At 71.9% G+C, this 54,891-nt stretch carries 57 protein-coding genes and 1 pseudogene (1 of these 58 cut by a window edge); 20 read left to right on the top strand and 38 right to left on the bottom strand.

Going from position 1 to position 54,891, the window contains the following annotated elements; translation table 11 throughout:
• Positions 1–476: the 5' portion of a dimethylargininase gene (ddaH, locus tag J1M46_RS12245; protein WP_206448053.1), read on the bottom strand. The gene continues 352 nt to the left of window position 1, outside the view; 476 of the gene's 828 nt are visible here — the first part of the coding sequence; the start codon lies at positions 474–476; its stop codon lies beyond the left edge, outside the window.
• A gap of 216 nt (positions 477–692) precedes the next feature.
• Between ddaH and J1M46_RS12240 the strand changes: the two genes are divergently transcribed.
• Positions 693–1,130, top strand: coding sequence for an Lrp/AsnC family transcriptional regulator (locus J1M46_RS12240; RefSeq protein WP_092917344.1), 438 nt, complete (start codon positions 693–695; stop codon positions 1,128–1,130).
• 180 nt (positions 1,131–1,310) lie between these two features.
• Positions 1,311–1,724 (top strand): NUDIX hydrolase, encoded by a 414-nt coding sequence (locus tag J1M46_RS12235; protein ID WP_206448052.1) that lies wholly within the window; start codon positions 1,311–1,313, stop codon positions 1,722–1,724.
• A 292-nt stretch (positions 1,725–2,016) separates the two neighbouring features.
• Here J1M46_RS12235 and J1M46_RS12230 read toward each other — a convergent pair whose 3' ends face one another.
• On the bottom strand, positions 2,017–3,351 hold the full coding sequence (locus tag J1M46_RS12230) for an FAD-dependent monooxygenase (RefSeq protein ID WP_206448051.1): 1,335 nt from the start codon (positions 3,349–3,351) through the stop codon (positions 2,017–2,019).
• A 100-nt stretch (positions 3,352–3,451) separates the two neighbouring features.
• Positions 3,452–3,841 carry a pyrophosphatase gene (locus J1M46_RS12225; protein ID WP_206448050.1) on the bottom strand — a complete coding sequence of 130 codons (390 nt, stop codon included), beginning with the start codon at positions 3,839–3,841 and terminating at the stop codon, positions 3,452–3,454.
• Here J1M46_RS12225 and J1M46_RS12220 point away from each other — a divergent pair.
• Positions 3,840–4,337, top strand: a complete 498-nt coding sequence (locus tag J1M46_RS12220) for a beta-class carbonic anhydrase (protein WP_206448049.1) — start codon at positions 3,840–3,842, stop codon at positions 4,335–4,337. The two genes, J1M46_RS12225 and J1M46_RS12220, sit on opposite strands and share 2 nt — an antisense overlap.
• Before the next feature lie 109 nt (positions 4,338–4,446).
• Positions 4,447–5,616 carry a MalY/PatB family protein gene (locus tag J1M46_RS12215; protein WP_206448048.1) on the top strand — a complete coding sequence of 390 codons (1,170 nt, stop codon included), beginning with the start codon at positions 4,447–4,449 and terminating at the stop codon, positions 5,614–5,616.
• Here J1M46_RS12215 and J1M46_RS15490 read toward each other — a convergent pair.
• Positions 5,613–5,939: a Gfo/Idh/MocA family oxidoreductase gene (locus J1M46_RS15490; RefSeq protein WP_241249113.1), complete on the bottom strand. Its 327-nt coding sequence runs from the start codon at positions 5,937–5,939 to the stop codon at positions 5,613–5,615. The genes J1M46_RS12215 and J1M46_RS15490 overlap by 4 nt on opposite strands.
• Before the next feature lie 240 nt (positions 5,940–6,179).
• Here J1M46_RS15490 and J1M46_RS15485 point away from each other — a divergent pair, with 240 nt between their 5' ends.
• A complete protein-coding gene (locus J1M46_RS15485; protein WP_241249112.1) occupies positions 6,180–6,353 on the top strand; it encodes a hypothetical protein in 174 nt (57 codons plus the stop codon).
• 152 nt (positions 6,354–6,505) lie between these two features.
• Here the strand turns inward: J1M46_RS15485 and J1M46_RS15940 are convergent.
• A pseudogene (locus J1M46_RS15940) lies at positions 6,506–6,793 on the bottom strand (Gfo/Idh/MocA family protein); the annotation flags it as partial.
• A gap of 88 nt (positions 6,794–6,881) precedes the next feature.
• Positions 6,882–7,844, bottom strand: a complete 963-nt coding sequence (locus J1M46_RS12205; protein ID WP_206448046.1) for a nucleoside hydrolase — start codon at positions 7,842–7,844, stop codon at positions 6,882–6,884.
• A gap of 62 nt (positions 7,845–7,906) precedes the next feature.
• Here J1M46_RS12205 and J1M46_RS12200 point away from each other — a divergent pair, with 62 nt between their 5' ends.
• Complete coding sequence (locus J1M46_RS12200) at positions 7,907–8,605, top strand: GNAT family N-acetyltransferase (RefSeq protein ID WP_206448045.1); 699 nt, start codon at positions 7,907–7,909, stop codon at positions 8,603–8,605.
• 68 nt (positions 8,606–8,673) lie between these two features.
• On the opposite strand, the gene J1M46_RS12195 is transcribed toward J1M46_RS12200, so the two are convergent.
• Together J1M46_RS12195 and J1M46_RS12190 are read right to left on the bottom strand one after the other, a co-directional pair.
• The gene (locus tag J1M46_RS12195) at positions 8,674–9,042 is read right to left on the bottom strand and encodes a VOC family protein (RefSeq protein ID WP_206448044.1); all 369 of its coding nucleotides are present in this window, start codon (positions 9,040–9,042) and stop codon (positions 8,674–8,676) included.
• 199 nt (positions 9,043–9,241) lie between these two features.
• Positions 9,242–10,069, bottom strand: coding sequence for a CPBP family glutamic-type intramembrane protease (locus J1M46_RS12190; RefSeq protein WP_446698592.1), 828 nt, complete (start codon positions 10,067–10,069; stop codon positions 9,242–9,244).
• 122 nt (positions 10,070–10,191) lie between these two features.
• Between J1M46_RS12190 and J1M46_RS15855 the strand changes: the two genes are divergently transcribed.
• Together J1M46_RS15855 and J1M46_RS12180 are read left to right on the top strand one after the other, a co-directional pair.
• Entirely contained in the window at positions 10,192–11,340 is a 1,149-nt protein-coding gene (locus tag J1M46_RS15855) for an ATP-binding cassette domain-containing protein (protein ID WP_206448042.1), read from the top strand.
• On the top strand, positions 11,337–12,644 hold the full coding sequence (locus J1M46_RS12180) for an FtsX-like permease family protein (protein WP_206448041.1): 1,308 nt from the start codon (positions 11,337–11,339) through the stop codon (positions 12,642–12,644). The genes J1M46_RS15855 and J1M46_RS12180 overlap by 4 nt, the downstream gene beginning before the upstream one ends.
• Positions 12,645–12,850: 206 nt before the next feature.
• Here the strand turns inward: J1M46_RS12180 and fgd are convergent, their stop codons facing one another.
• From fgd to J1M46_RS12165, 3 genes are read right to left on the bottom strand one after another with little or no spacing between them, the layout of a single operon-like run.
• A complete protein-coding gene (gene fgd, locus J1M46_RS12175; protein ID WP_241249111.1) occupies positions 12,851–13,843 on the bottom strand; it encodes a glucose-6-phosphate dehydrogenase (coenzyme-F420) in 993 nt (330 codons plus the stop codon).
• A 43-nt stretch (positions 13,844–13,886) separates the two neighbouring features.
• Positions 13,887–14,729 (bottom strand): GNAT family N-acetyltransferase, encoded by an 843-nt coding sequence (locus tag J1M46_RS12170; protein ID WP_206448040.1) that lies wholly within the window; start codon positions 14,727–14,729, stop codon positions 13,887–13,889.
• 37 nt (positions 14,730–14,766) lie between these two features.
• Positions 14,767–14,985, bottom strand: coding sequence for a hypothetical protein (locus J1M46_RS12165; RefSeq protein ID WP_206448039.1), 219 nt, complete (start codon positions 14,983–14,985; stop codon positions 14,767–14,769).
• A gap of 273 nt (positions 14,986–15,258) precedes the next feature.
• On the opposite strand from J1M46_RS12165, the gene J1M46_RS12160 reads away from it, so the two are divergent.
• Together J1M46_RS12160 and J1M46_RS15850 are read left to right on the top strand one after the other, a co-directional pair.
• Positions 15,259–15,561, top strand: a complete 303-nt coding sequence (locus tag J1M46_RS12160; protein ID WP_206448038.1) for a helix-turn-helix domain-containing protein — start codon at positions 15,259–15,261, stop codon at positions 15,559–15,561.
• On the top strand, positions 15,554–16,870 hold the full coding sequence (locus J1M46_RS15850; protein WP_206448037.1) for a HipA domain-containing protein: 1,317 nt from the start codon (positions 15,554–15,556) through the stop codon (positions 16,868–16,870). Before J1M46_RS12160 ends, J1M46_RS15850 begins: the two co-directional genes overlap by 8 nt.
• Before the next feature lie 50 nt (positions 16,871–16,920).
• On the opposite strand, the gene J1M46_RS12150 is transcribed toward J1M46_RS15850, so the two are convergent.
• Entirely contained in the window at positions 16,921–21,453 is a 4,533-nt protein-coding gene (locus tag J1M46_RS12150; RefSeq protein ID WP_241249110.1) for a bifunctional proline dehydrogenase/L-glutamate gamma-semialdehyde dehydrogenase, read from the bottom strand.
• Positions 21,454–21,538: 85 nt separating this feature from the next.
• Between J1M46_RS12150 and J1M46_RS12145 the strand changes: the two genes are divergently transcribed.
• Entirely contained in the window at positions 21,539–23,206 is a 1,668-nt protein-coding gene (locus J1M46_RS12145) for a phytoene desaturase family protein (RefSeq protein WP_206448036.1), read from the top strand.
• 7 nt (positions 23,207–23,213) lie between these two features.
• Here J1M46_RS12145 and J1M46_RS12140 read toward each other — a convergent pair whose 3' ends face one another.
• Positions 23,214–24,383 carry an ATP-binding protein gene (locus J1M46_RS12140; protein ID WP_206448035.1) on the bottom strand — a complete coding sequence of 390 codons (1,170 nt, stop codon included), beginning with the start codon at positions 24,381–24,383 and terminating at the stop codon, positions 23,214–23,216.
• 244 nt (positions 24,384–24,627) lie between these two features.
• Positions 24,628–25,197, bottom strand: coding sequence for an acyl-CoA thioesterase (locus J1M46_RS12135; protein ID WP_241249654.1), 570 nt, complete (start codon positions 25,195–25,197; stop codon positions 24,628–24,630).
• 65 nt (positions 25,198–25,262) lie between these two features.
• Here J1M46_RS12135 and trhO point away from each other — a divergent pair, with 65 nt between their 5' ends.
• Entirely contained in the window at positions 25,263–26,126 is an 864-nt protein-coding gene (gene trhO / locus J1M46_RS12130) for an oxygen-dependent tRNA uridine(34) hydroxylase TrhO (protein WP_206448033.1), read from the top strand.
• Between the two features lie 4 nt (positions 26,127–26,130).
• Here the strand turns inward: trhO and J1M46_RS12125 are convergent, their stop codons facing one another.
• Both J1M46_RS12125 and J1M46_RS12120 read right to left on the bottom strand, forming a co-directional pair.
• Positions 26,131–26,568 carry a type II toxin-antitoxin system VapC family toxin gene (locus tag J1M46_RS12125; protein WP_206448032.1) on the bottom strand — a complete coding sequence of 146 codons (438 nt, stop codon included), beginning with the start codon at positions 26,566–26,568 and terminating at the stop codon, positions 26,131–26,133.
• A complete protein-coding gene (locus J1M46_RS12120; protein WP_206448031.1) occupies positions 26,565–26,882 on the bottom strand; it encodes a hypothetical protein in 318 nt (105 codons plus the stop codon). The genes J1M46_RS12125 and J1M46_RS12120 overlap by 4 nt, the downstream gene beginning before the upstream one ends.
• Before the next feature lie 262 nt (positions 26,883–27,144).
• Here J1M46_RS12120 and J1M46_RS12115 point away from each other — a divergent pair, with 262 nt between their 5' ends.
• Positions 27,145–27,630, top strand: a complete 486-nt coding sequence (locus J1M46_RS12115) for a GNAT family N-acetyltransferase (protein ID WP_206448030.1) — start codon at positions 27,145–27,147, stop codon at positions 27,628–27,630.
• A gap of 80 nt (positions 27,631–27,710) precedes the next feature.
• On the opposite strand, the gene J1M46_RS12110 is transcribed toward J1M46_RS12115, so the two are convergent.
• The 5 genes from J1M46_RS12110 to yczE all read right to left on the bottom strand — a co-directional run bounded on the left by J1M46_RS12110 (position 27,711) and on the right by yczE (position 32,310).
• Positions 27,711–28,124 carry a PPOX class F420-dependent oxidoreductase gene (locus tag J1M46_RS12110; RefSeq protein WP_206448029.1) on the bottom strand — a complete coding sequence of 138 codons (414 nt, stop codon included), beginning with the start codon at positions 28,122–28,124 and terminating at the stop codon, positions 27,711–27,713.
• A gap of 12 nt (positions 28,125–28,136) precedes the next feature.
• Positions 28,137–28,928: a histidine phosphatase family protein gene (locus tag J1M46_RS12105; RefSeq protein ID WP_206448028.1), complete on the bottom strand. Its 792-nt coding sequence runs from the start codon at positions 28,926–28,928 to the stop codon at positions 28,137–28,139.
• A complete protein-coding gene (locus tag J1M46_RS12100) occupies positions 28,925–30,967 on the bottom strand; it encodes a cytochrome c oxidase assembly protein (RefSeq protein WP_206448027.1) in 2,043 nt (680 codons plus the stop codon). Before J1M46_RS12100 ends, J1M46_RS12105 begins: the two co-directional genes overlap by 4 nt.
• A gap of 137 nt (positions 30,968–31,104) precedes the next feature.
• Positions 31,105–31,389, bottom strand: a complete 285-nt coding sequence (locus tag J1M46_RS12095) for an HU family DNA-binding protein (RefSeq protein WP_092917306.1) — start codon at positions 31,387–31,389, stop codon at positions 31,105–31,107.
• Positions 31,390–31,575: 186 nt separating this feature from the next.
• A complete protein-coding gene (gene yczE, locus J1M46_RS12090; protein WP_206448026.1) occupies positions 31,576–32,310 on the bottom strand; it encodes a membrane protein YczE in 735 nt (244 codons plus the stop codon).
• A 94-nt stretch (positions 32,311–32,404) separates the two neighbouring features.
• Between yczE and yczR the strand changes: the two genes are divergently transcribed.
• The 3 genes from yczR (at position 32,405) to J1M46_RS12075 (ending at position 36,581) form a co-directional block, all read left to right on the top strand.
• Entirely contained in the window at positions 32,405–33,856 is a 1,452-nt protein-coding gene (gene yczR, locus J1M46_RS12085) for a MocR-like transcription factor YczR (protein ID WP_206448025.1), read from the top strand.
• Positions 33,857–33,942: 86 nt separating this feature from the next.
• Entirely contained in the window at positions 33,943–34,902 is a 960-nt protein-coding gene (locus J1M46_RS12080; protein WP_206448024.1) for a TIGR03885 family FMN-dependent LLM class oxidoreductase, read from the top strand.
• Positions 34,899–36,581: an alpha-amylase family glycosyl hydrolase gene (locus J1M46_RS12075; protein WP_206448023.1), complete on the top strand. Its 1,683-nt coding sequence runs from the start codon at positions 34,899–34,901 to the stop codon at positions 36,579–36,581. The genes J1M46_RS12080 and J1M46_RS12075 overlap by 4 nt, the downstream gene beginning before the upstream one ends.
• Positions 36,582–36,587: 6 nt before the next feature.
• On the opposite strand, the gene J1M46_RS12070 is transcribed toward J1M46_RS12075, so the two are convergent.
• The 10 genes from J1M46_RS12070 to J1M46_RS12025 all read right to left on the bottom strand — a co-directional run bounded on the left by J1M46_RS12070 (position 36,588) and on the right by J1M46_RS12025 (position 42,997).
• Entirely contained in the window at positions 36,588–36,782 is a 195-nt protein-coding gene (locus tag J1M46_RS12070) for a hypothetical protein (protein WP_206448022.1), read from the bottom strand.
• Positions 36,783–36,872: 90 nt separating this feature from the next.
• On the bottom strand, positions 36,873–37,178 hold the full coding sequence (rpsN, locus tag J1M46_RS12065) for a 30S ribosomal protein S14 (RefSeq protein ID WP_206448021.1): 306 nt from the start codon (positions 37,176–37,178) through the stop codon (positions 36,873–36,875).
• Complete coding sequence (gene rpmG / locus J1M46_RS12060; protein WP_072314797.1) at positions 37,178–37,348, bottom strand: 50S ribosomal protein L33; 171 nt, start codon at positions 37,346–37,348, stop codon at positions 37,178–37,180. Before rpmG ends, rpsN begins: the two co-directional genes overlap by 1 nt.
• A complete protein-coding gene (gene rpmB, locus J1M46_RS12055) occupies positions 37,348–37,584 on the bottom strand; it encodes a 50S ribosomal protein L28 (protein ID WP_206448020.1) in 237 nt (78 codons plus the stop codon). The genes rpmG and rpmB overlap by 1 nt, the downstream gene beginning before the upstream one ends.
• Positions 37,585–37,795: 211 nt before the next feature.
• On the bottom strand, positions 37,796–38,794 hold the full coding sequence (locus J1M46_RS12050) for a hypothetical protein (RefSeq protein ID WP_206448019.1): 999 nt from the start codon (positions 38,792–38,794) through the stop codon (positions 37,796–37,798).
• Between the two features lie 82 nt (positions 38,795–38,876).
• Positions 38,877–39,281: a Fur family transcriptional regulator gene (locus J1M46_RS12045; protein ID WP_206448018.1), complete on the bottom strand. Its 405-nt coding sequence runs from the start codon at positions 39,279–39,281 to the stop codon at positions 38,877–38,879.
• On the bottom strand, positions 39,278–40,204 hold the full coding sequence (locus tag J1M46_RS12040; protein WP_206448017.1) for a metal ABC transporter permease: 927 nt from the start codon (positions 40,202–40,204) through the stop codon (positions 39,278–39,280). The genes J1M46_RS12045 and J1M46_RS12040 overlap by 4 nt, the downstream gene beginning before the upstream one ends.
• Positions 40,204–41,133: a metal ABC transporter permease gene (locus J1M46_RS12035; RefSeq protein WP_206448016.1), complete on the bottom strand. Its 930-nt coding sequence runs from the start codon at positions 41,131–41,133 to the stop codon at positions 40,204–40,206. The genes J1M46_RS12040 and J1M46_RS12035 overlap by 1 nt, the downstream gene beginning before the upstream one ends.
• On the bottom strand, positions 41,130–41,960 hold the full coding sequence (locus tag J1M46_RS12030) for a metal ABC transporter ATP-binding protein (protein ID WP_206448015.1): 831 nt from the start codon (positions 41,958–41,960) through the stop codon (positions 41,130–41,132). The genes J1M46_RS12035 and J1M46_RS12030 overlap by 4 nt, the downstream gene beginning before the upstream one ends.
• Positions 41,957–42,997, bottom strand: a complete 1,041-nt coding sequence (locus J1M46_RS12025; RefSeq protein ID WP_206448014.1) for a metal ABC transporter substrate-binding protein — start codon at positions 42,995–42,997, stop codon at positions 41,957–41,959. The genes J1M46_RS12030 and J1M46_RS12025 overlap by 4 nt, the downstream gene beginning before the upstream one ends.
• A 118-nt stretch (positions 42,998–43,115) precedes the next feature.
• On the opposite strand from J1M46_RS12025, the gene nadE reads away from it, so the two are divergent.
• Positions 43,116–43,973 carry an ammonia-dependent NAD(+) synthetase gene (gene nadE / locus J1M46_RS12020; protein ID WP_206448013.1) on the top strand — a complete coding sequence of 286 codons (858 nt, stop codon included), beginning with the start codon at positions 43,116–43,118 and terminating at the stop codon, positions 43,971–43,973.
• A 17-nt stretch (positions 43,974–43,990) separates the two neighbouring features.
• Here nadE and J1M46_RS12015 read toward each other — a convergent pair whose 3' ends face one another.
• The 5 genes from J1M46_RS12015 to J1M46_RS11995 form a co-directional block, all read right to left on the bottom strand.
• Positions 43,991–45,670, bottom strand: coding sequence for an RNA-binding domain-containing protein (locus J1M46_RS12015; RefSeq protein ID WP_206448012.1), 1,680 nt, complete (start codon positions 45,668–45,670; stop codon positions 43,991–43,993).
• A 72-nt stretch (positions 45,671–45,742) separates the two neighbouring features.
• Complete coding sequence (locus tag J1M46_RS12010) at positions 45,743–46,996, bottom strand: dihydrolipoamide acetyltransferase family protein (RefSeq protein WP_206448011.1); 1,254 nt, start codon at positions 46,994–46,996, stop codon at positions 45,743–45,745.
• A 14-nt stretch (positions 46,997–47,010) separates the two neighbouring features.
• Positions 47,011–48,054 (bottom strand): alpha-ketoacid dehydrogenase subunit beta, encoded by a 1,044-nt coding sequence (locus J1M46_RS12005; RefSeq protein ID WP_241249109.1) that lies wholly within the window; start codon positions 48,052–48,054, stop codon positions 47,011–47,013.
• Positions 48,051–49,190: a thiamine pyrophosphate-dependent enzyme gene (locus J1M46_RS12000; RefSeq protein WP_342384373.1), complete on the bottom strand. Its 1,140-nt coding sequence runs from the start codon at positions 49,188–49,190 to the stop codon at positions 48,051–48,053. The genes J1M46_RS12005 and J1M46_RS12000 overlap by 4 nt, the downstream gene beginning before the upstream one ends.
• Complete coding sequence (locus J1M46_RS11995; protein WP_206448010.1) at positions 49,187–50,245, bottom strand: histidinol-phosphate transaminase; 1,059 nt, start codon at positions 50,243–50,245, stop codon at positions 49,187–49,189. The genes J1M46_RS12000 and J1M46_RS11995 overlap by 4 nt, the downstream gene beginning before the upstream one ends.
• A 59-nt stretch (positions 50,246–50,304) precedes the next feature.
• On the opposite strand from J1M46_RS11995, the gene J1M46_RS11990 reads away from it, so the two are divergent.
• Positions 50,305–50,709 (top strand): phage holin family protein, encoded by a 405-nt coding sequence (locus J1M46_RS11990; protein WP_206448009.1) that lies wholly within the window; start codon positions 50,305–50,307, stop codon positions 50,707–50,709.
• Between the two features lie 83 nt (positions 50,710–50,792).
• On the opposite strand, the gene J1M46_RS11985 is transcribed toward J1M46_RS11990, so the two are convergent.
• Positions 50,793–52,283 carry a hypothetical protein gene (locus J1M46_RS11985; protein WP_206448008.1) on the bottom strand — a complete coding sequence of 497 codons (1,491 nt, stop codon included), beginning with the start codon at positions 52,281–52,283 and terminating at the stop codon, positions 50,793–50,795.
• Positions 52,280–52,573 carry a hypothetical protein gene (locus J1M46_RS11980; protein WP_206448007.1) on the bottom strand — a complete coding sequence of 98 codons (294 nt, stop codon included), beginning with the start codon at positions 52,571–52,573 and terminating at the stop codon, positions 52,280–52,282. Before J1M46_RS11980 ends, J1M46_RS11985 begins: the two co-directional genes overlap by 4 nt.
• A 198-nt stretch (positions 52,574–52,771) precedes the next feature.
• Between J1M46_RS11980 and J1M46_RS11975 the strand changes: the two genes are divergently transcribed.
• Positions 52,772–53,284, top strand: coding sequence for a low molecular weight protein-tyrosine-phosphatase (locus tag J1M46_RS11975; RefSeq protein ID WP_342384372.1), 513 nt, complete (start codon positions 52,772–52,774; stop codon positions 53,282–53,284).
• A 9-nt stretch (positions 53,285–53,293) separates the two neighbouring features.
• On the top strand, positions 53,294–54,673 hold the full coding sequence (purB, locus tag J1M46_RS11970; protein WP_206448005.1) for an adenylosuccinate lyase: 1,380 nt from the start codon (positions 53,294–53,296) through the stop codon (positions 54,671–54,673).
• The last annotated feature ends 218 nt before the right edge of the window (positions 54,674–54,891 follow it).

The following is a 54,891-nucleotide window of genomic DNA, read 5'->3' as shown; positions in this document are numbered from 1 at the left end:
TCGAAGATGCCGCGCAGCTCGTCGTGCGAGTCGAGGCTGGTGCGGAAGCCGTGGCCGGCCAGGATGGCGCCGGCCGAGAGCAGCATGTCGCCCTCGCCCTCGTTGACGTGCTCGGGCTCGTGCACCTCGAAGCCGTTGGCGCCGAACCACTCCATGTAGGCCGGACCCTCCGGGATGCGCTCGGCGTAGGTGAACTTCGCGCCGTACGCCTTGCCGTCGAGCGTGAAGCCGCCGTTGGCCGCGTAGACCATGTCATCGAGGCCGTCGATCGGGTCGATCAGCTCGACGTCGTAACCGAGTTGCGTGTAGGCGTCATGCAGCGTCTGCCACTGCGCGACCGCGACGTCGGTGCGGGTGGGCTTGGTGGGATCCATCCAGACGTTGATCGTGGAGGTGACGGTGAAGTGCTCGGGCCGGCACATCAGCACGGTCTTGTGCACGGGGGTGCGGTTCGGATCGGTCGCGGCGCTCGTCATGGTCTCAGTGTGGGCCGTGGGGGCTGTGGGGGCCATGGTCGCTGTGTAGTCCGTGGTCGCTGGGTGGGCCGTGGTCTCTGTGTAGTCCGTGGTCGCTGGGCGCGCGGCGGTCGTCTCTTGCTGCATGCTTCGATGGTCGCAACGAATCGACGCAATCGGTGGTGTGCGCGCGCAGGTTTGTTGCAAATCGCTGAGTATCGCCGTAGATTCGTGCAGATGGACCGCATCGACCACGGCATCATCGATCAGCTGCGACTCAACGCCCGCGCGGGCTACGCCGACATCGGCGCCGAGGTGGGCCTGTCTGCCTCCGCCGTGAAGCGGCGCATCGACCGGCTGATCGCCGACGGCGTCATCCGCGGCTTCACCGTGCAGATCGACCCGAAGGTCGAGGGGCTCGCGACCGAGGCCTACGTCGAGCTCTTCTGCCGCGGCACCGTCTCCCCCGCCGACCTCAAGCGCATGCTCTCCGGCGTGCCGGAGGTGATCGAGGCGAGCACCGTCACCGGCACCGCCGACGCGATCGTGATGATGCGCGCGCGCGACGTGATCGCCTTCGAGGAGGCACTCGAGAAGGTGCGTGCCGCCGCCTCGGTCGACCACACCACCTCGGCGATCCTGCTCTCGAAGCTCATCAGCCGCCACGCGGGCTGAGCCGCAGCACTACGTCGCAGCGCGCTGCTTGCGCCGCACGTAGAGCTGCTTGCGCACGATCGCGACCGTCTCGCCGGCCGTGTCGCGCCGCGCGCTCGTGGCACGCGTGCGGTCGCGGATGCGTCGCGTCGCGCACCGCGCTCGCGGCACGCGTGCGGTCGCGCGGCCTACGCTTGCCGCATGGGCGTCATCACCGTGTCGGCGATCTGCTTCGAGCGCGAGGACGGCGCGGTGCTGACGGTGCGCAAGCGCGGCACCGATCGCTGGATGCTGCCGGGCGGGAAGCCCGAGGGCGGCGAGAGCGCGGCGGAGTGCGCCGTGCGCGAGGTGCAGGAGGAGCTGGGCGTCGAGATCGCGCTCGGCCGCATCGAGTCGATGGGCGAGTTCGAGACGCTGGCGGCCAACGAGGCCGGCTTCGCGCTGCGGGCGAGCGTGTTCCGCACCCGGGACGCGATCGAGCCGGAGCCGCGGGCGGAGATCGAGGCGGTGCGCTGGATCGACCCGGCGATCGGCATCGACGACGCGGCGGAGGCGCCGCTGAACCGCGAGCTGGTGTTCCCGCTGCTGCTGGCGGAGCGCGCGGTGGAGCACTAGCGGCAGATATGCGAAGGGGGTCCGACCATCATGGTCGGACCCACCTTGCAAAGTAGGACAGCACCGAAATGCCGTGCATCACCTCGTCCATGTAGCGAGGCTCCCTCTGCATCCGATCACCGAAGCGCTCGGACCCTGTCAAAGCCCGATTTCCCCTTGCGGGGCCCCAGCCGGGCTGCGCCCAACGCTATGCCCGGACCCTAGGAACCGTCGATGGGGAGAACTCCCCATCTGCTGAGAACGCTTGTCCCCCAGGTGCTGCCGTAGCCTGCGCCCGCGGTGACGGTCGGGCTCAGCTCGTGTGGCGGGGCGAGCGCCAGGCGAGCATCCAGTCGCCGGCGATCTCGGTCGCGAGCGCCGGCGTCAGGTTGAGCAGGCCGTTGCGGGCAGCCACGAGCAGCGGGCTGCGCATGCGTGTGTTCGTGCGCGCCATGCGCTCGGCGATGGTCATGAAGCGCTGCGTGCGCTCGACGCGCTCGCGGTCGTACGCGACGAGCGCCTGCTCGAGCGAGTGGTCCTCGAGCGGGATGCCCTCCAGAAGGTAGCCCAGCGTCGCCGCGTCCTCGAAGGCGCTGTTGCCGCCCTGGCCGAGGGTGGGCAGCATCGCGTGCGCGGCGTCGCCGACCAGCACGACGCCGGGGCGGTGGTAGCTGCGCAGCCGGGTGGCGAGCGAGAACAGGTCGCGCCGGATGATGCCCGCCTGCGGCGTCGCCGCGATGTGGTCGCGCACCTCCGGCGTCCAGTCGTCGAACTGCCGCTGGGCGGCGGCGATCTCGTCGTCGGCGTGCCCGCCCATGCGTGCCAGCGCCATCCCCCACCAGTAGACGCGGCCGCCGTCGATGGGCTCCATGCCGAACTCGGCGCCGCGGCCGAGGTACATACGCGGGCCGGCGGGCGAGTCGGCCTCAGCCTGCACCACGCCGAACCAGGTGGTGGCGCCGGAGTAGTCGGTGCGCGCCTTCGGCCAGAGCGCCTTCCGCACGGCCGAGTCGATGCCGTCGGCGCCCACGATCAGGTCTGCCTCGAGGGTCTCGAAGCGCGCGTCCTCCACGGCGCGCACCTGATCCCTGGAGGCGCGGCGCTCGGCCCTGCGGTCGATCGGGTCGTCGCCCGGCTCGAGGAAGCGGTGGATGCGGCGGCCCAGCTTGGTGCCGCGCGCGCGGTCCTTGCGGCGCTCGCGCTCGCTGCGGGCGTCGGTCGAGTCGGGATCGGCCGCGCCGTGCTCGATCGTGACGGACGCGCGGGCGCTGCCGGACGCATCCGTCGCCGAGACCACGCGCATGCCCGTCTCCACCTCGCGGTCGCCGCGCAGGATCTCGTGCAGCGTGCCGCGGTGGATGGCGTGCACGGCGCTGGAGCCGGCGTGGAAATCCTGCTGCAGGGGCGAGCCCTGGTCGGTGTAGATGCCCTCGGGCAGCGAGCGCACGGCGCGCTCGCGCACCTCGTCGCCGACGCCCAGCTCGTCGAGGGCGGCGAGGCCGTTCTCGGTGATGGAGATGCCGGCGCCGAGCGGGCGCACCTGCGGGGCCGCCTCGAGCACGCGCACCTGCCAGCCGGCGGCCTCGAGGCCGCGGGCGGCGGAGAGCCCGCCGAGTCCTGCACCGACGATGATGGCGGTCTGCGTCATGCCCTCGAGGCTAACGCGCGCTGGAGCTTTTTTGCCGAGGTCCTTGCGGACCTCGGCCGCGACGCCACCGCCGTGCGCCGTCTCGGCGCACGGGCGCCGTTCACTCCGCTTCGGGTGCGTCGGCCTCGCCGGCGCGCTGGGAGACGCGCCGATCCCACACCAGCCACTTGTCGTCGATGGCCCGCTCGATGTCGACCCCGGTGGCCTCGGCCAGCGCGAGCAGCATGCCCACCGCATCCGCGAGCTCGAGCGCGTAGCGACGGTCGATCTCCTCGGGGCTGTGGCCCTTGTCGCGCTGCCTGCCGGTCTTGGCGAGGTAGGCCTGCACGAGCTCGCCGACCTCCTCCTGCAGCTTGAGCACCAGCCAGTCGGTGCTGCGCTCGAAGCCGTAGATCTCGGCGTAGCGGCGCGAGATCGCGTCGATCTGCTGGGCGGTGGCGCGCATCTCCATGCGGCCAATGGTCGCACGCAGGCTAGATTCTTGAATCATGGAAGATGCCTTCGACGACCTGCTCACCCGCAACCGCGAATTCGCCGACACCTTCGCCCTGCAGGGCTTCGACGGCGTCGCCAAGTCGGGGGTCGCCATGGTGACCTGCATGGATTCGCGCCTCGACCCGCTCGGCATGGTCGGGCTGGTGCCCGGCGACGCCAAGATCCTGCGCAACCCCGGCGGCCGGGCGACCGAGCGCACGCTCGTCGCGCTCGTGCTGAGCGTGCACCTGCTGAACGTCGACCGTGTGCTGATCGTGCAGCACACGCGTTGCGCGATGGCCTCGAAGTCGGAGCGCGAGCTGCTCGCCGAGATCAGCGAATCGGCGGGCACCGACGCCGCGTGGCTCGACCTGGGCGCGATCGAGCACCAGGAGCTCGCCATCATCGAGGACGTCCACCGCGTGCGCTCGCACCCGCTGATCGGCGACCGCGCGCGCGTCGGCGGCTTCCTCTATGACGTCGATTCGGGCCGCTTGCGGCAGGTGGCCTGACCGGGACGCCAGCGCAGAGGGCGGACCACCGGGACATGCCCGCGGCACCGCACCCGAGCATCCGCTCTGCCTATGGCGCCGCATCGACCTCCAACGGCAGGATGGGGCCATGACGAACCCGTTCGAGCAGGTGCCCCTTGCCGACCTCCGGCAGCGCACGAGCATCAAGTGGCGCTTCTTCGAGCCCGACGTGCTGCCGATGTGGGTCGCCGAGATGGATGTGCTGCCCGCCGAGGCGATCACCAGGGCGGTGACGGATGCGATGGGTCGCGGCGACACGGGGTACCCGTTCGGCACGGGGTACGCCGAGGCGTTCGCGCGCTTCGCGCACGACCGGTGGGGTGCGACCGTCGACGTGCCGCGCACGGCGCTGGTGAGCGACGTGATGATGGGCGTGTTCGAGCTGATCCGGATGCTCACGCCGCCGAGCGGCCGGGTGATCGTGACCAGCCCCGTCTATCCGCCCTTCCACGCCTACTCGGTGCACGCGGAGCGCCAGGTTGTCGAGGCGCCGCTGGGCGCCGACCTGCGGCTCGACCTCGCGGCGATCGAGGAGGCACTCGCCGCCTCGGCGGAGGCGGGCGCGGTGCTGCTCATCTGCAATCCGCACAACCCCACCGGCACCGTGCACACGCGCGCCGAGCTCGAGGCGCTCGCGCAGCTCGCTGCCCGGCACAACGTGTGCGTGATCAGCGACGAGGTGCACGCGCCGCTGCTGTTCGACGCCGAGTTCACGCCCTACTGGAGCGTCGACCCGCGCGGCTTCTCGATCACGAGCGCCTCGAAGGCCTGGAACCTCGCCGGCCTGCGCACCGCCCTCATCGTCGGGGGCGCCGAGACCGGCGCCGATCTGGGATCGATGGCGGAGGTCGTCAGCCACGGGCCGGCGCATCTCGCCACCATCGCGCACGTCGCCGCCTTCGACGAGGGCCGCGACTGGCTCGACGACGTGCTGGGCGGGCTGCGCGAGAACCGCGCGCTGCTGCAGCGGCTGCTGGCCGAGCACGCGCCCGCGATCGCCTGGCGACCGGGCGAGGCGACCTTCCTCGCCTGGCTCGACTGCAGGGGCACGCGCGTCGCCGATCCGCACTCGCGCGCCGACGCCGGCTACGTCGGGCTGTCGGCCGGCCCGACGAAGGCCTTCCTCGAGCGGGCCCGCGTCGGGCTCAACGCCGGCGAGGCCTTCGGCACCGGCGGCGAGAACCACGTGCGCCTCAACCTCGGCACCCGCCCCGACGTCATCGAGGAGGCAGTGAAGCGGATGGGTGCGATCGCCTAGATCCGCACCCTGCGGTCGGTCGCTGCCGACTCGTACGCCGCGTAGATCGCCTGCATCGAGGTGTAGGCCAGTTCGAAGTCGGCCTGCGGCGTGCCGCCGTGCACCACGCAGTCGATGAAGTCCTGCATCTCGCCGATGTAGCCGCGCGCCAGCAGCTCGTCGAGCAGCACGTACTGCCAGCCGCCCTTGTTGTCGATCTTCTCGGTGACGTACACGTCATCGAGCGAGGATGCGTCACCGTGGTAGAGCCGCAGGCCGTCGCTCTGGCTGATCTGGCACAGGTGCACGCTGTCGTTGGTGAACACCTGCAGCGAGTTGCGCACGCCGCCGACGATGGTGTCGGTGGCGGTGACGACGCCGCGGGTGCCGTCGTCGAAGGCGAGGATGACGTTTGCGACGTCCTCGACATCGACCGGCCGGGCGTGCAGGAAGCGGCGCTGCTCGTCGGAGAGTGTCGGCGTGATCGCCGTGGTGTCGGCGTGATCGCCGTGGTGTCGGCGACCACCGACTCGATGGCGACGGTGCGGCCGGCTGCCTTGGCCTCGACCTGCTTGAGGTAGAGCATGGCCGACAGCGGGTGGCAGCCCTGGCGGATGAGCGCGCCGCCGCCGGAGTCCTTCCAGCGGCGGGAGTACTCGGCGTGCGAGCCGTTGTGCGACTCCTCGCCGATCATCATGGTGATCCGCGAACCCGACTTCTCCAGGATCTCGCGGCTCTTCTGCACCGACGGCGCGTAGATGTAGTTCTCGGCGTAGCCGAACACCAGACCGCTGTCGGCGACGACCTCGCGCAGGCGGTCCATCTCGGCGATCACCGAGTCGTACATCTGCTTGCGGTCCACGTCGTCGGCACCGCCCTCGGGCACATCGAAGAAGCCGGTGAGCGGCTTCTCGCAGATCACGTGCTTGCCGGCCGCGATCACCTTGGCGACCATGTCGACGTGCAGCGACGGCGGCGTGCAGATGTCGACGACGTCCACCTCGTCGTCCTGCAGGAGCTGCTCGAGGTCGTCGTACACCGTCGCGATGCCGTGCCGCTGCGCGAACGCGTCGCGACGCGTCGGGGGTGCGGCGACGGCGACGATCCGCACGTCGTGGCCCGCCACCCGCTTGAACGCCTCCGCATGGAGATCGGCGACGAACCCCGCTCCGACAAGTCCGATTCCGACCTTCTGCATGGCTCGTTGCCCCTTCTGGAAGTGATGAGCTGCGTGATCCTGCCGAACGCGCGGCTCAGCGAGCGGCGCGACCCCGGGGCGCTGCGGCTCAGGCGCCGGCGAGCAGGTCGATCATGCGCTCCTCGAAGCCGGGCTCGACCTCCATCACCACGCGGTGCCGGGCTCCCGGCTGCTCGGGCCACTGACCCCACGCGCCCTCGAGCGTCGTGACGGTGCGCCCGCGGGCCTCGCCGTCGGAGCAGTTCACGTGCACGTCGACCAGCGGCGAGAGCGTGGTCTTCACCAAGCCGGTCGCGACCGCGAGCGCCAGCGCATCGTGGTTGCCGGAGGCGCGCTCGCCCGAGAAGCTCTCGTAGTAGGCGAGGTAGTAGTCGAGGATGCGGTCGCTGAAGCGGCCGATCGCGCCGCCCGCGGCGAGCCTCGCGCGGTGCTCGTCGGTGATGAGCGAGGTCATCGTCACGTCGAGCCCCACCATCGTCAGCTCCCAGGGCGCGTCGAAGACCACCTGCGCGGCCTCCGGATCGTGCCAGATGTTCGCCTCGGCGGTCTCGCTGACGTTGCCAGGCGCGAGCGCGGCGCCACCCATGATCGTGACCTGGCGGATGCGCTCCGGCAGCGTCGGGTCGGCGTCCAGTGCCGCCGCGAGGTTCGTGAGCGGTCCGACCGCCACGATCTCGAGCGCACCGGCGTGCTCGTGGCTGAGCCGCAGCATCATCTCGACCGCGCTCTCGGACGCGACCGTCGGCACGTGGGCCGTGTCAGCGCATCCGCCCAGCCCGTCAGCGCCGTGCACCTGGGGCGAGAAGACCGCCGGCTGCCCGTTGCGGGGGCCCGCGGCGCCGATCGCGATGGGCACGTCGCCGTGGCCGGCCAGGTGCAGCACCTCGGAGGTGTTGCGCGCGCCCTGCTCGACGTCGACGTTGCCCCACACGATGGTGCAGCCGACGAGGTCGATCGCGTTCGAGAGGGCGGCGGTGAAGAGGGCGAGGGCGTCGTCGATGCCGGTGTCGACGTCGAGGAGCACGGTGGTGGCGGCAGGCACGGTGGTCACGCATCGAGCCTAGGGCGGGCGCGCCTCCTCCGCCGACCGCGAGCGCGGGCGACACTGAGGGCATGCTCGGCGATCCCGACGTGCCCCAGCGCGATGGCGCGCGGCTGCGGGCCGCGTGGGCGGACGCGCTCGGCACCGCGCCGTCCGCGCTCGAGGGCACCGGGATCACGCGCGTGGAACGGGCCGACCTCGACGCCGTGATCGTGCTCGAGCTGGGTGCCGCGACCGTGGTCGCCGCCCCGCCGAGCGCGAAGGCGCCGCTCGCCGCGCTGCCCGCGTGGGCGCTGCGCGACGCCGACGCGATCGCCGCAGCGCTGCCCGGCTCGCGCGCTATCGGCACGGCGCACCTGCTCTTCGCCGGCGCGCGGCCCGCCCACCCGCAGCACCGGGTGGTCGAGGCCGTCTCGCTCGACATCGCCTCGGTCGGCGCTGCGGTGCCGGAGGACGAGTGGGACGAGGCGGGCGTGCAGGCGATGGAGCGGCGCTGGGCGGTGCGCGACGAGCGCGACGACACGGCGGCGGCGGTCGCCGGCTACCAGCACTGGCACGGCACGATCGCCCACCTCGGGGTCGCGACCGCGCCCGCCCAGCGGGGGCGCGGCTACGGTCGCTCAGCCGCGACGCGGGCGGTGTGCGCGGCGATCGACGCCGGTCTGGTGGCGCAGTGGCGATGCCGCGTGGGCAACGAGGCGTCGCTGCGGCTCGCCGAGCGGCTCGGCTTCACGCGGCTGGGGACGCAGACGGCGGTGGCGCTCGGCTGACGAGGAGCGCTGCGGCTCGACCCGCGACCCCGGGCTGACGTGGAGCGCTGCCGCTCGACCCGCGACCCTCAGCTGACGCAGAGGCAGAAGGGGTGGCCCGCCGGATCGAGGAAGACCCAGAACGTCTCCCCCGGCTGCTGCTCGTGCTTCGTCGCACCCAGCTCGAGCGTGGCAGCCTCCGCCTCGTCGAGGTCGTCGACGATGACGTCGAGGTGCATCTGCTGCGGATGCTCCTGCGTCGGCCACACCGGCGGCCGGTAGTCGTCGACCTGCTGGAAGCAGATGACCTGGCCGTAGTCGGCGCGGATCTCCATCCAGGTGTCCTGCTCGTCCGAGCCGGTGGAGACCGGCCAGTCGAGCAGCGTGCCGTAGAAGCGCGCGAGCGCGGGGGCATCCGGGCAGTCGATGACGAGCGATGGGTAGCGTGCGATGGCCATGCCGGGACGCTACGCCGCCCCGCCGACATCCGCCAGGGGCGAGCGTCGGGTCTCGATGGCGCTCGGCTTCACCAGGCAGAACGGGTGGCCGGCCGGGTGCGGCACCCGCCGCATCCGGAATCTCAACGTGTCAGGTGCGGGTTCGGCGCATATATCGCGGCGTGTGCGCACCTGGCACGTTGAGATCAGGAGCCGGGTGTCAGAAGGCCCCGATGAGCGGGAAGATCGGCAGCGCCTCGGGGTGGTGCGCGTGCACGATGACGAGGAAGACGACCGCGTCGAACAGCAGGTGCACGGTGACGACGTAGAGGAGGCTCTTGGTCCAGGAGAAGATGGCGCCCTGCACGAGCGCGAACGGGATCGTCAGCAGCGGGCCCCACGACTGGTAGCCGAGCTCCCACAGGAACGACACGAAGATGCCCGCCTGCAGGATGTTGGCCAGCCAGGGGCGGAAGTGGCGCAGCAGCAGCGTGTAGACGGTGCAGATGAAGAACAGCTCGTCCCACAGCCCCACCGCGTTCACGCCCATGAACAGCCGCGCGATCATGTCCCAGTCCTCCACCGCCGGCCAGTTGCGGTAGACGCCGGAGGTGAGGAAGTAGAACGGCAGGATCAGGTAGGCGGCGAGCACCACGATGGCGATGTACGTCCACATGCGCTTCGACCAGCGGCCGCCCTTCCAGGGGAAGCGGATCGCGCGGTCCTTGGAGCCCCAGCGGGTGATCGCGTACGGAATGAGCACCGCGCCGCCGAGGGCGATCGCGAAGCGGGCGATGCCGGCGTTCGAGATGTCGGCGCGCAGCGAGATGAACGAGATCCAGGTGAGCGCGATCGCGATCAGCGCGAGGTCCTGGCCGAGCTTGCGGGAGGCGCCCGCGCGGTCGGTGAGGATGCCGCCGATGACGCCGGCGACGAGCGGCAGGTAGCCCCAGTCGGTCAGCACCCAGAACAGCAGGATGGCGCCGAGCGTGACGAGCGCGGCCGGCACGATGGCGATGGGGCGGGTGGAGGTGCCCTCGGCTGCGATCGTCACGAGACCAGCCTACGGAGGCACACCCCGTCATCCGCTGGGATGATCCGCATCCGACCCCGGATGCAAAGGCGGCCGGATCGCTCGATCGGCGGCGCCGCACCTGCTCCGATGGACCCATGCAGACCAACAGACTCGACGCCCACCAGCTCACGCACACCTACGGCCAGGGCGACTCGGCGGCGCCGGCGCTCGCCGACCTCTCGCTGACGATCGGCTCGAACGGGCCGGAGGCGGTCGCCATCATGGGCCCCTCGGGCTCGGGCAAGTCGACCCTCCTCCACGTGCTCGCCGGCATGATCGCCCCCGACGCGGGCCGCGTCGTCTGGCGCGGCAGCGACCTCGCCACCATGCGCGACAGCCGGCGCACCAAGCTGCGGCGCAGCGACTTCGGCTTCGTCTTCCAGTCGGGCCAGCTGCTGCCCGAGCTGCCCGCGATCGAGAACGTGGCGCTGCCGCTGATGCTCGGCGGCGGGCTGCGCTCGGGCGCGGAGGCGGCCGCTGGAGCGCTGCTGCACCGGCTGGGCCTGGGAGGCATGCTGCACCGGCGCCCCGGTGAGCTCTCGGGTGGCCAGGCGCAGCGCGTCGCGATCGCCCGCGCACTGGTCGGCAGCCCCGGCATCGTCTTCGCCGACGAGCCCACCGGCGCCCTCGACCGCTCGACCGGCCAGGCGGTGATGGCGCTGCTGATCGGTGCGACCCTCGGCCACGGGGCCTCGCTCGTGGTCGTCACGCACGACGCTGAGGTGGCTGCCGCCTGCTCGCGCGTGATCCGCCTCGAGGACGGCCGCGTCGTCAGCGACGGACCGGCCGACGGTGGGGCGGATGCGTTCGCTCACGCGGGCGCACAGGGTGCGGGTGCGCAGCACGCGCACGCCGCGCCGGCTGCGCAGCCCGCGCTCGTCGACCAGCCGACGCTCGTCGGCCAGACGGCGCTGATCGAGCAGGAGCCTGTGCGCTGGGGCGCGCAGGCGCCGGCGCATCCGGCGCCGTACGGGGCGCCCGAGCCGCGGGGGAACGCGGCCACGCCGTACCCCGAGCCGTCGTACGCGGCGCCGCACAGCGCATCCGTGCCGGTCGCACCGCAGAGCGCACCCGTGCCCGTGGCACCGCAGAGCGCTCCTGTGCAGCACGTCACCTCGTACGGCGCGGCGCGCGGCGAGCAGCAGGTCGAGAATCCCATGCGGCAGTGGATCGGGCAGAGCGCGGGCGTGCCCGTGGCGAACCCGGCGCACGGTGGCGTCAACGGCTTCGGGGGTGCGCGATGACCGCCGTCCGGCTCTGGGCGCGGCTGCTGCGCGCCACCGGCCCGCGCGCGACGGACGTGCTGAGCGCTGTCGCCTTCGCCTTCGCTACGGCTGCGCTGCTGGCGGTGCTCGGCGGGGTGAACGCGTTCCGCGTGCGGCTCGAGACCGGCGCCGTCGACCCCGCCGACGGCGCCCTGGTGCTGACCCTCTCATTCGTCGCCGCTGCACTGCTGCTGCCGGCCGTCTGGACCCTCGCGCAAGCGGCGGTCCGGCTGGCGCTCGCGCGCCGGGATGACCGGCTCGCCGCCCTGCGCCTCGTCGGAGCCACGCGCAGCCAAGTGAGCATGATGGCCGTGCTCGATGCGGTCGCGCAGGCGCTCGTGGGCGTCGTCGTCGGTGCCATGCTCGCGCTCGCCGTCACGCCCGGCATCGCGCGCATCGAGTTCCAGGGGCTGCCGTTCACGGTCGCCGAGCTGCTGCCGCCCGTCTGGGTGTGGCTCGCCGCCGGCGGCGCGGTCGTGGGCATCGCGCTCGTCGCGGCCCTCGCCTCGCTGCGGCGCGTGCATGTGACGCCGCTCGGCGTTGCGCAGCGGGTGGGCGGCAAGCGGCTCTCGCTCTGGCGCATCGCCGGCTTCCTGCTCGTCGTCGCCGGCTACATCGCGCTCGTCGTCGTCGATGTGGTGCCGGTGGAGCTGACGGTCGTGATCGTGATGATCTCGGTGCTCGTGCTGTCCTACGCGCTCATCGGACCGCTCGTGATCCAGGGCGTCGCGTGGCTCTTCGCCAAGGGCGCCCGGCGCCCCGAGACGCTGCTCGCCGCCCGCCGCGTGATCGACGACCCGCGCGGGGCGTTCAACATCGTCGGAGCCATGTCGATCGCGGTGATGGCCGGCGGTGCGGCCTCGCTCGCGCCCGCCACGGCAGCGCCCGGCGACCCGTTCGCCGTCGACATCGCCACCGGCGCCACGCTGACCATCGCGATCGCCGGCGTGCTCGGCGCGGTGCTCGCCGGTATCGCGCAGTCGGCCAAGGTGCTCGACCAGCGCCGCGAGCATCAGGCGATGCACAAGCTGGGCGTCGACCTGCCGGTCATGCAGGGCGCGATCATGCGCCAGGTAGCGCTGCCGCTGCTGGTCGGCGTGGGTGGCGCGGCAGGCATGGCGCTGCTGCTGATCCTGCCCACCTTCGCGCTGTGGATGGGCAACGCCAGCTCGGTGCTCATCTGGGCGCTCATGGCGGTGGGCGCCGTGGTGGTCACGCTCGCCGCGACGGCGTGCGCGCTGCCGCTCGTGCGACGGGTGGCGACGGAGGCGGTGCCCGCCTGAGGCGGTTCTCGCCTGAGGCGGTGCCGGCCTGAGAAGGTTCGCGGACCCTTTCGAGATCGTCGGTCCCGTTCTGCGGGGTCCTGCGATCTCGGAGGGGTCCGCGGCAGTCGCGGCTGCGGCCGACGGGCCAGCGCGGCGGGTCAGCGCGCGAGCGGCGGCGGGTCAGCGCGCGAGCGGCGGCGGGTCAGCGCGCGAGCGGCGGCCGGTCAGCGCGCGGGCAGCAGCGGCAGCACGTCCTCGGCGAACTGCTCCAGGAAGCGGCGCTGGTCGTTGCCGGGGCCGTGGAACACCAGATGGGTGAACCCGAGCTCTGCGTAGTGGCCGATCGCGCCCGCGACGGCCGACGCATCCGCCCCCACGATCCAGCGCTTCGCCACCTGCTCGATCGGCAGCTCGTCGGCGAGGCGCTGCATCTCGATCGGGTCGTGCACCGCGTGCTTCTGCTCCTGCGAGAGCGAGAGGGCCGCCCAGAAGCGGGTGTTCTCGAGCGCCCGGTCGGCGTCGCGGTCGTAGGAGACCTTGATCTCGATCATGCGGTCGACCTCGCCCGAGTCGCGGCCGGACTTCTCGAGCCCCTCCTCGAGGTTCGCGACGATCGTGTCGCGGTAGTACTCGTCGCCCTTGCCGGAGGTGCAGATGTGGCCGGCGGCCGAGCGCGCGGCGTAACGCGTCGTGGCGGGGCCGCCGCCGGCGACGTAGATGGGGATGGGCGTCTCGGGCCGGTCGTAGATGGTGGCGCCGAAGGTCGAGTAGAAGTCGCCCTCGAACTCGACGCGATCCTCGCGCCAGAGCCGGTCGATGAGGCGCACGGCCTCGCGCAGACGGGCGAAGCGCTCCTTCAGCTCCGGCCACTCGACGCCGATGATCTGCTCGTTGAGCGCCTCGCCGGTGCCGACGCCCAGAATGAGGCGCCCCGGGTGCACCTGCCCGAGCGTCGCGAACTGCTGCGCCACGACCGCCGGCTCGTAGCGCAGCGTGGGCGTGAGCACCGAGGTGCCGAGCGTGATGGTCTTGGTGCGCTCGAGCGCCATGCCGAGCCAGGCGACCGCGTTGGGCGCGTGCCCCTCGTCATGCCGCCAGGGCTGCAGGTGGTCGCTGATGAACGCGCTGTCGAGGCCCACCTGCTCGGCGAGCTGCACGAGCTCGAGCAGCTCGCTCGGCGAGAACTGCTCGGCGCTGGCCTTGTATCCGTACCGCATGCTGCTCAGTCAAGCAGTACCCGGGCTCGGGGATCGACCCCTGTCAGGAAGCGGGGACCTCCACCAGCCGGAACCACTCACCGGCGGGCTGCAGTCGCGCCCATATCGGCATGAAGTGGGGATCCGTGACGTGCCCGTCGAATTCAACCTCGTCGACGCCTCGCTCCGCGTAGACGTCGAGCGTGCGTCGGATGCAGGCCTCGACGAGCCGTTCGCCGCCTTCCTGATCGATCCGAACGGTCTCAGCCGTCACGACGGGCGGACTCGAATCCTGGTAACCCATCGCCATCGCCAAGATCCGGCCGTCGGCGTCGAGCGCGACCGACGTCGCCTGCGGGTCGAGCTCATCCCAGAGATCTTCGTTGAGCGCGCTCTCGAAACCCGGTCCGACGGGACTCCAAGCGGCATGCACCCACTCATACGTCTCGGCGTTCGCTGCCTCGATCGTCGCCCGCGTCAACCCGCCAGCCGACACGACGGAGTCGAGCGCGCGAAGCCTCGTTCGACTGCTCGTCGCAATCCGGGCCGGCGGTACCACCTGGATCGTGTGTGCGCCCAGACCATCAGCAAACGCCATCTCATCCGAATCGAAGAATCCGCGGGCCATGAACGGCAGCTCGGCAGGGCGCAGCGTCGAGAGATGTGCGAGCATCGCTCGACCATGCCCCTGCCGTCGCCGGTCGGGCTCAACGATGATGCGCACCCAGTACCGGTCTCCGTGCACTCGTGATGTCCAGATCATCCCCGCAGCGATCACGCGCCCTGCATCGCTGGCGACTGCAGACCGGGTGTGATCGTCGCGCCATCGGTCTGCACGGAACCCGCCGTCGACCAACCAGCTCGCTGCGCGATCGAGGTCTTCTGGTCGCAGTTCCCGAAATGCCACCCGCCGATCCTCCCAGACCGCGATCGGCGCCCCTGCCCTACAGCGGCAGCGCCAGCATCTCCCGGTCGGGCGTGCCGAAGCGGGGCGCCGTGATCGAGACCGACTGCTCGCGCACGAACGGCAGCAGCTCGAGCCGCCCCTCGGCGGTCACCGGCCCGTCGTAGACCGCCACGGTCGCGTTCCCGGCCAGCGCCGGCCGCAGCCCCGCGTCGGTGCCGATGAGGCGGATGCGTCGCAGCGGCTCGGTCGTGCGCACCAGCCGGATGACCTACCTGCCAAGTGGACCGAAGCGATCAAGCAAATCTTCCTCGTGATGACGCGAGATTCTGCCCGCCACCACTGCGAAGTGCATGGCTTCATCAAGCAAAGGGGGGCGGCGCCCCGAGCCCAGTGCGGGACGGCGACCCAACGCTGCAGCATCGGGCGGGACTTCCTCGTGGAGCCGGGTCGCCGCACTGACGATAACCACCGAACACCTATCGGTAAAACCCTATAACTGCTAGAATAACGGCACTAGGACGGGAGCTCCATGGCAATCGCATCACCCGCGCTGCGTCGAGCGCAGCGGACCATCGGGGAGCATCTGCGTGACCAGCGGAAGCTACTCGGGCTGACTGCGGCGATGGTCGCCGAGCGCGCCAGCATCAGCGTGACCACGCTCCGAAACATCGAGCACGGAGACAACGTGCGCCTCGACGCTTTCCTGAACGTGCTGCGCGTGCTCGGCATGCTCGATGCAACCGTCGAGGCGACCGACCCGCTGCATACCGATCTCGGACGTATCCGTTCACTCGACAGCCTGCCCAAGCGAGTGAGGCCCCGCCGTGCATGAGCGTGTCGTCATCCGCACCACCATCGGGCGCGAGGAAGTCACCGCTGGCGCGCTGTTCATCAATCGCGACAACGGCACCTTCCGCTATGACGAGTCGTACCTGGCTCGCCCGGGAGCGTTCGCGCTTGCGCCCGCCCTGCCGCTGGTGGCTGGCCCGCTGTCTCACGCTGGCACCGGGCCCTTCAGCGACAGCGCTCCCGACCGCTGGGGGCGCAAGATCCTGGAGCGCGCCGCGAAGCGCACGAAGCTGCGCGAGCACGAGTACCTGCTCGGCGTCGCTGACCACGGCAGGCAAGGTGCGACGAGGTTCTTCGACTCCGACGGCGACGAGCCCCTCGCACCACGCCGAGACGGAGTGCCGACCGAACTCGATCTGCCCGACCTCATCACGACCGCCGACCAAGTGAACGAGGGGCGCCGCGACATCGCAGAGCAGCAACTGCGGCGGCTCTGCGATGCCAGCGGCAGCCTGGGCGGCGCACGTCCCAAGGCGAGCGTGACGAGCCAGCAGGGCCTGTGGTTGGCGAAATTCCCGAAGAACGACGACGACTGGGACGTGCCGGGCTGGGAGGGCGCGACACTCGTCCTCCAGCGAGCGCTGGGCATCGAGGTGCCTCAGCACAAGATGGTGCGCATCGCCGACAAGACCGGGCGCGTGCGCAACGTCCTCCTGCTGAGCCGGTTCGACCGCAACGGCGAGACTCGCATCCCCTACATGTCCGCCATGACCGCGTTGGAGGCCGCAGACGGCGACGGCGGCGACTGGCTCGACCTGGCCGAGTTCGCGCAGATCAACGGTGCAGACCCGACTGAGCTGTGGCGGCGATCTGCGCTCGGATCCCTGATCGGCAACGCCGACGACCACCTCCGCAATCACGGCTTCCTGCGATCCGGCGCCCACTGGTCCCTCTCGCCCGCCTTCGACGTCAACCCGACGCCGCTCGAAGAGGAGCAGTCGTTCCAGCTCAGCATGTTCGGCGAGAGCAACCGCCGCCCAGACGGGATGCTCGAGCGGGACGTGCTCGCGCTCTTCGGCGTCGCAGAGCCCGAGGCCCGGTCATGGTTCAAGCGGGCAGAGGAAGTGCTCGCAAGCGCGATGTCCGTCGCCTCGAAGCATGTCCAGGACGAAGTCAGCCAGGACGTCATGCGAGATCGGTTCGAGGATGCGATGACGCAGGCGCGCGCGCTGGCGCCCGATCCGACGTCGCTCACGCGGCGCAGCGACACTGCGCAACCGCGGGTGCCCTCCGGCCCCAACGGCGGACAGTTCGGTCGCAGGTCAGCTCCGCCGCCCGCTGACCGGCTGTAGCGCGACCGCCTCCCTGAGCACGGTTGCTCCAGCGAAGCGGCTTTCTATGACTACAGCGGCAGCGCCAGCATCTCCTGATCGGGCGTGCCGAAGCGGTGCGCGGTGATCGACACCGACTGCTCGCGCACGAACGGCAGCAGCTCGATGCGCCCCTCGGCGGTCACCGGCCCGTCGTACACCGCCACCGTCGCGTTGCCGGCCAGCGCCGGCCGCAGCCCCGCATCGGTGCCGATGAGCCGGATGCGTCGCAGCGGCTCGGTGGTGCGCACGAGTCCCAGCGCATCCTCATTCTCGACCGGCTCCAGCACCTCGCCGGACGCGATCCGGGCGTGGAAGCCGGCGTCGGTCTCCTCCACGATCTCCTCGATGCGCACGTGCGGGATCGGCTGCCTCGACAGCGTCACGATGCCCTTCGGCACCGGGGCGGAGGTGGAGATGCGCACGATCGCGCGCGAGCGGGCAGCGGCGGCGAGCAGCCGCACGAGCTCGGCGACCGAGCCGTCGTCGGCCAGTCGCAGCAGCACGTCGGCGGGCCGGTAGCGCAGCACGTTGCGCTCGACGCCCAGATCGCTGGCGTCGCGGGCGAGGCCGAACTCCTCCTCCCACGCGGTCTGGTCGCTGTTCGCACCGGCGCGCACGCGGTCGAACTCGAGGAAGTCGAGCGAGGGCGTGGCCGCCTCGATCAGCTCGGCCACCCGCTTGTCGAGCCCGTGCAGCCGCACCGATTCGCGCGGGCCGCGCTCGACCGGCTGCCAGTCGACCAGGGTGGCGAGAGAGTTCGGGCCGCCCGGGCCGGCGCCGGGCCCGACCTGCGAGCGCTTCCAGCCGCCGGAGGGCCGCCGGCCCACGACGGCACCGGTGATGCCGCGGTTGACGAACAGGCTGCCGGCACGCACCTCGTCGAGCCACTGCGCCACCTCCAGCACGTCGAGCGAGTGGATGCCGGCGACGAGGCCGAGCTCGGTGGCGTTCTGCACATCGATCGCCTCATCGAGCGTGTCGACCTCGATGAGCGAGAGGTGCGGGCCGCGGAGCTCGGTGCGGTGCGTGAACGAGCCCGGCTCGACCGCGTCGCGGATGCCGGGCGACCAGATGCGGCCGGCGGCATCGAGCTGCCTGGGCTCGAGCAGCCACTCCTCCTCGTCCTCGAGCGTCGTGAGCGCACGCAGCAGCGGCCCCTGCGCCGGCTCGATGAGCGGGCCGACGTGCGTGCGCGCGTCGAGCGGCGAGCCGATGCGCAGCGACGACGCGGCGTCGACCAGCTGGCGCCGGAACCGCTCGGAGTCGCCCACCGTGCCGACCATGATGACGACGGATGCGGCCGAGCGCGTCTGGCCGGCGTGGCCGAAGGCGCTCTGCACGATGTCTGCCACCGCGAGCTCGAAGTCGGCCGAGGGCGTGACGATGATCGTGTTCTTGCCGCCGGTCTCGGCCAGCAGCGGCAGCTCGGGCCGCCAGGAGCCGAACAGCTCGGCCGTATCGATCGAGCCGGTGAGCAGCACCCGCCCGACGGCGGGGTGCGCGATGAGCTGCTTCGCCACCTCGCCCTCGTCCATGTCGCACAGCACCAGCACCTCGCGCGGCACGCCCCCCTCCCACAGCGCCTCGCACACGACGGCGGCGCTGCGGCGAGCATGCGGCGCAGGCTTGAGGATGACGGCGGAGCCGGTCGCGAGCGCAGCGGTCACGCCACCGACGGCAGCGGCGACCGCGTCGTGCCATGGCGGCGCCACGACGGTCAGCGCCACCGGCTTCGGGATCGCGTCGTCGAGCTGCTCGAGCAGCGGCGCCCGCTCCGCGGAGAAGCGGGCGAAGTCGATCGCCGCCGACACCTCCGGGTCGGCCTCAGCGACCGTCGTGCCGGTCTCGGCCAGCATGATCTCGATCAGCCGGCCGCGGTAGGCGCCCAGCGTCGTGGCCGCCTCGCGCAGGATCTCGCGCCTGCCCTCGGCACCCAGCGCAGCCCATCCGTTACTGGCCTGCGCAGCACGGTCGATGCGGCGCTCGAGCGTCGGCCAGTCCTCGATGCGGTTCATCTCGAGCGTGCGGCTGCCGAGCTCGGTGGCGCCGGCGCGCTGCACGATCTGCCGCGCCCAGTCGCGGTTGGAGGCCAGCGCCGGGTCGGTGTCGGGCTCGTTGGCGAAGGCGGGCGGGGCTGTCTGCGACGCCTGCAGGTCGCCCTGGCGGTCCTGGGTGCGGTTCGATTGCGGCGCGGGCTGCACGCCGTCGCGGCCGGCGGGCCGTGCGGCGTCCTCGCTGCACAGCAGCTCGAGCGAGTCGAGGAAGCGGTCGCGCTCGCGCTCGAAGACGGCGGGATCGGAGAGCTCGAGCAGGCTGGAGGCGAAGCCCTCGTCGGCCGCGTGCTCCTGGAGCCGGCGGATGAGGTAGCCGGCGGCGGCGTCGAACTGGCCGGGCAGCACCACTGGCGCGGTGAGCACGAGGTGCGGGAAGACCTCGCGCACGGCGTCGCGGTGCTCGGCGGCCATGCCCAGCAGCATCTCGGCGTCGATGCGCTGGTGCGTGCCGTGCTCGCGAGCGAACTCGGCCGCGTAGGCGAGGTCGAAGAGGTTGTGGCTCGCGACGCCGACGCGCACGGCGAAGGCATTGTCGGGCAGCAGCGCCTCGCGCAGCACGCGCGTGAAGTTGGCGTCGGTCGATGCCTTCGACGGCAGGGTCGCGAGCGGCCAGCCGTGCAGGGTCGCCTCCACGCGCTCCGTCGCGAGGTGCGCGCCCTTCACCAGCCGCACCCTGATGCCAGCGCCGCCCTGCGCGCGGCGCTCCTTCGCGAAGGCGGCGAGGCGGCGGTAGACAGCGAGGGCTTCGGGCAGGTAGGCCTGCAGCACGATGCCGGCCTCGAGCCTCGCGAGCTCCGGCCGCATGAGCAGGCGCTCGAACACCGCGATCGTGAGGTCGAGGTCGCGGTATGCGCCCATCTCGAGCGTGATGCGCTTCGCGTGCTGCGCCTGCGCGGCGGCCGTGTAGAGCGGCAGCAGTCGCTCGGCGACCTGCTCGACGGTCTCGTCGAACGCCCACGGCTGCCGCTGCGGCGCCATCGGCGACAGCGCCACCGAGATGGCGTCGACGTCGTCGCGCTCGAGCAGCTCGACGGTGGCGGCGAGGCGCTCGTCGGCCCCCTGCTCGCCGAGCACCGCCTCGCCGAGCAGCGTGATGCTCAGCCGGGTGCCGTCCTCGCGCAGCTTCGCGAGCGGCTTGGCGAGCTTGGCGGGGGTCGCATCGATGACGAGGTGCGAGACGATCTCGCGCATCGCCTTCTTCACCATCGGCATCACGAGCTTGGGGCTCACGATGCCGAAGCCGCCGCCGAGCGTGACGCCGAGCTTGAGGTACCAGTCGAGGAAGCCGGGGATGTCGCGGCTGAGCTCCTCGAAGTTGCGAGCGCCCACCTTCGGATCCTCGGGCCGCACGACCTTGTCGACGAACGCGACCGCGAACTCGAGCCCGTGGGGATCCTTCAGCAGGCCGGCGAGACGCTCCTCCGCCTTGTCACGGCTGCGCTTGTCGCGCCCCGAGTCTGATGCGGGGCTGAGCCAGGCGCGCACCCGCTCGATGGCGGTGAGCGCGTAGGGGTCGTCGCTCGCTGGGCCGGCGAGCGGTGCGGGCGCCGGTGCGGGCACGGGTGCCTTGGGGGAGTCGGCGGCGGGCGCGGGCTCGGCAGCGGCGATGGGAGCGGAGACGGGCGCAGCCTCCGGCAGCGGCGTCGGCTCCGGTGCGGGGCCAGGCTCGGGTCGGGGTCGCACTCGCGGGCGCGACGCGGGCTCCCGCTCCACGACCGGCTGTGGCTGCGGTTCCGGCTCGGGCCTCGGCTCCGGAGTGGCCGAGACGTTCGGCACGGGTGCCGGGGCCGCCGCGGACTCCGCCGCCTCCCGCAGCTCGGCCTCGGCGGCCGCCCTGGCCGCTGCGCGGGCGGAGACCGCTGCCGCCAGCCCGCCGATCCTGGGGGTGTCCTGCGGCGGCAGCAGCGGCGACGCATCCGGTGTGGCGACGGGCGCGGCGTCCTCGGCAGGCGCGGCATCCTCGGTGGCCGTGGCGGCCTCGGCAGGCGCAGCGGCCTCGGGGGCCGTGGCGGCAGACGCCGCCCCCTCCTCCGGCACCGACTGCTCTGGCACCTGCGCGGCCTCGGGCACGGGGGTCAGCGACGCGGCCCGCAGCTCCTCCTGCAGCTCCAGCGCATCCATCTGCACCGTCGGCACGTCGACGATGTCGGCGGAGAGCGACCAGCCCGACGCGGGCGGTTCGGCGGCCGAGCGGGCGACGCCCGGCACCTCGACCGGCTGGTAGGGGCTGACCGCGGCCGCCCAGGTCGCGTCATCGACCTCGAAGGCGGGACCGGAGTCGAGCGTCACCGTCAGCCGCACCGGCTCGTCGGGGTCAGCGTCGGTCTCGTCGGCATCCTGCTCGTCGACGACCTCCAGCGGGTCGTCGAGGCCCAACTGCCGGATGTCCTCGTCGCTCTCCACAGGAGGCTCGGCGTCCGGCGCGCCCGACGACCGCTCGCGCTCGGCCTGCTGGATCCCCTCGGCGATCAGGGCGTCGAAGTCTTCGTCCCTGGGCTGCTCGGTCATGCGGCATATCGTATGCGTGCAGGCCATGAACCCGGCGTCGCACGGGTGCAGGCCAAGGATCGGCCGCTCAACGAGGAGGACCCGCATGCTCGCAGGCAAGCCCCGCATCGCCATCATCGGCGGAGGCCACAACGGCCTCACCGCCGCCGCCTACCTCGCCCGCGCGGGCGTGGCCGTGACGGTGCTCGAGCGCCTGCCGCACGTCGGCGGGGCTGCCGTCTCCACCAGCGGCTTCGTCGGCCTCGACGCCCGCCTGTCGCGCTACAGCTACCTCGTGAGCCTGCTGCCCGAGCAGATCATCCGCGACCTGGGGCTCGACGTGCGCCTCGCTCGGCGCCGCTACTCCTCCTACACGCCGGTGCCAGCCGGCTATGGGCACGACGGCGCTGGAAGCGGCCGATCCGGGCTCGGCGGCGACCGCGGGCTGCTCATCGACGCCGGCGACGAGGCCGCCACGCGCGCCTCCTTCGCCGCCATCGGCGCCGCCGGCGATGCGGATGGGTTCGGTCACTTCTATGACCGCACCACCCGGTTGGCGGCGGCCCTGTTCCCGACGCTCACCGAGCCCCTGCCCACCCGCGACGCCGCGCGCGCGGCTGCGGGAGCCGCATCCGCCTGGTCCGAGATCGTCGACGCGCCCATCGCCGACGCCATCGAGGGCGCGGTCGCGGACGACCTGGTGCGCGGCGTGATCGCGACGGACGCGCTGATCGGCACGTTCGCCGCGCTCGACGACCCCGGGCTCGAGCAGAACCGCTGCCTGCTCTACCACGTGATCGGCGGCGGCACCGGCGACTGGGACGTGCCGATCGGCGGCATGGGGCGCGTCTCCGGCGAGCTCGAAGCGGCGGCGCGGGCCGCGGGCGCGACCATCCTGACGGGCGTCACGGTCACGGGCGTGACGCCCGACGGCGAGGTGACCTGGGAGGAGCGGGTCGGCGGCAGCCTGGCCGGCTCGGCGGGTGTGCCCAGCGGCACCGAGCTGACGGCGCAGTTCGACCTGGTGCTCTCCGCTGTGGCGCCGCACGTGCTGGCGGGGCTGCTGGGCGAGGAGGGCGCCGGTGGCCGGCAGCGGCCCGAGGGTGCGCAGGTGAAGGTGAACATGCTGCTCTCGCGGCTGCCGCGGCTGCGGGGCGATGTCTCGCCCGAGGCGGCCTTCGGCGGCACCTTCCACATCAACGAGACCTACACGCAGCTCGGCGCCGCGCACGCCGCGGCGAGCGCCGGCCGCATCCCCGAACCGCTGCCGTGCGAGATCTACTGCCACTCCCTCACCGACCCGACGATCCTCGGTGACGAGCTGCGCGCATCCGGCGCCCACACCCTCACCGTCTTCGGGCTGCACGTGCCCGACCGGCTGCTGAACGACGACACCAACGAGCGGATGCGCGGCGAGCTCGAGCGGGCCGTGCTGGCCTCGCTCGACTCGGTGCTCGCCGAGCCGATCGAGCCGCTGCTGCTGCAGGGCACGGGGCCGGACGGCATCGCCACCCCGGCCATCGAGACGAAGACCACCCTCGACCTCGAGGCGGCGCTGGCGATGCCGGGCGGCAACATCTTCCACGGCCCGCTGTCCTGGCCGTGGCTGGAGGAGGAGGCGACATCGGTCGCCGAGGCATGGGGCGTGGAGACGGCGCACCCGCGAATCCTCCTGGCCGGCGCAGGCGCCCGCCGTGGCGGGGCCGTCTCAGGCATCGGCGGGCACAACGCGGCACAGGCGGCGCTGGAGCTGCTGGCAGGCCGGGTCGGGTGACGTTCCCTCAGTGCTCCAGATCGCCGATCCAGAGACCCATACCCGGCGTGATGAAGTGCAGTCGGCCTGCGCCGTCGTGGTAGATCGTCCCCTTCTTGAGGAGGCGATCGCGCAAGTACGAAACCGACTTGGCCGTCGTTCCGAGTTCAGCAGCCACCTCGCCGCCCGTTGGCGGCCGAGCGTGCTTCTGAGCGGCAGATGCGGCGGCGCGAAGATATTCCCGCTCCCGGCCACTGGCGTCCTCCCAGCGGCTCGTGAACAACTGCTCGAGGTCCGCCTCGATCCTGGGCCGAGCGGCATGAGCGTGGACGAGAGTGATCTCGGCGCTGTCATGGGAGGCCCTCCAGGCGAAGTGGCCGACGACCTGGATGGCGTACGGGTAGCCCCCGGCGATGCCCAAGAGCGCATCCGCTGCCTCTGGAGTCATTGGTCGGCCAGCCTGTCGCGCCGGTTCGACGAGAGCCTGTCGAGCGTCCTTGGCCGGTAGCGCCTCCAGCTCGTGCCATTCCGCTCGTTCGAGGTAGGTCGGCAGCCTGCGTGGCCCGCGATTGCTCCGCAGGGAGGGCAGTGCGGCCACTGCCACGACCAAGGGCCAGTCCAGAGGGACGCTCTCCTGGAGTAGAGCACCGAGGGTGTTGAGCTCGTCCGGGGAAGCGTTCTGCAGCTCGTCAAGGGTAAGGAGGAGGCCGGCACCGCGTTCGGCGGCGACCTGCATGACCTGACGGAGCGCAGTGGCCACGTCGAGGTCAGCGGCCCTGTCGGCCGCATCCACCTGGAACTCGATCGCTCCGCCCACTCCGAGAGCCTTCGCCTCGACCTTGCCACCCGAGACCCGGGTCCGTCCCAGGGGCCGTTCGGCCACGACAGTGCCCGCCAGCAGTTGGCGAGCCTTCTGGAGGCGCAGGCTGAGCTCCGCGAGGAATCCGCCTGCCTTGGCCTCGACGTGCACAGAGGGCCACGACAATTCCTCGGCCGCGAGGGTGGCGATCTCTCCCAAGGTCACGGTCTTGCCGACGCCGCGCGGCCCGACCAGGATCAGCGGCCGCGGGGTGCGGGCATCGTATGCCGCGACCTCCAGGGCTTCGACAGCACCGTCGAGGACCTCAACGCGACCAGCGAAGACGACCGGGGCCTGGTTGAAGCCGGGCCGGAACGGATTGGACTGACGGCGAGTCATCGGTCTCCTCTCGCGCGGTATAGCGAGTCTAGCGCTTCAAGCGGTTGCTAGCAACGTATAGCACGATTGCCGCCGCGAGGCAGTGCCGCAGCCGGCGGGGCGTCATCTCGCTTGCAGAACTTCCCTCGCTTCGCCACAGCGCTCTTCTTGTACGGCCGGGGTTTCGCCTCACTACCAGGGCGAGGCTTGAGGCGCGGCCGGGGCCGAGGCCGAGTCGGGTTGGGGATAGCCCTCAAACGCGAGGTCAGCGGGGCGTGCGGCCGCCCCAGGTGGAGGGTGCCGGGAGGCGGTTCGACGGCAGCCGGTTCATCTCTGCCCAGTCGTGCACCCGCTGGTCGAGCTCCGGCATCACGACCGAGAGCCCGGCGGCCTCGAGCACCTCGGTCACCCGCGCGATCGTCGCCGTGCCGACGCCGCGCTCGATGAAGCGGCCCTGCACGACGCCGCGCGCGTGCACCTCGCCGTCGACCACGAACCGCTGCTGCAGGTAGATCGCCCGCTCATCGGCGCCCTGCACGGCCGTCTCGATCTCGAACCGCTGCCACAGATCGAGCGAGCGCCGGTAGACCATCGTCGACTGGCCGACCACCGCGTAGATGCCGGCCTTGTCGAGCACCGCCGACATGCCCGTGCGGTTGGTCATGTCGACGCGCGCGAGGTCCATGTACGAGAGGTAGCGTCCGTTGTTCATGTGCCCGAGCAGGTCGATGTCGGTCGGCAGCACCACGAAGGGTGTGCGCGCCACCTCGTCGATCCCGAGCGCCGGGCGTCCCTTGCTCTTCACGGTCATCGCCATCAGCCACTGCAACCACATGTTCACGGTCAGCCATCCTGCCCGACGTGCACACCGCATCCGCTCTCGTTTGGGAGAATCGAACAATGCACAAGGTGCTGCTCTACTACCGCTTCACGCCCATCGCCGACCCCGAGGCGGTGCGGTTGTGGCAGCGCGCGCTCTGCGAGTCGCTGGGGCTGACCGGTCGCATCCTGATCTCGCCGCACGGCATCAACGGCACGGTCGGAGGGGAGACGGATGCGCTGCGTCGCTACGCGCGCACCACGCGCGAGTATTCGGGGTTCAAGGGCCTCGACATCACGTGGTCGGCGGGCACGGGCAGCGACTTCCCGCGGCTGAGCGTGAAGGTGCGCGACGAGATCGTCACCTTCGGCGCGGCCGATGAGCTCGAGGTCGATGAGGCCGGCATCGTCGGCGGCGGGCGGCACCTGCAGCCCGGCGAGCTGCACGAGCTGGTCGAGCAGCGCGACGACGTGGTCTTCTTCGACGGCCGCAACCGCTTCGAGGCCGAGGTGGGGCGCTTCAAGGGCGCGATCGTGCCCGACGTGGAGACCACCCGCGATTTCGCGCGGCTGCTCGACTCGGGCGCCTACGACCACCTGAAGGACAAGCCGGTGGTCACCTACTGCACCGGCGGCGTGCGCTGCGAGGTGCTCTCGAGCCTGATGGCGAAGCGCGGCTTCCAGGAGGTCTACCAGCTCGACGGCGGCATCGTCCGCTACGGCGAGCGCTTCGGCAACTCGGGGCTGTGGGAAGGCTCGCTGTACGTGTTCGACCAGCGCCAGACGATGCAGTTCGGGTCGGATGCGGCAGTGCTCGGCTCGTGCGCGGCCTGCGGCGCGCCGACGGGCGGCATGGGCAACTGCCGCCTCTGGTCGTGCCGCAAGCAGGTGCCCGTGTGCGGCGACTGCGAGCCGGCCTGCGCCGAGCACGTCGCCAGCGGCTGAGCGGTCAGTCGATCCCCATGCGCTCGCGGAAGTCCCTCGCGGCTGGGTCAAGATGCACAAGACCAGGAACGTCGGAGAAGGCGCGGTCGGCGGACGCCAAGGCGTGCACATGCTCGCGCTGTTGCGCCACGGCCGCGAGCACTGCGTCGAACGCGCCGAGCGATTCGTGTTCGCGGAACCTCCGCATCCCTAGCGAGAGGTCGTCCGCGTCGACGGTGATGAGCGGTGCCAGCACTGTTGCGTAGCGCTCTGTCAGCACCACGGCGTCGTCGCGGCCTCGCCGCCTCGCTCGGACATGTGCGAACTCCTGCAGCACCTCGACGGTAGTGGTCGCGGCAAGCGCGCCCGCTCCGACTGCAGCGATGGCCGCGCGGCACGGGTCTCGGAGGGGGTGCTCGACACCCACCGCGTAGACGAGCACGCTGGTGTCAAGGAGTATCAATCGCCGCCTCGCAGCCGATCGAGCTCCGCGCGCAGCTCCGCCGGATCGGGCACTGCCATCGGCTCAGCGGCCAGGATGTCGGCTGCGGCCTTCGCCCGCTGCTCCGCCTGTGGCGGATACACCAGGTTGATCGCATCCCTCACGAGCGCCGCTACCGAGACGCCCCTGACCGCGGCCGTCCATTCCAGACGGGCGCGCTGCTCCATCTCGATGAGCACCTGCAGTCGCTCAGTCTTCATGCTCATACTGTAGCATGAGCATGTTTTGAAAGGGGAGAATCCCGCCACCCGGTCGTCGTCGATCGCCACCAGCACCGGCTCATCCTGGCTGTGCCCGTCGACGCTGACCGCAACCCACGCAGCGGTCGCCTCCGCGGCCGCGTTCGAGTCCCGCCAGGGCGCGCCACCCTCCGCGTCGGTGCGACCGGAGCGGCGCGGCCAGAGATGTGCACGCGCCTCGCCGAAGCGATGTGCTCTCTCCCACGCTGCGGCCGCGGAAACACGCGGAATCGGGCTACGCCGTCCGCCAAGCGGCGTGCACATCTCAGCGGCGGCCGGCGGCGGCTACGCTGGCCGCATGGGCGAGGGCGACATCCACATCCGGCGAGCGCGCGCGGAGGATGCGGCCGTGCTGCAGCAGCTGATCGCCCAGCACCGGCACGCCGACGAGGAGGACGAGAAGGTCGACCGCTACCGCGAGCGCCTTGACTCGCTGGTGGTCAACGAGGCGCACCACATCGTCGTCGCCGAGGCCGACGGGCAGCTGCTCGGCTACGCCGCCGCGCAGGACTACGGCCCCGCCCCGCAGCGCGACTGGTCGATCGCGCGCATGCACGACCTGTGGGTGTCACCGGATGCGCGCGGCCGCGGCGCGGGCACGGCGCTGTTCCGCGCGGTGCAGACCTGGGCGGAGCAGCAGACCAGCATCCGGGTGCTCGAGTGGCAGTCGCTCGAGGTCGCGGCCGAGTTCTACAAGAAGCTCGGGCTCTCGGGCGAGCGCGTCGACGAGGCCGACCCGCGCGAGCTGTACGAGATCGAGGTGCACCTGCCGGGTGCCGAGTGAGGGACCGGGCCCCGGGACGGGGCCCGGCGCTGGCGTCGCGAGCACGGCCCGAAAGGGCCGTGCTCCTCAGCTCCAGCGCGCTACTCGAGGTGCTTCGGCGTCTCCACCCGGCCAGAGACCTTGCCGACCGCCATCTTCAGGATGACGCGCTCGGCGGCATCCGGCGGCGGGGTCTGCGCGGCATTGCCGTAGCGCTTGCCCATCTCGACGTAGAACGCGCCGGTCGGGTCAGGCACGACCTCTGCCAGGTGCCCGCGCACCTCGACGTAGAGGTAGGGCTTCTCGGGGTCGGTCATCGAGAGCGACATCGCCGGGTTCGCCTGCAGGTTCGTGAACTTCTGCCGCGTGCTCGTGTGGGTGAAGAGCATGTGCTCGCCGTCGAAGCCGAACCACATCGGGTTCACCTGCGGAGTGCCGTCGGGCCGCACGGTCGCGAGGTGCGCGAACAGCGGCTGATCGATGAGGTACCGGTACTGCTCTGGGATCGTCGCCATGCCCTCAGGCTCTCATGCGCGCGCGTCGGCGACCTCGCCGATCGCGTCGAGCTGCCACTCGAGCGAGCCGGCCGCGAGTGAGACCGTGGTGACCGAGCAGTTCGGCAGGATCACGTCGGGCGTGACCTCGGGCACCAGCTGGCGCAGCAGCGAGGTGATGAAGCCGCCGTGCGAGACCAGCAGCACCTCCACCTGCTCCTCGCCCGGCACGGCGGCCGCGGCGCGGATGACGTGCTCGAGCGCGGCGTCGGCGCGCAGCACGGTGCCGGCTGCCTGCTCGGCCTGCCCGCTCGAGTCGAGCTTGGCGATGGTGTCGAACAGCCCGCGCCAGCCGACCTGCTCGCCGATCGTGCGCAGCGCGCTCAACTCGCGGTCGACCTCGAACCCGTGCTCGACGATCACCTCGCCCCAGACGTCCGCGGCGGGCCGCTCCTCGTGGGCGCCGAAGTTCCACTCGCGCAGCAGCGCGGTGTGCTCGAGCGGCGGCTGCGGGTCGAGGGCCGCGAGGATGCCCTCGGCGGTCGTGCGGGTGCGCTGCAGGTCGGAGCTGAAGGCGAGGTCGAAGCGCTCGCTCGAGAGGTGCTCGGCGACCGCGGCGATCTGCTCGCGGCCGCTGCCCGTGATCGGCGAGTCGGAGACGCCCTGCAGCACGTGGTTGACGTTGTGCTCGGTCTCCGCGTGGCGCACGATGCGCAGCCGCACGGCGCGACCATTCGCGAAGGCCGCGAGCTCCTCGGGGAGGTGCTGCTCCGCATCCGTCTGCACGGTCTTCGTCTGCTGCGGCTCTGCCGGCTGGTCCGTCATCGGTTCTCCATCTTGTCGAGCATGTCGTTGTAGGCGTGCCGCTGCGCGTCGCCGTCGCGGTCGGCGGCGCGGTCGATGCGGGTGCGCTCCTTCTTGTCGCTGCGCGCCCACAGCACCGAGGTGATGATCGCCAGGATCACCGTCGGGATCTCGCCGACCGACCAGGCGATGCCGCCGCCGACCTGCTGATCCTCGAGCGCGTCGATGCCGTTGCCCATGGCGCCGAACCAGTCGGCCAGCAGCAGCGCCTCACCGGTCATGAGCGTGAGGCCGAAGAAGGCGTGGAAGACCATCGTGCCGATCAGCAGCACCAGCCGCAGCGCGAACGGCGGGCGCGCGGGACCGGGGTCGATGCCGATGATCGCCTGCACGAACAGGTAGCCGGCGCCGACGAAGTGCAGCACCATCCAGACGTGCCCGAGGTGCTCGCGCATCGCCCAGTCGAAGATGGGCGTGTAGTAGAACACCCACAGGCTCAGCACGAAGATGCCGGCGGAGACGATCGGATGCCCGACCACCTGCATGTACCTCGAGTGCACGATCGCGAGGATCCACTCGCGGCCCCCGCGGGTGCCGTCGCGGCGCTTGGCGATCGCGCGCATCGCGAGCGTGATCGGCGCGCCCGGCACCAGCAGCACCGGCACGGCCATGCCCAGCAGCATGTGCACGAGCATGTGCAGCGAGAACTGGAACTCCTGGTAGACGTTCAGCGAGCCGGACGTGCACCACCACAGCAGCAGCACGCCCGCGCTCCAGGAGAGCGTGCGCAGCACCGGCCAGCGGTCGCCGCGCTTCGCAAGCCGCCGCACGCCGGCGAGGTAGAAGAACAGCAGCAGCGCGCAGATGACCGTCCACAGCGGGTCGAGCGACCACTCGGTGAACAGCCGGCCGAAGTCGAACGGCGGCGGCAGCAGCTGGCCGGTGAGGATCTCGGCGGGCGTCGCCTCCAGGCCCGGCGGTGTCTCCGGCACGGGCGTGGGGGTGCGCGCGAGCCCCGCGGCGACGCCGGCGGTCACGCCCATCACCACCAGCTCGAGCGCCAGGATCGTCGCGATCGCCTTGCCGCCCACGCGCTCGCCGAGCGTCTTCGCTGGCGTGAGCAGACGCATCCGCTGCCAGGCACCGAAGCCGCCGAGCACCACGAGCAGCACTGCCTTGGCGATCGAGAGGATGCCGTAGTCGCTGAACCACGCGCCCTCCATGCGCACCCACGAGGAGGCGATGCCGCTGAAGGCGACGACCCCGAAGCTGGCGGCGGCGAGGCTCGAGTAGCGCAGCAGCACGTCGCTGAGCGCGGCGTTCGGCACGTCGGTGCCCAGGGGGGCGGATGCGTCGTGGCCGTCGCGCGCACCGGTCGCGGCGCGCGGGCCGGCGGCAGGCGAGCCCGCGGTGCGCCGCCCCCAGGCGAGCAGGCCGACGTGGAAGAGGCCGCCGAGCCAGATGGAGACGAACAGCAGGTGCAGCAGCAGCGCCGAGACGGCGACGTCATGGCCGGCGGTGCCGCCCGCGTGACCGCCCGAGGCGATGAACCAGAACGGCACGGCCCAGGCGACGACGGCGAAGGCTGCGGCGACCGCGCCGCGCGCGACCAGCAGCACCACCGTCAGCACGGCGAGCGAGAGCAGCGTCGCGAGCATCAGCCTGCCGGCCTCGATCTCGACGAAGAACAGCTGCAGCAGCTGGCCGAAGTCGTTGGTGGCGGTGACCGGGTTGGTGACGACGGTGCGGAAGCCGCCCCAGGCGACGAAGCCCTGCGCGACGGCGGCGATGCCGGTGGCGCCCGCGGCGATGTCGAGCGTGCGGTGCCAGTCGCGGCTGCCCGGGCGCAGCGCGAAGCAGGCCAGCACCAGCCCGCCGAAGGCCGCCGCGATCGCGAGGTTGCGCAGCATGGTGGCCATCGGAATGCCGTAGCGCACCACGGCGCCCGGATCCTCGATGGGCTGTTCGGTGGCGCCGCCGCCGAACTCGAGCGCCGCCCAGGCGGCGGCCAGCCCCGCGAGGATCGCGAGTGCCGGCGCGAGGAGACGGAGGCGCTGCACGGATACAGGGTAGTCGCCGCGGCTATGAGCGGCGGCGACGCTCGGCGGCACACGGGTGTCGGCCCGCGCGAGCGCCGAGACAGCACTAGGGGCCCCGCCGTGCCGGCGGAGCCCCTCGTGTGCTGTGTGGTGCGGTCTTACTTGACGGCTGCCTTGAGCTTCGAGCCGGCGGTCAGCTTGACGCGGTGGCCGGCAGCGATCTTGATCTCGGCACCGGTCTGCGGGTTGCGGCCCGTGCGGGCAGCGGTCGCGGTGCGCTCGGCGCTGAAGAAGCCGGGGATCGAGACCTTGTCGCCAGCCTTGACTGCCGCCGAGACCTCGTCGAAGAGCGCGTCGAGCACGGCGCTGACCTTCGCCTGCGAGAGGTCGGTGGACGCAGCGATCTTCGATGCGAGGGTGGTCTTGTTGATGGTCTCAGCCATGGTGTCCTCCTGGTCGTGGCATGTCCGTCCCGCCTGGGGGCGGGCATTCGCCGGGGCCCGTGGGGGCTCCGACCACCCCCGAACGTAGCCGCGAGGCCCAGAATCCTGCGGAGAAACACCCCGACACGCCGCGATTTCCGCGTGTTTTCGCGGTTCGCGAACGATTTTGGGGGACAGATCGCCCCTCTAGCGCGGTTCCGACGCCCGAGACGGGCGTCGGCGCTGGCGTCGCGGTCGCGGCCCGACAGGGCCACGACTCTCAGCTCCAGCGCGCCGGCGCGACGCCGTCGCCGCCCTGCGGCGCTCGAAGAAGGGCAGGAAGACGCCGATCAGCGGGCCCACGCCGAAGGCGAAGATGACCGTGCCGACGCCCACCGGGCCGCCCAGCAGCCAGCCGATCAGCAGCGCCGTGCCCTCGATGAGGGTGCGCACGATCCAGATGCGCCAGCCGGTGATCCGCACGAGCCCCGTCATCAGCCCGTCGCGCGGGCCGGGGCCGAGCTGCGGGGCGATGTAGATGCCGGTCGCGATCGAGAGCAGCACGATGCTGCCGACCAGCATGAGCACCTGTGCCCACAGCTCGGTCGGCGCCGGGATGAGCCACAGCCCCAGATCCGCCGCCGGGCCGACCAGCACGGCATTCAGCAGCGTGCCGATGCCGGGCCGCTGCCGCAGCGGGATCCACACCAGCAGCACGATGCCTGAGACCACCACGGTCGCGGTGCCGTAGCTCATCGGCAGGTGGTTCGCGATGCCGAGCGAGAACACGTCCCACGGGCCGACCCCGAGGCTCGCGCGCACCAGCAGCGCGAGCGAGATGCCGTAGAGGAACAGGCCCGCCATCAGCTGCGCGACGCGGGCCGTCGTGTCGGCAGCACCCAGCGCATCGATGGGCAGCAGGAGTCGGCGGATGCGGTGCACGGCTCCATTCCACACGGTCGCGCATGCAGACGGGCGGGCCACTGAGGCAGAAGTGGCTCGTGCTGAGCAGTCCACTGTGCGGCAGGATGGCGGCATGACCTCCCGGCTCGGCACCCAGCTCGGCGAGTGGCGCGCGACCACCGCGGTCGCGCAGTCGCTCGCCGACCGCATCCGCATGCTGCTGCTCGACGGCCGCATCACCGTCGGCGAGCGGCTGCCGAGCGAGCGCGCGCTGGCGGCGGAGCTCGGCCGCTCGCGCGCCACCATCGCCCGCGCCTACGAGCTGCTGGAGGCGCGCGGCTACGTCACCCGCGCGCACGGCTCCGGCACCCGCGCCGCGCTGCCGACCCAGCGCATCCAGCGACCGGCCGCCGCCGACCACGGCGTCATCGACTTCACGATCGCCTCGGTCGGCTCGGTGCCCGGCCTGCACGCCGCGACGGTGCGCGCGCTCGACCGGCTCGCGGGGCTGCTGGGCACGCCCGGCTACTCGCTCGACGGGCTGCCGCAGCTGCGCGAGCGCATCGCCGAGCGCTACGCGGCGCGCGGGCTGCCGACCGACCCGTCGCAGATCGTGGTCACCAGCGGCGCGATGCATGCGCTGACGGTGGTGCTCGCCGCGTTCGGCGAGCGCGGCAGGACGGCGCTCGTCGAGCAGCCCTCCTTCCCCCACGCGATGGACGCGCTGCGGCGCACCGGCCACCGCCTGCTGCCGACGCCCGTGGCGCCCGCCGCGCACCAGACGGCCTCGGCCGGCGAGGGGCCTGGTGGCGGCGGCGGCTGGGACGCATCCCACCTCATCGACACCCTGCGCGCGCACCGGCCGGCGCTCGCCTACCTGATCGCCGACTTCCACAACCCCACCGGCGCGACCATGCCGGAGCTCGAGCGCGCCCGGCTCGCCGCCGTCGCCCGCACCACGGGCACGCTGCTGGTCGTCGACGAGACCTGCGCGGAGCTCGACATCGACCGGGGTTGGACGCCGCGGCCCTTCGCCGCGCACGGCCCGGCGATCCTGATCGGCTCGATGTCGAAGATCGCCTGGGGCGGGCTGCGCATCGGCTGGATCCGCGCCTCGAGCGCCGCGCAGACCGCGCGGCTGCTGGCGGCGCGGCCCTCGATCGACCTCGGCACGGCGATGCTCGAGCAGTGCATCGCCATCGAGCTGCTCGACGACATGGATGGGCTGCTCGCGCGGGCGCGCGAGCGCCTCGCTGCCGGGCGCGCGGCGGTGGCCGCGGGGCTCGCCGCCCAGCTGCCGGAGGTCGCGATGCCGCGCGTGCCAGGCGGGCTCGCCGCCTGGGTGGATCTCGGCGGCCCCTGGTCGACGGCGCTCTCGCTCGCCGCGCGCGATCGCGGCCTGCTGCTGCCGCCCGGGCCGCGCTTCGCCGCCTCCGGTGTGCTCGACCGCTTCACGCGCATCCCGATCTCCTGGGAGCCGGAGGTCACGCGCGACGCGATGGCCAGGCTCGGCGATGCCTGGCGCGCCGTGCACGCGGGCGAGCGTCCGGACACGACGCGACTGGCGGCATCCGCCGTCGTGTGAGGGGCGCCGTTGCGGCTCGCCGGGCGGCAGGGGCGCGGCGATCAGCACCCTTGACGCCCGCCCGCATCCGCGCTTGCGTTGGCGGCATGGCGATCATCGGCTTCCATGCCTCGCACGAGCAGCTCGCCCCGAGCGCGCTGCTGCAGCACGTCCGGCACGCGGAGGCCGCGGGCTTCCAGGCGGCGATGTGCTCCGACCACCTCGCGCCCTGGAGCCTGCGGCAGGGCCACAGCGGCCACAGCTGGTCGTGGCTCGGCGCGGCGCTGGCGACCACCTCGCTCTCCTTCGGCGTCGTCACGGCGCCCGGCCAGCGCGCCCACCCGGCCGTCGTCGCGCAGGCGATCGGCACGCTCGGCGAGCTCTTCCCGGGCCGCTTCTGGGCGGCGCTCGGCTCGGGCGAGAACGTGAACGAGCACGTCACCGGCGCGCCGTGGCCCGACAAGGCGGTGCGCGAGCGGCGGCTGGTCGAGAGCGCCGACGCCATGCGGCGGCTGCTCGCCGGCGAGCAGGTCAGCCGCGACGGGGCGGTCACCGTCGACCGCGCGCGGCTCTGGTCGCTGCCGGCCGAGCCGCCGCCGCTCATCGGCGCGGCGATCTCGCCCGCCTCGGCGGCCGCGCATGCGCAGTGGGCGGATGGGCTGATCACGGTGGCAGGGGAGGTCGCGGCCCTGCGCGAGGTCGTCACCGCCTATCGCGACGCCGGCGGGCGCGGCCCGGTCACCGCGCAGCTGCATCTCTCGTGGGCACCCGACGAGGACGAGGCGGTCGCGATCGCGCTCGACCAGTGGGCGCACGGAACCATCGGGCAGCCGGAGTCGTGGGACCTGGCGATGCCGGCGGAGTTCGACCGGCGCAGCGCCGGCGCCGACGAGGCGGCGATCCGGAAGGCGGTGACCGTCTCGAGCGACCTCGCGCTGCACCGGGCGCGGATCGCCGAGATCATCGGCGCCGGCTGCGACGCCGTCTACCTGCATCACGTCGGCCAGCAGCAGGAGGCGTTCATCGACGCCTTCGGCGAGCACGTGCTGCCGGCGGTGGCGGCATGAGCCCGCGGCCGATCGAGTCGGCAGACCTGTGGTGGCGCAACGCCGTCTACTACTGCCTCGACATCCAGGTCTTCCAGGACTCCGACGGCGATGGCGACGGCGACATCCAGGGGCTGATCTCACGCATCCGCTACCTCGCCGAGCTCGGCGTGACCTGCCTGTGGCTGATGCCCTTCTTCCCCACCGCCGACCGTGACGACGGCTACGACATCACCGACTTCTTCGCCGTCGACCCGCGGCTGGGCACGCTCGGTGACCTGGTCGAGCTCGTGCGGGTCGCGCGGGCGAACGGCATGCGGGTGATCGTCGACTTCGTCATGAACCACACCTCGGCCGAGCACCCGTGGTTCCAGGCCTCCCGCGCCTCGAAGGACTCGCCGTTCCGCGACTGGTACGTCTGGCGCGACGCGCCACCGCCCAATCCCGATGCGCCCGTCTTCCCCGGGCTCGAGGACTCCACCTGGACGAAGGACGAGCGCACGGGTCAGTACTACCTGCACCACTTCCGCGCGCACCAGCCCGATCTGAACATCGCGCATCCGGAGGTGCAGGCGCAGATCGAGCGCAACCTGGGTCTCTGGCTCGAGCTCGGCGTCTCGGGCTTCCGCATCGACGCGGTGCCCTACCTCTTCAGCGGGGCCGATCGGCACTCGAGCGAGCGGCCGGGCACCGACTACGACGGCGAGGGGCACCTGCGCCAGATCGCTCGGTTCGTGACGCGCCGGATGGGCGAGACGATGCTGCTGGGAGAGGTGAACCTGCCGCACGAGCAGCAGCTGGAGTGGTTCCAGGCCGAGGGGAAGGCGGCCGGGCTGCACGTGCAGTTCGACTTCGTCTCGATGCAGCGCCTCTTCCTCTCGCTCGCGCGGAAGGACGCGCATCCGCTCGCCGCCGCGCTGCGCGACCGGCCGGATCTGCCGCCCACCGCCCAGTGGGCGAACTTCGTGCGCAACCACGACGAGCTCACGCTCGACAAGCTCGCACCCGAGGAGCTCGAGGAGGTCTTCGCCGCCTTCGCGCCGGAGGAGCACATGCGGCTGTTCGGCCGCGGCATCCGGCGCCGCCTGCCGACCATGCTCGGCGACGCGCGCGCGGTGCGGCTCGTCTACACGCTGATGTTCTCGCTGCCGGGCGTGCCGGTGTTGTTCTACGGCGAGGAGATCGGCATGGGCGAGCAGCTCGCGGTCGAGGGCCGCTACGCGGTGCGCACGCCGATGCAGTGGGAGGCGGATGCGTCGGCCGGGTTCTCGACGGCGCCCTCGCGCCGCTGGTCGCGGCCGATGCCGGACGGCGAGTGGGGGCCGGACCGCGTCAACGTGGCCGACCAGCGCCGCGACCCGACGTCGCTGTGGCGGCACATGCAGCAGCTCACCACGATGTACCGGGATGCGCCGGCGCTGGCGTGGTCGGCGCTCGAGATCATCGGGGTGCGGCAGAAGGCGGTGCTCGCGCACGTCTGCCGCACGGACGACTGGGCGATGCTCGCGCTGCACAACCTCGGCGACGGCCGCGAGTCGGTGCGGCTCGAGGTGCGCGCCGAATCGGGCCCGGTCTCGCTCATCGACCGCTTCGATGACTCGTCGATGACGATCGACGGCATGCTCGAGCTCGACCTGGACGCCTACGGCTGGCGCTGGCTGCAGGTCTCCCCTGCTGACGCCACAATCCGGCGAGTGTGAGCGGGCTCAGGCGGGGGGCGTGTCGAAGGGACCTTCGCCACGGGCGACGCCCTGCTCGACGAGCGCCTGCAGTGAACGATCGATGCGCAGCAGTGCACGGATGCCGATGATCGCGATAGTCAGGAGCGCGGCTGCCGCGAGCAACCAGAACAGCGTGGGCAGGAGCGCGACCAGCATCTGGCCGCCGGAGAAAGTTCCCATGGTGCAAAGTATGGCCCAGCGTGCCCCAGGAACGACGAAGGCCCCGACCGCCGGAGATCCGGGGTCGGGGCCAACGCGTGAAGCGGGTGCTTACCAGCTCGACTTGGTCACGCCGGGCAGCTCGCCACGGTGTGCCATGTCGCGGAAGCGCACACGCGAGATGCCGTAGTCGCCGACGTGGCCGCGGGGGCGGCCGTCGATGGCGTCGCGCTTGCGCACGCGCACGGGCGAGGCGTTGCGGGGCAGCTTCTGCAGGCCGAGACGAGCGGCTTCGCGCTCCTCGTCGGTGCTCTTCGGGTTGACGAGCGCCTTCTTCAGCGCCAGACGCTGCTCGGCGTAGCGGGCGACGATGACCTTCCGCTGCTCGTTCTTGGCGATCATGCTCTTCTTGGCCATTATCGCTCCTCTCGGAACTCGACGTGCTGGCGGACGACGGGGTCGTACTTCTTCAGCACAAGGCGGTCAGGGTTGTTGCGACGGTTCTTCTTCGTCACGTAGGTGTAGCCGGTGCCGGCGGTCGAACGGAGCTTGATGATCGGACGGACGTCCTGGGACTTCTTCGCCATCAGAGCTTCACCCCCCGAGCCTGCATGTCACGGACGACGGCCTCGATGCCACGTGCATCGATGACCTTGATGCCCTTGGCCGAGACGTTGAGCGTCACGTTGCGTCGAAGCGACGGGACGAAATAGGTCTTGCGCTGCACGTTCGGGTCGAAGCGTCGCTTCGTGCGCCGGTGCGAGTGCGAGATGTTGTGCCCGAAGCCGGGAACGGCTCCGGTCACCTGGCATACCGCTGCCATGGTTCCTCCAAATGGGTACCGTGGGCATGAAGCCCACCCAAGATCACTTGCCTGCTCACGCCGCTGCCGAGCCCTTGCGGGTGTTGGAGGGGGCGTGTGCTGCGCGGCCAGAGCCGCACCAAGGGTCTATCGTACGGCACGCCGATGCCGCTCGGCAATCCCGAATCCTGCGGCGGGTGCTGCCGGCCACCGCCTGGGGGTGACGGATGCGTCAGCGACCGGTGGGCGGGAACACCGGCTGGCCGTCGGGGCCCATCGGGTACGGGGTGCCGTCGGGGTAGGTCGGCCACGGCAGCAGGCCGCCGGCGCCGGGCTGCAGCTGCCCCGGGTACGGCGCGGCCTGCGGTGATGCAGGCTGCGGCGATGCAGGCCACTGTGCCTCTGCGGGGCTCGTCGCGGGTGCGGCCTGCGCCTGCACCGGCCAGTGCTGCCCCGGCCACTGCTCGGGCGGGGGGACGGCGCCGGCGGCCACCGGGCTGCGCACGTGCTCACCGCGCGCCTCCGCCTCCTGCCAGTCGAGGTTGCGGCGGTTCCAGAACAGCAGCACCGTCACCGAGGCGGCGAGCGCCGTCACGACGATCGCGGCCACGGTCGAGCGCCAGTACCACTCGCTCACCTCGATGCCGAAGGCGTCGATGGCGAAGTGCAGCGTGAGCAGCACGCCCACCAGCCCCAGCAGGCCGGCGGCGACGAGGCCCAGCACCCGGCCGAACTGCGTGCCGGAGCGCTTGCCCAGGTTGATCAGGCCCCACGCGCCGGCGGCCGCGGCGCGCACGACCAGCAGGGTCAGCAGCACGATGCCCAGCAGCTCGGCGAACAGCCAGCCCGAGCCGAAGTCGTACTCGTCGATCTCGCCCCCTGAGCGGCCGTCGCGCACCCAGATGGCGATCATCAGCAGTGCGAGCAGGTACGTGTTCGCGGCGACGCCGATCACGAGCGGGGTCGCGGAGCGGCGGGCGAGCACGAGGTCGAGCGCCAGCAGCCCCGTGAAGACGAGGAAGACCACGACCGTCCAGACCACGCGCGGCGCCTGGCTCTCGAAGTCGCCGACGAAGATCAGCACGACGGTGATGAGGGTGACGATCGCCAGCAGGCACATGCCGACGAACAGCACCGGCTGGATGCCCATGATGCGGCGCGGCGCCGTGGCGCGCGTGCCCGGTGTGCTCGCGTCGTGCTGGCTGCCGTAGGCGGTGGGCTGGTTCGTCACGGACGACCTCCTGGATCGGGTGGCCTCAGTCTCACAGCAGCACCTGGGTGCCGGTGGGGACGCGCCGACCGCCTGTGGAGAGTCAGCGCTCGGCCGCGCACTCGGCGCACAGGCCGAAGATGTCGACGGTGTGCTCGAGCTCGACGAAGCCGTGCTCGGCGGCGACCCGGCCAGCCCAGCGCTCGACAGCAGCCGCCTCGAGCTCGACCGTGCGGCCGCAGCTGCGGCAGATGAGGTGGTGGTGGTGCGTCGGGGTGCAGGCGCGGTAGAGCACCTCACCGCCGGACTGCAGCGCATCCGCCTCGCCGTCCTCGGCCAGCGCGGCGAGCGCCCGGTAGACGGTCGCGAGCCCGACGGTCGACCCGCCGGTGCGCAGCGACTGGTGCAGCGACTGCGCCGAGACGAACTCCTCGCTCGCGCTGAGCGCTTCGCGCACGGCTTCGCGCTGCCGGGTGGTGCGGCGCGGAGCGGTGTCGTCTGCGGTCATGGGGTCCTCGCCTCGATCGTGGCATGCGCAGCGGGATCGCGCTCATCGGTGGCGACGGTTCGTGCGGCGCCGCTCGGCCGCGCGCGGAGCGAGCTCAGCAGCCAGGCGAGGCCGTAGGCGGCCGCGGCGACCAGCGCGATCGCCCCGCCCGCGGCGATGTCGAGCCAGCGCGATGCCCAGAGCCCGAGCACGCCCGAGGCGACGCCGATGGCGGGGGCGAGCACGAGCATCCACCGCCAGTCGCGCACCAGCAGCCGCGCGGCCGCGGCGGGCGCGACGATCAGTGCGACGCCCAGGATGGCGCCGACGACCGGCATGATCGCCACGACAGTGCCGGCGATGACCGCGAGCGCGAGGGTCTCCGGCAGCCACGGCGCCATGCCGGCCCGGCGATAGCCCGCCTCGTCGGCGCTGGAGAAGAGCAGGTGCCGGCCCGCGAGCGCCCAGACCGCGAGCGCCGCCGCGAGCACGAGCGACGTGAGCGCGATGTCGCTGCCGGTGACGGCCAGCACCTGGCCGACCAGGAACGACTCCACGTCGATCGCGAGCGGCGTCACCGACTGCAGGAAGGCGCCGAGCGCGAATCCGGCGGTGAGCATGACGCCGGAGGCGACGGCCGGGCCCTGCGACCGGATGCGGCCGATGCCGACGGCCACCGCGATGAGCGCCGCGGCGGCGATCGCCGCGCCCAGCGGGATCGAGACGCCGAGGATGGCCGCGGCGACGGCGCCGGGGAACGTGGCGTGCGTGAGCGACATGGTGAAGAAGGCGCGCTCGCGCAGCACCACCAGCACGCCGACCACGCCGGCGAGCGCGCCGGCGAGGACGACCTCGAGCATCGCGAGCTGGAAGAAGTCGAGCGCCGCGAGATCGAGCTGCGCGGAGTCGAGCGCCGCGAGAGCGATTGGTGCGAGGCTGACCATCAGCGCACCGCCCCCTGGGCGACCGCGGGCGCGGGCGTGGCGGCGGCCCGTCGGCCGCGCAGCGCGCCGGCGCCGAGCGCCACCAGGTACCCCGTGATCATCGTGAGGGCCACCGTTGCGCCGGGGGCCGCATCCACCCCCGAGTGCGCCAGCTGCACCACGAGCCAGAGGCCGATCCAGCCGGTGACCGCGCCGAAGGCGATCGAGAGGGCGATGGCGGTCGGCAGCGAAGGGGTGAGCGCCCGCGCGGCGGCGGCGGGCACGATCACGACGGCGAGCGCCAGCAGCGTGCCGACCGAGGCGGATGCGGCGACCACGACGAGCGCGATCGCGACCGTGCCGATGATCTCGAGGGCGAGCACCGGCAGGCCCGCCCGGCGCGCGCCGGCGGCGTCGAAGGCGGCGAAGAGCTGCTGCCGGGCAGTGACCACGATGAGCGCCACCGCGATCGCGATGAGCGTGAGCGCGACGCCGAGGCCGCCCCAGGTGATGGTGAGGAGCCGGCCGAAGAAGAAGTCGGAGATGGAACCGCCGGAGCCGCGGGAGAGCGAGACGAGCACCACGCCGAAGGAGAAGAAGGTGGTCAGGACGATGGCGACGGCGGTGTCGCGCGGCTGCCCACGGCGGGAGAGGAGCGCGAGCACCACAGCGGCCGCGAGCGCCGCGCCGATCGCGCCCGGCAGCAGCCCGGCGGTGCCGCCGAGCGCCGCGCCGATCGCGAGCCCCGGGAAGACGGCGTGCGTGAGGCCGTCGGTCGAGAACTCCAGCCTGCGCAGGTGCACGAGCACGCCGACGGTGCCGGCGGCCACCGCGAGCGCGAGCAGCAGCAGCAGCGGCCGGCCGAGGAAGGGCGCGGCGAACGGGGTGAACGGGTCGACCAGCCGTGCGTGCCCGAGCAGGTGCGCGTGCCCGAGCAGGGCGGCGGTCATCGAGCCTCGTCGTGCTCGCCGGCCGGCTCGCCCAGCTGGTCGTCGGCGAAGGGGTGCCGGTGCTCGGGGAACTCGGTGGCGTGGTGCTCGGTGGTGGCGAGCGTGTGCCCGTCGATCTCCATCACGTGCGAGGCGAACGCGGCCTCGACCCGCTCGAGCGTGAGCACGCAGTCGGTGTCGTCGAAGGCGATCTGGCGCTGGTTGACCAGCAGCGTGCGGTCGCAGACGGCGCGCGCGAGCTCGAGGTCGTGGGTGGTGATGAGCAGCGCGACGCCGCGGGCCTTGAGCGTGCGGATGGTCTCGATGAGCGCATCGCGCGATGACTGGTCGAGCCCGTTGAAGGGCTCGTCGAGCAGCAGCAGGCGCGGTTCGCTCGCGAGCGCCCTGGCGAGCAGCCCGCGCTGGCGCTGGCCGCCGGAGAGGTCGCCGAAGCGAGTGCGGCGCAGCGCGGTCAGGCCGACCGCCGCGAGCGCATCCGCGACGACGGCGCGGTCGCCGCTGCCCGGCCAGCGCAGCCCGAGCCGCGGCGTGCGGCCCATCGCGACCACCTGCTCGAGCGTGACCGGGAACGCCGCATCGATGGCGCTCGACTGCGGCAGCGTGCCGATCTCGCCCTTGCCGGTCGGCACGGCGAAGCGCTCGGCCTGGTGCTGCGCGAGCCCGAGGATGCCCGCCAGCAGCGTCGACTTGCCGGCGCCGTTCGGCCCGATGAGCGCGACGGCCTCGCCGGGCTGCACCGCGAACGTGACGCCGGTCAGCACGGGCGCGCCGCCGTAGCCGAACGCGCCGCCCAGGATCTCGACGACCGGTTCGCGCTGCGCGCTCATGCCAGCGATCCCGGCACCGGCAGCGGCTCGGCGCCCCAGGCGGTGACCATCGCGGTGGTGTTGTGGATCTGCGCGTCGATGTACGTGCCCGTGTCGCTCCCGGACGCCCCCAGCGCGTCGGCGGCCAGCGCATCCGCCCCCTGTCGCAGCGCGACACTGGCCTCGCGGGCGATGGTGGCGGCGAGCTGCGGGTCGATGGCGTTCTCGCTGAAGACCACCCGGGTGCCCGTCGCGCGGATCTCGGCGACCAGCTCGTCGATGTGCGCGGCGCTCGCGTCGGCGCTCTCGTCGAGGCTCGGCAGCACGGTGCCGACCACCCGCACGTCGAAGGCGCGCTCGAGGTAGCCGAAGGTGTCGTGCGTCGTGACCACCAGGCGCTCGGCGACCGGCACCCGGTCGATCGAGCCGCGCATCCACTCATCCAGCTCGGCCAGCCGCGCGAGGTAGGTGGTGGCGGATGCGTCGATGTCGGCATCGGGGTCGGCTGCGGCCACAGCGTCGACGATGGCCTGCGCCTGCAGGGTCACGTTCGCAGGGTCGGTCCACACGTGCGGGTCGAACTCGCCGTGGTCGGGCCCCGCGTGCGGGTCGAACTCGCCGTGGTCGGGCCCCGCGTGCGGGTCGAACGCGCCGTGGTCGTGCCCCGCGTGCGGGTCGTCGCCGGCTGCGATGAGCTCGAGGCCCTCCGAGGTGTCGACGAGGGTGCCGTCGAAGCCGGATGCCTCCACCGTGTCGTCGAGCCAGGACTCGAGCCCCGCGCCGCTGACGACGAGCAGGTCGGCGCCCGCGAGCGCTGTGAGCGCGGTGGGGCCGGGGTCGAAGGCGTGCGCGGAGGCGCCCGGCTGCAGGAGGCTCGTGACCTCCGCGGCATCGCCGACCAGCTCGCGCGTCACGTCGGCGAGCTGCGTCGTGGTGGCGACGATCTGCAGCCGGTCGTCGGCCGCGCCGGCACCGCTGGCCGCGCCGGCGCATCCGGTCAGCGCGAGGGAGATGGCGCCGAGCGCGCCGAGCGCGCCGAGCGCGGGCTTGATCCGCATGGAGAGTCCTTGTCCAGCGCGACGACCTGCCGCACAGGGAAACGCTACGGCTTGTTGAGAACGATTGTCAATCTCGGTCTCCGTGGTGCGCTTCAGGTGCCGCGCGTAGGCTCCAGCCATGGCGACCATCCCCAACGGCACCCGGCAGTCGGCGATCATCGCGGCGCTCGGCGCACGACCCCACATCGACCCGCCCGCGGAGCTCGAGCGACGCATCCGCTTCCTCGTCGACTACCTCGCGGCTGCCGGCGCCAAGGGCTTCGTGCTCGGCATCTCGGGCGGCCAGGACTCCACGCTCGCCGGGCGCCTCGCGCAGCTCGCGGTCGAGCGCGTGCGCGCGGAGGGACGCGAGGCGGAGTTCGTCGCGGTGCGACTGCCGTACGGGGTGCAGGCGGATGAGGCCGACGCGCAGCTCGCCCTCGACTTCATCGGCGCCGACCGGGAGGTGACGGTCGACGTGCAGCCGGGCGTCGACCCGCTCGAGGCATCGGTGGAGGGCGCCATCGGCGAGGTGAGCGACTACCACAAGGGCAACATCAAGGCGCGGGCGCGCATGGTGGCGCAGTACGCGATCGGCGGGCAGCTGGGGCTGCTGGTGCTCGGCACCGACCACGCCGCCGAGGGCATCACCGGCTTCTACACGAAGTACGGCGACGGCGGGGCCGACCTGCTGCCGCTCGCGGGGCTGACGAAGGGGCAGGGCAAGGAACTGCTGCGCGAGCTCGGCGCCGCCGAGCGGCTGTGGCAGAAGCCGCCCACCGCCGACCTGCTCGACGGCAAGCCGGGCCAGACCGACGAGGCAGAGCTGGGGCTCGCGTACGAGCAGATCGACGCGTTCCTGCGCGGCGAGCCGGTCGCCGATGAGGTCGCGACGCAGATCATCGCCCGCTACGACCGCACCGAGCACAAGCGGCGGATGCCCGCCACGCCCGACGACGACTGGTGGCAGCCGGCGGCCGGGCCGCTCTTCGAGTAGCGCGCTGACCTGCCACCTCAGCCGTCGCTTCGGACGTACGTCGTACCGCGCTTCTGCCCCAACTGCAGGAGCTGCCCAGCGCGCACCATCCGCTTGAGCAGCGCTGACGCCTGTTCCGGGCTCAAGCCGCAGAGCTTTGCGACATCGGAGCGCGTGACTGCGCCATTCCGGTCGATGAGCTCCAACACCAGATGGGGGTGTCGGACCGCATCGATGTCCGAGATCCGGACGCCGGCCGTGCCTTCGTCGGCCATCCGATAGAAGCGGGCCGCCAGATGATAATCGCGCCGCGAACCCGAGCCGCGAACCTCGATCACACCGGCTTCGGTCATTCTCCTGACCACTCCGCGCAGTCGACTCGCGTGAGCACTGAGCATGGACTCCAAATCGACCATCGACGCAGCGCCTGCGTCCCTGAGCGCATGGACGACCTGCAGCTCGATGCGACTCAGCGGCGTGCTGCGCTCGTTATCGAGTGCAGTCACGAATCGAACGATCGCTCGATCCGGAGCGGAAGCGTCGAGCGCGACCGTCACGGATCGTTCAGCGGTTCTCGAATAGTCCGGCTCATCCCGGCCTGCGCGGAGGAGTTCCTCAAACATCACCTCCACGCCACGTCCCGCCAACTCGACGACTCCCGCTCGCTTCAACGCGCCAGCGAGCATCGCGCTGCGCGGCTGTGATGCTTCCAGCATCGAGTCGAGCGTCACACCGCGCGGCAACCCGCCGGGGCTCACCACGACGAGCTCTGTATCGGTCAGTCGCACGGAGATAGCGCCCGGCTCCAAGTAGTCGCGATGCACGAGAGCGTTCGCCACTGCTTCGCGAACCGCACGTCGATTGATCCGCGAGACCGGGAGCCGAATGAGACCCACTGTGATCTCATGCTCCTCGTTTCGCTGCTCAACCTGGTGGCCGAGCCATTCAACGAGCTCGAGCACCGTACCCGTGCGCTCTTCGTTGACGACGACCTCGGTCCCGCGCAGCACCTGGAACTGCGCACGGCTTGAAGGGAGATGCCGCTCCAGCGCGTCAGCGGTGCCGAACAGCGCGATGCCGCCGAGTGTCACGTCTTCGACGTCGCCGCGAATCCGGATCGCCCGGAGCGCGCGCGCGATGTCACGGTCACTCAGCTGGACCAGACCCGCGTCCCCTTGGGCCGCGCGAGCGAGTCGCCGGAACCGCTCGAACTCAGCGGGGTCGAGGTCCTCCCATCTGGCACCGACGACGATCCGATCCATGTAGTCGATGCCGCTCGCTGTGAGCGCGATCGACTGCAGTTCGGCAATGCCCATCGGCACGCATTCCGGTTGCCCATCGCGTCTCCGGCCTCGTCGCGTGAAGCGCCCGCCGACGCTGACCGGGATCTGGCTCGCTGGCACCGTCAGCCGGAGCACCGTCTCGCCGTCGAGCTCGTGCTCAGCGATATCGACCTGGAGGGCCGGCTCGGTCTGTCGGGCGACTTCAAGGCGAAGTCGAGAGATGTCGGTCGTGGTCATGTGCCGATCCCCGACGCCCGTGATGCGGCCGTCGTCCTCGACACCCATCAGCAGCACCCCGCCATCGCCGTTCGCAAGGCAGGCGAGCGCAATCGAAAGGTCTCGATCGCTCAGGTCACTCAGCGTGGTCGCCCGCTTGAACTCGACCGTCATCGTTTCCCCGCCGGCGATGAGTTCTCGCAGTTCGCGCTCTTCCATATCTCAGAGTATCTCATAGTTATCTCGACTATGTCGAAGTGCAGATAACTATCGAATACTGCGAGATAACCATCAGTCCAGCAGCAGCGCCGGCTCCTCCAGGATCGACGCCACGTCGGCGACGAAGCGGCTGATCACGTCGCCGTCGATCGCCCGGTGGTCGAACGAGCCGCCCACGGTCGTCACCCAGCGCGGCCGCACCTCGCCGTCGACCACCCACGGCTTCTGCCGGATCGTGCCGAGCGCGATGATGCCCGTCTCCCCCGGGTTCAGGATCGGCGTGCCGCTGTCCATCCCGAACACGCCGATGTTCGTGATCGTGATCGTGCCGTGCTGCATGTCGGCCGGCTGCGTGCGACCCTCGCGCGCCGTCGCCGTCAGCTGCTGCAGCGCGGTCGCGAGCTCGAGCAGCGTCATGTCCTGCGCGTCCTTCACGTTCGGCACCAGCAGCCCGCGCGGCGTCGCGGCGGCGATGCCGAGGTTGACGTAGTGGTGCACGACGAGCTCGTCGCCCGTGAACGTCGAGTTCACCTGCGGGTTGCGCCTGATCGCCCAGATGATGGCCTTCGCCATGATCAGCAGCGGCGAGATGCGCACGCCCTCGAAGTCGGTGGAGGCCTTCAGCCGCTGCACGAACTCCATCGTGCGCGTCGCGTCCACGTCGGTGAACACCGACACGTGCGGCGCCGTGAACGCCGAGTCGACCATGCCCTGCGCGATCACCTTGCGCACGCCCTTGACCGGGATGCGCTCCTCGCGACCGCCCGCCCACTCTGGCGCCTGCAGGTTGCGGAACACCTTCGCCTGCTTCGCCGCCTGCACCACGTCGTCGCGCGTCACCTCGCCCGCGAGCCCCGAGCCGATCACGGCCGCCAGGTCGACGCCGAGATCCTTCGCGAGCTTGCGGGTGGGCGGCTTCGCCACCACCGGGTGAGCGGATGCGGCGGGCACCGACTGCACCGTGCGCGGCTTCTTCCGCCGCGTCTCCGCTCCCCCGCGCACGCCGTAGCCGACCAGCACGGCGCCGTCGCCGTCCTCCTCCTTGTGCACGGTGTCGGCGGTGTCTGCGGCGGTCTCCACCGCATCCGCATCACCGCTCGTCACCCGGATGATCGGCGAGCCGACCTCGACGGTCTGCCCCTCCTCGACCAGCAGCGCCTCGACGGTGCCCTCGAAGGGGCTCGGCAGCTCGACGAGCGACTTGGCCGTCTCGACCTCGAGCAGCACGTCGTTGACGTGCACCATGTCGCCGGGCTTCACGCGCCAGGCGACGATCTCGGCCTCGGTCAGGCCCTCGCCCGGATCGGGCAGTCGAAACTCCTGCATCGCGCGTCCTTCCGTCAGTAGGCCATGGCGCGATCGACCGCGTCGAGCACGCGGTCGGCGTCTGGCAGGTAGATGTCCTCGAGCTGGGCGGCGGGGAAGGGCGCGTCGAAGCCCGACACGCGCAGCACCGGCGCCTCGAGCGAGTAGAAGGCGCGCTCGGCGATCGTCGCGGCCACCTCGCTGCCGACCGAGACGTGGCCGGGCGCCTCCTGCGCGACGACCACGCGGCCGGTGCGGCGCGCCGAGTCGACGAGCGGCTCCCAGTCGATGGGCGAGAGCGAGCGCAGGTCGATCACCTCGCACGAGGTGCCCTCGCGCTCGGCGATCTGCGCCGCCTGCAGCAGCACGTGCACCATGGCGCCGTGCCCGATGAGCGTGACGTCGGTGCCCGGCTGCGCGACGACCGCGCGGTGCATGCCGCCCACGCCCTCGAGGCCCGGCGCCGGCGCCGGCAGCACCTCGCCCTTCGTCCAGTACTTCGCCTTCGGCTCGAGGAAGATCACCGGGTCGTCGCTCTCGATCGCCTGCCGCAGCATCCAGTGCGCGTCGTTGGCGGTCGAGGGGCTCACCACCCGCAGGCCCGCGGTGTGCGCGAAGTAGGCCTCCGGGCTCTCCTGGTGGTGCTCGACGGCGCCGATGTGGCCGCCGTAGGGGATGCGGATCACGACGGGCATCCGCACGGCGCCGCGGTGGCGGGCCGTCATCTTCGCCAGCTGCGAGACGATCTGGTCGAAGCCCGGGTAGACGAAGCCGTCGAACTGGATCTCGATCACGGGCCGGTAGCCGCGCATCGCCAGCCCGATGGCGGTGCCGATGATGCCCGACTCGGCCAGCGGGGTGTCGAGCACGCGGTCGCCGCCGAACTCGGCGTGCAGCCCCTCGGTGATGCGGAAGACGCCGCCGAGCGGGCCGATGTCCTCGCCCATCAGCAGCACCTTCTCGTCGGCGCGCATCGCCTCGCGCAGCGCCGAGTTCAGCGCCTTCGCGATGGGCATGGTGACGGATGCGGCGGGCGCCGTCGGTGCCGCGGCCGCGGCCTGGGGTGCGGTGTCGGTCATGCGTCGCCTCCGAAGCTCGCCTCGAACTCGGCCAGCTGCCGCTTCTGCTCGGTCGTCAGCGGGTGCGGGTCGCTGTAGACGTGGTCGAAGATGTCGTCGCTGATGGCGGTGGCCGCCTCGAGCGTGCGGCGGCGCAGGTCGCCGGCGAGCTCGGTCGCCTCCTGATCCTGCTCGGCGAGCACGGCCTCGGCGACGCCCTGCTCCCGCAGGTGCGCGGCGAGCCTGGCGATGGGGTCGCGGCGGCGCCACGACTCCTCCTCGTCGCTCGTGCGGTAGCGGGTGGGGTCGTCGCTCGTGGTGTGCGCCCCCATGCGGTACGTGTCTGCCTCGATGTAGCCGGGGGCTCCCTGCCTGGCCGCGTCGAGCATCCGCCGTGTCACCGCGAAGCTCGCGAGCGGGTCGTTGCCGTCGATCCAGGCCGCGTCGAGGCCGAAGCCGCGCGCCCGCTGGTGCAGCGGGAAGCGGCTCTGGCGGGTGGAGGGCACCGAGATGGCCCACTTGTTGTTCTGCACGAAGAAGACGATCGGCGACTCGTAGCTGGCCGCGAAGACCAGGCCCTCGCTCGCATCGCCCTGGCTGGCGGCGCCGTCGCCGTAGAAGGCCATCACGGCCTCGTCGGTGCTCGCGTCGCCCGTGCCGCTCGTGCCGTCGAGCCGGATGCCCATCGCGTAGCCGGTCGCGTGCAGCGCGTGCGTGGCGATCACGAGCGAGTAGATGCGCATGCCCTGCGTCTCGAGCGGGTTCCAGCCGCCGCCGTGCTTCGCGCCGCGGAAGATGTCGATGATCTGGTCCATCGTCGCGCCGCGGTGCAGCGCGATCAGGTGCTCGCGGTAGGAGGGGAAGAGCGTGTCCTGCTCGCGCGCGGCCCAGACGGCACCGACCTGCGCGCCCTCCTGGCCGATCGACGGCACCCACAGGCCGAGCTTGCCCTGCCGCTGCAGGTGGCCGGCCTCGATGTCGAAGCGGCGGGTGCGCAGCATCTCGCCGTGCATCGCGAGCCGGTCATCGGTCGACAGCTGCGCGGCGAGCTCGTGCCAGGGCGCGTTCGCGTCCGACTCGACCAGCCGCCCCTCGGCGTCCAGGAGGCGGATGGGCTCGGTCGCCGCAGCCGTGCCCGTCACTGCGGGAGGCGTCACTGGATGGCCTGGATCGCGATCGCGGCGGCCAGGATGTGCTCGTCGGCCGCTGGCTCGCCCACCGAGACGCGGGTGCCGTCGGCGAAGACCTTGGCGACGATGCGGTTGGCCTCCAGGATGTCGTGCACCTGCTCCTCCTGCCCGGGCTTCGAGGGGATCCAGAAGAAGTTGCCGTAGGGCTTGGGCACCGGCACGCCGGCATCGACCAGGCGCTGCCAGAGGGCGTCGCGCTGATCGGCGAGCACGTCGATGCGGGCGAAGGTCTCGCCGACGTTCTCGAGCGCGGCGATGGCTGCGGAGGAGGCGAGCGCCGTCTGCGACAGCGGCACACCGGTCAGGTCGGCGGCGCGGAGGATCGCCGGGTGGCCGATCGCGTAGCCGACGCGCAGGCCCGCGAGCCCATGCGCCTTGGAGAATGTGCGCAGGACGACGAGGTTGTCGTGCTGCCGCTGCAGGGCGATGCCGTCGACCGTCGGCTCGCGCACGAACTCGATGTATGCCTCGTCGAGCATGATGAGGACATCCGCGGGAACGCGGGCGATGAAGGCGTCGAGCGCATCCTTGTCGACGATCGTGCCGGTGGGGTTGTTGGGGCTGCAGACGATGACCGCGCGGGTGCGCTCGGTGATGGCGTCGGCCATCGCGTCGAGGTCGTGCTTGTGCTCGGCGTCGACCGGCACCTCGATGGGCGTCGCGCCGCCGGTGCGGACGAACAGCGGGTAGGCGTCGAAGGAGCGCCACGCGTAGATCACCTCGTCGCCGGGGCCGGCGACGGCGTGGATGAGCTGCTGGATGAGCGTGGCCGAGCCGTCGCCGATCAGCACGCGGTCGGTGTCGACGCCGAACTCGTCGGCGAGGGCCGCCTTCAGCTCGGGCGCGCCCGGCCGCGGGTAGCGGTTGACGCGCTCCGCCTCCGCCTGCACCGCCTCGACCACCGCACGCAGCGGCGGGAAGGGGTTCTCGTTGCTGGAGAGCTTGAAGCCACCCTGCGGCGCCGGCCGTCCCTGCTGGTACGGCGGCACGGCAGCGATCTCGGGTCGAAGTCGCACAGTCACGGCCTCAGGCTATTGCGAGTCTCGCCTCTGTTGGGGGATATGGATGCCAGAATCGGCGCATGCGCTTCCTGCTCCGAGTGATCTTCACCGCGATCGCGATCTGGCTCGTCACGCTCTTCGTCAGCGGCATCCAGATCGTGTCCTACGGCGAGCAGTGGTGGCAGATCGGTCTGACGACGCTGGGCGTGGCGCTCGTGTTCGCGATCGTCAACGCGACGGTCGGCAACCTCATCCGCATCGTGGCATTCCCGCTCTACATCCTCACGCTCGGCATCGTCGCCCTGTTCGTGAACGCCTTCCTGCTCATGATCGTGCACTGGATCTCGGAGGCGATCGGCGTGGGGCTGCGGGTGGACGGGTTCTGGTGGGGGATGCTCGCCGCCGTCTGCATCGCCTTCCTCACCTGGCTGATCACGATCCTCACGCGACCGATCTTCGGCAAGGAGCGCCCGCGCGAGCGTTGAGCCCGGAGCGCTCACCCTCGCGGTGAGCGCGGAGGGCTCAAGGTCGAGTAGGTCGCGGAGCGGCCGTACCGAGACCTCCCCCGTCAACGACGCCGCAGCTGCACGCCGACGGCCGAGACCGGTTCGCCGCCTGCGGTGAGCGCCGCCATCCGCTGCGTCCACCTGTCGACCGCGAAGTCGTCGATGCCCTCGAAGGTGTCGAGGTACTCCTCCCCCGAGTGCCGCGCGAGCGGGCCGGTGCCGTGGCCGCCGGCGCTCTCGACCACGGTCGTCTGCACGCCGTCGCCGTCGGCCCAGCCGTCGAGGGCCGGCACGATGTCGCCCTCGTGGGCGACGCTGAGCACCGCGACCTCCGGTGGGATCTCGGCCGCGCCCACCGGTCCGCCCACCAGCAGCGCGTTCTCGACGCGGAACTCCCCCGAGGCGGCCACGTTCGCGACGGCGCCGGCACCCTGCGAGAAGCCGAACAGGTCGACCGCGTCGCCGGGCTCGATGCCCGCCTCCCGCATCGCCTCCGCGACCGCGGCATCGGAGCCGCGCAGCTGCTCGCCCGCCGCCCCGGTGTTCTCGAGGTTCGCGCGCATGTCGAGACCGGAGGAGCCCGAGGGCGCGATCGTCTCCGTGCCGCGCACGAACACCTGATAGCGGGTGGAGCCGTCGGGCATCGTGAACTCGGCGATCGTCACCTGCTCGTCCTGGTCGAGGATGATGCGCATCGCCTCGGCCGGCTCGGTCACCGGTCGGCTCGGCGGCGACACCGGCCGCGAGAACACCGCCTGCACGCGGCCGCCGCCGGTCAGCAGCCCTGCCCCGCCCGCGGCCGAGAGCGCCAGCAGGCCCAGCACCTCGTCGTCCCCGATCCGCGATTCGACGCTGTTCGCCAGCGGCAGCGGGATGCCGAGCAGCCCCGCGAGCGCCTCGTCGGTCGACTCGACCGCGAGCGCGAGCGCCCCGGTGAACGCCGGGTTCGCCATCAGCACCTCGCCAGCACGCTCCCAGAAGGCAGAGGTGTCCTCGAGGAAGCGCCCGAGGTTGGTGCCCGCGGCCTGCGCTCGCTGCGTGAGGCTCGCGAGCAGCTCCGGGTGCATCAGCAGCAGCTTCGCCGCCAGCGGCACCGCGACCAGCCCGATCGCCACCGCCCAGGGGGCCGCCGCGAGCGCCGCGGTGCGCACCGCAGTGCCCAGCGCGTAGGCGACGGTGCCCGCGACCCGCTCGATCAGGCCGCGCACCGCATCCGACGCCCACTCGTACGACTGGCCGGCGAGCATCGTGTGGTCGTGCAGCAGGTCGAGCTCGCCGACGAGCGCCTGTGCCGCCGCGGCACGCGCATCGAGCTCGGCCCCGCACCAGCGCAACCCGGCAGCGTTCACCCCCGGCGCGGCGGCGACGGCGAGGTCGGGCGCTGCCCGCAGCGCACGCACCGCATCCTCTGCTCGCAGGCGCGCCTCGCGCAGCTGCGCGCACGCCATGCCCGTCACCGACGGGTCCCACGCGAGCGCGCCGCCGGCGAACGATCCGCCCCCGCCGGACGCGCCACCGCCGAACGAGCCGCCCCCGCCGCCCCAGCCGCTCATATGCAGCCCTCGATCGCGAGCACCAGCATGCGCAGCTCGTGCGACTCGGCGCGCAGGCGGCCCTGCAGCGCGGCGCCGCGCGCATCGAAGGCTGCGCGCGCCGGGCCCAGCCACGCCTCCTGCCCGCGCAGCACCGCGAGCCCTCCGCCGTCCTCGAGCAGCCGGGCGGCGCGCTCCGCCGCCCGGATCGCCTCCCTCGCCTCCGCCACCGCGCTGATCCTCGCGGCCTGCGCCGCCGCCTGAACCGCCGCGGCCTGCGCGGCTGCGGCAGCCGCATCCGTCATCGTCATGACCCACCTCCTGCGGGGACGATGGCATCGGAGCGCGGATCGCCGCGCTCATGCAAGGGCGGGCTGTGGAGAGCGAGGCTTGAGCGGCGGGTCGCGATGCGGCCCCGCGGGGCTGCTCGACCAGCCGAGCCGGCTGCTCGAGCGGAGCCGGGGGCGGCTGGACCGGCGAGGGCGGCGGCGGTGCGCCAGAATGGTGTCGTGACCATCGACCGGGAGTTCGCCGATGCGACGCGCTTCCGCGTCTGCTTCGTCTGCACCGGCAACATCTGCCGCTCCCCCATGGCCGCGACCGTCTTCGAGCACCTCGCCAAGAAGCACGGCGTCGCCGACCGGCTGCTGGTCGCCAGCGCCGGCATCAGCGAGTACCACGTGGGCGAGACCGCTGACCCGCGCACGCTCACCGCGCTCACCGACGCCGGCTACGAGGCGAGCGCCCACCGCGCCAAGCAGTTCAGCGCCCAGTGGCTCGACGCGTTCGACCTCGTGATCGCCTTCGACCGCGGTCAGGAGCGGGCGCTGCGCTCGCTCGCCCGCACCGACGAGCAGCACTCGAAGATCCGGCTGCTGCTCTCGTTCGACCCCGACGCGACGGGCCAGGACGTGCCAGACCCCTACTACTCGGAGGACGCGTTCTTCGGCACCGTCCTGCACCAGATCGAGACCGCCGTCGGCAGGCTGTTCCGCCAGATCCAGCCCGCCATGCGCCCCTGAAGGAGCCCCATGCCCCTGCCCATCCAGCCCCTCTCGCCGCTCGACGGCCGCTACCGGCGGCAGACCTCGGGCCTCGCCGAGCACCTCTCGGAGGCCGGTCTCAACCGTGCGCGCGTGCACGTCGAGGTGGAGTGGCTGCTGTGGGTCGCCGAGCACGGCCTGTTCGGCGCGAGCCCGGTCGACGACGGTGAAGCGGATGCGCTGCGGCAGTGGGCGCGCGAGTTCGGCCAGGAGCAGATCGACTGGCTCGCCGAGAAGGAGGCGGTCACCCGCCACGACGTGAAGGCCGTCGAGTACCTCGTGCGCGACCGGCTCGAGCAGCAGGGGCTCGGCCGGCTCGCGGAGGCCGTGCACATCGCCTGCACGAGCGAGGACATCAACAACCTCTCCTACGCGCTCACGATCAAGGCGGCGGTCGCGGAGGTCTGGATGCCCGCCTTCCGCGGTGTCATCGACCGGCTGCGCGAGCTGGCCCTCGAGCAGCGCGACCGTCCGATGCTCTCGCTCACGCACGGCCAGCCGGCCACCCCGACGACGCTCGGCAAGGAGCTCGCCGTCGTCGCCTGGCGGCTCGAGCGGCAGGCGACGCGCATCGAGCAGGTCGAGGTGCTCGGCAAGTTCGCGGGCGCCACCGGCACCTTCTCGGCCCACGTCGTGGCCGAGCCCGGCGCCGACTGGCCGGCCACCGCATCCGCCTTCGTGGAGCACTTGGGCCTCACCTGGAACCCGCTGACGACGCAGATCGAGTCGCACGACTGGCAGGCCGAGCTCTTCGGCGCGATCTCGCACGCCGGCCGCATCCTGCACAACCTGGCGACCGACGTGTGGACGTACATCATGCTCGGCACGTTCACGCAGATCCCGGTCGCGGGTGCGACGGGCTCGTCGACCATGCCGCACAAGATCAACCCGATCCGCTTCGAGAACGCCGAGGCCAACCTCGAGATCGCCTCGGCGCTGCTCGAGTCGCTCTCGGCGACGCTCGTCACCAGCCGGCTGCAGCGCGACCTGACCGACTCGTCGACGCAGCGCAACATCGGCGTCGCGCTCGGGCACTCGCTGCTCGCGCTCGACAACCTGACGCGCGGGCTGTCGGAGATCGCGGTGTCGGATGCGTCCCTCGACGCCGCGCTCGAGGGCAACTGGGAGGTGCTGGCCGAGGCCATTCAGACGGTGATCCGCGCCGAGGTGCTCGCCGGCAGCTCGTCGATCGCCGACCCCTACGCGCAGCTCAAGGAGCTGACGCGCGGGCAGAAGGTGGGCCAGGCAGAGCTCGTCGCCTTCGTCGACGGGCTCGACATCTCGGATGCGGCCAAGGAGCGCCTGCGCCGCCTCACCCCGCACACGTACACGGGCGTCGCCTCGCAGCTGGTCGACAGGCTGCCGTAGCGGCCGCTCGCCGCCGGCACCCCGGCGGCCCGTCGGCGCGAGCCATGGGCACGGCCCGTCGGCGCGGCCCGTCGGCGCGGCCGAGCGGCCCGGCCCATCGGTGCGGCCCATCGGCCTGGCCCATCGGCACCGGCCGAACACCGGTACCAAGTTGCCGCTCCAGCTCGCGCCGACGGGCCGCCGGGGTGCCGGCGGCGAGCGGCCGCTACGGCAGCCTG

The sequence above is a fragment of the Agrococcus sp. KRD186 genome (genome assembly GCF_017168255.1).
Lineage (GTDB): Bacteria > Actinomycetota > Actinomycetes > Actinomycetales > Microbacteriaceae > Agrococcus.
The sequence above is the reverse complement of the archived record's forward strand: the minus strand, read 5'-3'. Positions and strand labels throughout refer to the sequence as shown.

Bases quoted from the DNA above. Each gene is read 5' to 3' on its own strand.
- J1M46_RS12240 (WP_092917344.1), top strand. From the start codon at position 693: ATGGACCGCATCGACCACGGCATCATCGATCAGCTGCGACTCAACGCC.
- J1M46_RS12235 (WP_206448052.1), top strand. From the start codon at position 1,311: ATGGGCGTCATCACCGTGTCGGCGATCTGCTTCGAGCGCGAGGACGGC.
- J1M46_RS12230 (WP_206448051.1), bottom strand. From the start codon at position 3,351: ATGACGCAGACCGCCATCATCGTCGGTGCAGGACTCGGCGGGCTCTCC.
- J1M46_RS12220 (WP_206448049.1), top strand. From the start codon at position 3,840: ATGGAAGATGCCTTCGACGACCTGCTCACCCGCAACCGCGAATTCGCC.
- J1M46_RS12225 (WP_206448050.1), bottom strand. From the start codon at position 3,841: ATGATTCAAGAATCTAGCCTGCGTGCGACCATTGGCCGCATGGAGATG.
- J1M46_RS12215 (WP_206448048.1), top strand. From the start codon at position 4,447: ATGACGAACCCGTTCGAGCAGGTGCCCCTTGCCGACCTCCGGCAGCGC.
- J1M46_RS15485 (WP_241249112.1), top strand. From the start codon at position 6,180: ATGGCCGACAGCGGGTGGCAGCCCTGGCGGATGAGCGCGCCGCCGCCG.
- J1M46_RS12200 (WP_206448045.1), top strand. From the start codon at position 7,907: ATGCTCGGCGATCCCGACGTGCCCCAGCGCGATGGCGCGCGGCTGCGG.
- J1M46_RS12195 (WP_206448044.1), bottom strand. From the start codon at position 9,042: ATGGCCATCGCACGCTACCCATCGCTCGTCATCGACTGCCCGGATGCC.
- J1M46_RS15855 (WP_206448042.1), top strand. From the start codon at position 10,192: ATGCAGACCAACAGACTCGACGCCCACCAGCTCACGCACACCTACGGC.
- J1M46_RS12180 (WP_206448041.1), top strand. From the start codon at position 11,337: ATGACCGCCGTCCGGCTCTGGGCGCGGCTGCTGCGCGCCACCGGCCCG.
- fgd (WP_241249111.1), bottom strand. From the start codon at position 13,843: ATGCGGTACGGATACAAGGCCAGCGCCGAGCAGTTCTCGCCGAGCGAG.
- J1M46_RS12160 (WP_206448038.1), top strand. From the start codon at position 15,259: ATGGCAATCGCATCACCCGCGCTGCGTCGAGCGCAGCGGACCATCGGG.
- J1M46_RS12150 (WP_241249110.1), bottom strand. From the start codon at position 21,453: ATGACCGAGCAGCCCAGGGACGAAGACTTCGACGCCCTGATCGCCGAG.
- J1M46_RS12145 (WP_206448036.1), top strand. From the start codon at position 21,539: ATGCTCGCAGGCAAGCCCCGCATCGCCATCATCGGCGGAGGCCACAAC.
- J1M46_RS12140 (WP_206448035.1), bottom strand. From the start codon at position 24,383: ATGACTCGCCGTCAGTCCAATCCGTTCCGGCCCGGCTTCAACCAGGCC.
- J1M46_RS12135 (WP_241249654.1), bottom strand. From the start codon at position 25,197: ATGTGGTTGCAGTGGCTGATGGCGATGACCGTGAAGAGCAAGGGACGC.
- trhO (WP_206448033.1), top strand. From the start codon at position 25,263: ATGCACAAGGTGCTGCTCTACTACCGCTTCACGCCCATCGCCGACCCC.
- J1M46_RS12115 (WP_206448030.1), top strand. From the start codon at position 27,145: ATGGGCGAGGGCGACATCCACATCCGGCGAGCGCGCGCGGAGGATGCG.
- J1M46_RS12110 (WP_206448029.1), bottom strand. From the start codon at position 28,124: ATGGCGACGATCCCAGAGCAGTACCGGTACCTCATCGATCAGCCGCTG.
- J1M46_RS12105 (WP_206448028.1), bottom strand. From the start codon at position 28,928: ATGACGGACCAGCCGGCAGAGCCGCAGCAGACGAAGACCGTGCAGACG.
- J1M46_RS12095 (WP_092917306.1), bottom strand. From the start codon at position 31,389: ATGGCTGAGACCATCAACAAGACCACCCTCGCATCGAAGATCGCTGCG.
- yczR (WP_206448025.1), top strand. From the start codon at position 32,405: ATGACCTCCCGGCTCGGCACCCAGCTCGGCGAGTGGCGCGCGACCACC.
- J1M46_RS12080 (WP_206448024.1), top strand. From the start codon at position 33,943: ATGGCGATCATCGGCTTCCATGCCTCGCACGAGCAGCTCGCCCCGAGC.
- J1M46_RS12075 (WP_206448023.1), top strand. From the start codon at position 34,899: ATGAGCCCGCGGCCGATCGAGTCGGCAGACCTGTGGTGGCGCAACGCC.
- J1M46_RS12070 (WP_206448022.1), bottom strand. From the start codon at position 36,782: ATGGGAACTTTCTCCGGCGGCCAGATGCTGGTCGCGCTCCTGCCCACG.
- rpsN (WP_206448021.1), bottom strand. From the start codon at position 37,178: ATGGCCAAGAAGAGCATGATCGCCAAGAACGAGCAGCGGAAGGTCATC.
- rpmG (WP_072314797.1), bottom strand. From the start codon at position 37,348: ATGGCGAAGAAGTCCCAGGACGTCCGTCCGATCATCAAGCTCCGTTCG.
- rpmB (WP_206448020.1), bottom strand. From the start codon at position 37,584: ATGGCAGCGGTATGCCAGGTGACCGGAGCCGTTCCCGGCTTCGGGCAC.
- J1M46_RS12045 (WP_206448018.1), bottom strand. From the start codon at position 39,281: ATGACCGCAGACGACACCGCTCCGCGCCGCACCACCCGGCAGCGCGAA.
- J1M46_RS12040 (WP_206448017.1), bottom strand. From the start codon at position 40,204: ATGGTCAGCCTCGCACCAATCGCTCTCGCGGCGCTCGACTCCGCGCAG.
- J1M46_RS12035 (WP_206448016.1), bottom strand. From the start codon at position 41,133: ATGACCGCCGCCCTGCTCGGGCACGCGCACCTGCTCGGGCACGCACGG.
- J1M46_RS12030 (WP_206448015.1), bottom strand. From the start codon at position 41,960: ATGAGCGCGCAGCGCGAACCGGTCGTCGAGATCCTGGGCGGCGCGTTC.
- J1M46_RS12025 (WP_206448014.1), bottom strand. From the start codon at position 42,997: ATGCGGATCAAGCCCGCGCTCGGCGCGCTCGGCGCGCTCGGCGCCATC.
- nadE (WP_206448013.1), top strand. From the start codon at position 43,116: ATGGCGACCATCCCCAACGGCACCCGGCAGTCGGCGATCATCGCGGCG.
- J1M46_RS12015 (WP_206448012.1), bottom strand. From the start codon at position 45,670: ATGGAAGAGCGCGAACTGCGAGAACTCATCGCCGGCGGGGAAACGATG.
- J1M46_RS12010 (WP_206448011.1), bottom strand. From the start codon at position 46,996: ATGCAGGAGTTTCGACTGCCCGATCCGGGCGAGGGCCTGACCGAGGCC.
- J1M46_RS12005 (WP_241249109.1), bottom strand. From the start codon at position 48,054: ATGACCGACACCGCACCCCAGGCCGCGGCCGCGGCACCGACGGCGCCC.
- J1M46_RS11990 (WP_206448009.1), top strand. From the start codon at position 50,305: ATGCGCTTCCTGCTCCGAGTGATCTTCACCGCGATCGCGATCTGGCTC.
- J1M46_RS11985 (WP_206448008.1), bottom strand. From the start codon at position 52,283: ATGAGCGGCTGGGGCGGCGGGGGCGGCTCGTTCGGCGGTGGCGCGTCC.
- J1M46_RS11980 (WP_206448007.1), bottom strand. From the start codon at position 52,573: ATGACGATGACGGATGCGGCTGCCGCAGCCGCGCAGGCCGCGGCGGTT.
- purB (WP_206448005.1), top strand. From the start codon at position 53,294: ATGCCCCTGCCCATCCAGCCCCTCTCGCCGCTCGACGGCCGCTACCGG.